This window comes from Xanthomonas sp. NCPPB 2864 (genome assembly GCF_056675615.1).
Map to the genome: position 1 here is coordinate 288,358 of NZ_JBWWVS010000001.1, position 55,706 is coordinate 344,063.

The following is a 55,706-nucleotide window of genomic DNA, read 5'->3' on the forward strand; positions in this document are numbered from 1 at the left end:
AGCGCGACCCAGGTGGCAAGGCGCATGCGGTGATAGGCAGCGATGCCCGCCGCCAGGATGACGAGGAGGAACGGTGCAACGATGCTCATGGTCTTGCTCCAGTGACATGCTCGGTAATGTTGGACGCTGCGATGGTGCCAACCGGGGGCAGTGCGTCCAGATAATGCAACACGGTTGCGGTAAACGTGGTGTTGTCGTCGCCGGCCAGCATGTGCGTGGCATCGGGCAGATGCACGTGCTGCGCATGCGGCGCGATCGACAGGAATTCCTTGATGGTGTCCGGCGTGACCAGGTCGCTGCGACCGCCGCTGATCAGCAACATCGGGCAACGCGTCCGCGCGGCGGCGTCCAGCAAGGTCTGTTGTTGTGCGTGCGGATCCTGTCCCGCCAGTTCATCGACCAGCCGCGGGTCCCAGTGCCAGTGCCAGCGCCCGTCTGCGCGCTGCCTCAGCAAGGCCTGCAACTGCTCGGCCGTCTTGCGTGGGCGCTGTGGCAAATAGGCGGCAATCGCATCGGCGGCGGCATCCAGCGATGCAAAGCCATCTGGATGTGCGGTCATGAAACGCAGGATGCGCTCCACGCCCGCGGTGTCCCAGCGCGGCGTGATGTCGACCAGCACGATCGCGCGAAACAGACCTGGCCAGCGCGCCTCGGCAGGCAGGCCGAACAAGCCGCCCATCGATGCGGCAACCAGCACCGGTGGCTCGGCCTGCTCGCCTGCCAGCACGATCAGGTCATCGGTGAACTGCGTGGCCGAGTAGGGCAGGTCTGCGTCGTTGAAACCGGAATCGCCATGGCCGCGCGCATCGTAGGCCAGCGCCCGGTAGCCAGCTTCGGCCAGTCTGGCCGCAGTGCTTTCCCACGCGTGCCGGGTTTGTCCAAAGCCATGTGCCAGCAGCACCGTCGGCGTGTGGTCCGCGCCCCGCACTGACACCGCAAGCGATGTCTCGCCAGCGTCGATGCGCGAGGTAGACGCACTATGGGCGAGGCTAGGAGAAGAGGTTACCATACCTCATGGTATGGATCTGCCTATGCGGCTGTCAATACTCCTTCGTATGGACGGTTAAGCCATTGAATCGTGGCAGTTGTGTGTCCTTTTTGTGATGCATACTGCAACTGACTCAAGCGTATGGTTAAATCGCGGCAATGAATGACATCACCGACCCAAGCCTCACCACGCCCCGCGCCACGTCCGGTCGCGGCAACCGCCTCAGCGCGGACGATTGGGCGCAGGCCGCACTGGACCTGATCGCCGAACAAGGGGTGGGCGCCGTCGCGGTGGAGCCACTGGCACGCCGTCTCGGGGTGACCAAGGGCAGCTTCTACTGGCATTTTCCCTCGCGCGATGCCTTGCTGCAGGCAGCCCTGGAACGCTGGGAAATCTTCGAACAGAAGGAAGTATTCGGCAGCCTGGAAGACGTCCCGGACCCCAGCGCACGCCTGCGCGCGCTGTTTCAACTGGTCGCGCACGAAGTCAAGCCGCACGTCATCTACAGCGAACTGCTCAAGGCACTCGATCACCCGGCCGTGCGCCCGGTCATCGACCGCGTCTCGCAGCGCCGTCTCGACTACCTGATCGCCTCGTTCCGCCAGGCCGGCCTGAGCCGCACCGATGCCCAACACCGCGCCCGCCTGGCCTACGCCGCCTACGTCGGTTTCCTGCAGCTCTCGCTGCAACTGCAGCAGCCCAAGCAAGCCCGCGAGGACTTCGAGGCCTATGTCGAGCATGTGATCCAGACCTTGATTCCGGGGTGACCAGCACGCGATGGATGCCGCGTCCGGTTCCCGCTTTTTAAACTCCAGACGCAACTACGGCCCCATTCGGGGCCGTAGTTGTTTTACGCCGCAGGCTCTATCAGAAGCGCTGGCGGTACTGCATGTACATGTAGCGGCCCGGCAGATCGTATTGCGGATCGAACATGTTGTAGGACGTGCTGTACGCGACCGGCGGATCCTTGTCGAACGCGTTGTTCAGGCCTACCGACACGGTTGCATTCCAAGGCGTGTTGTAACGCACCTGGATGTCGTGATACGTCGTCGCGCCAATGTGGTTACGCGGCGATGCGCCGTCGGCGGTGACGCGATCAGGCTCCGAGCAATACGCCTGGGCCAGCGCTGCAGACAGCGGGCAGACTTCTTCCATGCCGGACTTGTAGCGAATGCCCCAGTTGATGCCGAAATCGCCGAGGGACCAATCGACATAAAGATTGGAACGAATGCGCCAGTACGGATCCTGATTCAGGTAACGGCCCTGGAACTGCTCCAGTTCGGAATCGGCAGTCGCCTTGGTTTCCCAGCTCGACAGGTAGGTCGAATCCCAGCTGATGGTGAACTGGCCGAACGCCGTCTCCGGCAAGCGGTAGTTGATACCCAGATCCCAGCCTTCCACCTTGTACGACGCCAGATTCAACAGCGGCATGTTGATGTTGGTGATGGTGTAGGCGCCATCGGCGTAGGTCGGATCACGCGTGACAAGCGCGCAGTACTGAGCCTGTTCGCCGGCACTGCCGCCGTAGCACTTGTCGAGGATGAACTGTGCTGCCGGACGCGTGATCGCGTTTTCGATCTCGATCTGCCACCAGTCCAAGGTGACATTCAAGCCCTGCGCGAAGCTGGGGCTGAACACCAGGCCCAGGGTGCGGCTGGTCGAGGTTTCCGGCTGCAACTGCTCGTTGGAGGTGTAGGTGAACGGCTCCAGCGTCTGCTTGGCGCCGGTGCCTGCACCGGGCTGCACAAAATTGGCAGGCACGCCGGCTGCGGTGCAGTTCTGTGCCACGACCGGGTTGCTGAGCTGACCAGCCTGGATCGAGCAGGGATCGGCGTAGGTTTCGAACGAGTCGGCGTTACCGGCAAACAGGTTGTTGATGCTGGGCGCGCGGAAGCCTTCGCTGTAGTTGCCGCGGATCATCAAGTCCTGAATGGGCTTCCAGCGGAAGCCGAACTTGTTGTTCACGGTGTCGCCGAAGTTGCTGTAGTCCGAGTAACGCGTCGCGAGGCTGAAGTCCAGCAGCTGAGCGCCCGGCAAATCGGCCAGCACCGGGACCGACAGTTCCAGATAGAACTCGTCCAGGCTGTAGGAGCCTGCAGTCGGGCGTGCGCCGTTGCCGGTGCTGAGGCCCGCCGCAATGAAGGCGTCCGGATCGAACTGGCCGCTTTCCTTGCGGTATTCGTAGCCGGCCGCGAAGGCCAGCGGGCCAGCCGGCAGGTCGACGATGTCGCCGCTTAGATTTGCGGTGTAGCCCTTGGATTCAACCGAGGACGAGTCGTGCGCGGTGAAGCCGGTGTAATCCAGCGCCGCCTGGCTGATCGAGCCGCGCGGGCCCAGCGGATTGACCGGGACGCATCCGGGAATCACGTCGCCACCGGGTGCGGTGACGCAGACCGGCACGCCGCCACGCAGCTCGGAGGGGCCGTAGGCGTTGTTGAGGTTGGCAAGGTTGAACAGGCCGTAGGTCAGATCGTTCTGATCGGACTTGTCGTAGCGATAGCCCACATCCCAGTCGAAGCTGTGGTCGGCAAATTCGAAGAAACCTTCCAGGCCACCGTAGAAGTGCCAGTTCTTGACGTTCTGATTGAACGAGCGGCCACCGGTTTCGATAAAGCGGCGGTTGACGCTGGTCAGGTTCTGGTCGAAGGGGTTGTAGAGGCTGTCGGCGCTCAAGGTCAGGCCGGTGACCGGCATTGCCGCCAGCAACTGCTCCGACTTGCGCTCGTTGTACATCGCCTCGGTGCGGAACGTCACGTTGTCGGTGAAGTTGAAAGTACCTTGAGCGAACAGCGAGGTGCGTTCCTGCGGGGTCAGCAGGTAGTTGTCCGGCGCGGTGTTGTAACCGTGGACATTGGCCACGTAAGGCGTTTCGACGCCATTGATCAGGATGCGGCGCGCACCATTGCGCACATACGAACCCGGGAATCCGGTGCCGCTCTGGCCGCTGAAGAACGGAGGACCGCCAGCGGAGATCTGCCGATCGCCCGCCATGACGGACTCTTCCTGCACGTACGAAGCGCCCAGCAGCAGGCTTGCGCGATCGGTGGTGGTGCCGATCGTGAAGTCGTAGGCCTGGCGCTGGCCATCGCCATCGCTGTACTGGCCAACGTTGACGCCTGCCTCGGCACCGTCGAAGTTCTTGCGGGTGATGATATTCACCACGCCGGCAATGGCATCGGAGCCGTAAATCGTCGACGCGCCATCCTTCAGGATGTCGATGCGCTCAACCATCGCAGTCGGAATGGTGTTGAGGTCGACGCTGCCGTCCAGACCCGTGGTCCAGCGGCGGCCGTTGACCAGCACCAGGGTACGTGCGCTGCCGAGGTTGCGCAGCGCGATGCCTGAGCTGCCGTCGCCGCCGTTATTGAAGGTGCGGTTCAGCGCCGCGCCGTTGGCTGCCACGCGCTGCAACACATCGGCAACAGAGGTGACGCCCTGCTTGTCGATGTCCTGACGGGTCAGCGTCAGAACGGGCTGCGACGTTTCAACGTCTGCGCTCTTGATGCGCGAACCGGTCACTTCGATCTTGTCGAGGTTGGTGGTGCCGGCTTCCTGAGCGATGGCGGTACCGGTACCGCCGACGCCCACGACAAGCGCGAGGACGACTGCATCGCGCAGCTTGTTGGACTTGCAATTCATTAGCTCTCTCTCCAAGTGATCTTGGGTACTGCCAAGGGTTGTTTGCCTGTCGGGGGTCCGAAAGAAGCGGATCCAAAACGTCAGGGTGAACCGATGGTATATGCGTTATGCGAGAAATTAAAGTCCCGTTAACGAAAAAGAAGAAAGACGTGAAAGGCTGCCGCAGGCAGAGTGCTGGAACGCAAAACGCCACCGGCTACAAGCCGGTGGCGTCAGGTAAAATAATTTAAAATCAATTACTTAGAGGTCTTGCTCATACCGAACGTACGGGATCGTACCGTCGCTGTTGCTCTCGTTGCTCGGCGCAAACGGGTTCTTGCCGCGGGAGATGACGTTCTCTGCGCCGACGGTCAGCTGGCCGCTCCAGGGGGTGCGCCAGGTCAGACCCAGGCCCAGACCTTCCCACTTTTCCGGCTGGCCGGGGACGTCGACGACGCGGCCGATGACGTTGGCGCTGAAGGCACCGTAGCCGCCTCCGACGCTCAGGGTCTTGCTGTCCCACTGGTCGGCGATCGCCGGCGAAACGTCGGCCAGCGGTACCAGACGCGCGCGCGCATAGGTGCCGCCGATCGAAACGAAGCCTTCGCGGCCGATGTTCTTCTGCCCGAACACGGTCAGGTCGTTCTGTTCGACGCGGGTCAGCGGTGCCTTGCCGGCGCCGATCAACCAGGCCGGCAGGGTATCGCGGCCGGTACCGGCAGTGACGCCGGCGCGTGCGCCGCCACGGTTGAAGCCCAGGGTTGCCGACACGCGGCGCGATGCGGCGGCGCTGTCTTCTTCGTCATCGCCGATGCCTGCGAGCAGGCAGTGGCTGGCGAGTCCGTTGATGTTGGTCCCGCGGCTGCTGTTGCAGATCAGGCCCAGCGAATCGCCGGAGGTCAGGCCGAACGCCGCGTCCAGCGAGTTGCGGCCGAAGTGCCAGCGTGCACCGGCCCTCTGCTCGCCGGTGGGCTCCAGGTACAGAAAGGCTTCGACCTTGCCGCTGCCCTTGTTCCACACCGGCAGGATGGTGCTTTCACGTACCTGCTGGGTCGACTGCGCATGCGCGCCCGTAGCTGCCGCAAGGGCAACCATCAGAGCAAGCGGAAGGCGCAGTAGGTATCGCATACCAGAGTTCAGACCCAGCGGCAGTTGTTAAGTTCCCGGAAGCGGGCAGTCGGAATGCTAGGGTGTTTATGATTATTTAACAAGTACTCGCGATCCCCGGATCGCACCTGTCAAACCTTTCTACTGCAACCGTTCCGGCGCCTCCTGCAGGGGGCGCGCCTCGCTGAAAAGTACGTCCAGTGCGGTCAACGGAAAGTGATACTCACGCCCACAAAACTCGCAGCGGACCTCGACCTCGCCGGTCGCCTCGGCAGCGGCACGGGCCTCGTCTTCGCCCAGGGACTGCAGCATCGAGGCGACCCGCTCGCGCGAGCAAGAGCAGCCGAAGCTGAGCGGCTTGCTGCCCAGCAATTGGGTGTCTTCCTCGTGGAACAACCGGTGCAGCAGGTCCTCGCTGGCGACCGAGAGCAATTCCGGTGCGCCCAGGGTGTCGAACAGCGCGCCGATGCGGGTCCAGCCATCGGTGTCGCCCTCGTCGCCGGGCAGCTTTTGCAGCAACAGGCCGGCGGCCTGGTCCGGGCCCGCGGCCAGCAGCAGGCGGGTCGGCAGCTGCTCGGACTGGTGGAAATAGGTCTCGAAGGCCTCGGCCAGATCCGGCGCCTGCATGCCGACCAGGCTCTGGTAGCGCTGCGGTTCGCGCGGGTCCAGGCCGGGGTTCTCGATGGTGATGGCCAGCAGCGCGGCCTCACCCAGTTCGCGCAGGTCGGCGGGCGCATCGGCGCCGTCGGCCAGCTGCACGATGCCGCGCAAGGTGCCGGCCGCGGTGCATTCGGCGAACAGGGTGCGCAGCGTCTGGTTGCCGCGCAGCTGCACCGACAGACGCCCGTCGACCTTGGTGTGGCCGGTGAACAGGGCGGCGGCCACCGCCGCCTCGCCGAGCAACTGGCGTGCGGCGGGCGGGTAGTCGGCGGCCCCCTGGATGTCGTGCCAGGCCTGGGTCAGGCGGACATGGACGCCGCGCACGCCGGCAGCAGGCAGCAGGAAACGGGAAAGCTGATCGTGATCGGTCATGGGAACATCGGACGTAAGGGACGCCGGTTGCCGGATAATGCAACGAGCATCGGGATGAAAGGTCGTAGCGAACAATGGGGACGGATGCATTGGATGGCAAGCAGGTTGCGCCACCGCGGCGCGCGCGGCGCTGGCTGCGCTGGCTGTTGGCAGCGCCGCTGCTGTTTGCCGCTGCGAGCGTGCTGCAGGTACTGGTGCTGCGGGTGATCGATCCGCCGATCAGCAGCATGATGGTCGGGCGCTATCTGGAAGCCTGGGGCGAGGGCGACTGGGATTTTTCGCTGCACCAGCAATGGCGCGACTACGACAGGATCGCCGCCAGCCTGCCGATTTCGGTGGTGGCTGCGGAGGATCAGCAGTTTCCGGTGCATCACGGCTTCGACCTGCAGGCGATCGAAAAGGCGCGCGATCACAATGCGCGCGGTGGACGCGTGCGCGGGGCCAGCACGATCAGTCAGCAGGTCGCCAAGAACGTGTTCCTGTGGCAGGGCCGCAGTTGGGTACGCAAGGGCCTGGAGGCCTGGTACACGGTGCTGATCGAGTTGCTGTGGCCGAAGCAGCGCATTCTGGAGATGTATCTCAACGTGGCCGAGTTCGGTGACGGGATATATGGCGCGCAGGCCGCTGCCCGGCAGTTCTGGGGCAAGGATGCGGCCGGGTTGTCACCGACCGAGTCGGCGCGCCTGGCGGCGGTGCTGCCCTCGCCACGCCGCTATGACGCGCGTCGTCCCGGCGCCTATGTGCAACGGCGGACGGCATGGATCCAGCGGCAGGCGCGCCAGCTGGGTGGCCCTGCGTATCTGCAGGCGCCGTGAGCATGCGCACGTCCGGACCCGTGCAGCTGCCGGTGGCAGGAGACCGCCTGACGGTGGTGATTGCAGCCTATAACGAGGAGACCAGCATTCCACAGCTGCACCCGCGCCTATGCGCAGTGCTGGCGGGCCTGAGTGGGGTGCAGACGCATGTGCTGTATGTCGACGATGGCAGCAGCGATGGCACCTGGAGCGTGTTGCAGGCACTTGCCGATGCCGATGCGCAGGTGAGTGCGGTGCGGCTGTCGCGTAACTTCGGCAAGGAGGTCGCGATTTCTGCAGGCCTGGACCATGTGCTGCCCGGTGCGGTGGTGCTGCTCGATGCCGATGGACAGGACCCGCCGGAGTTGATCCCCGAGTTCGTCGCGCTGTGGCGCGCCGGTTACGACAACATCTTCGGCACGCGGATTTTTCGCGAGGGCGAGAGCTGGCTGAAGCGCAGTGCGGCGCATGCGTTCTACCGGGTGATCCGGCAGTTGTCGCGCACGCCGATTCCGGCCGACACGGGGGATTTCAGGCTGTTGTCGCCGCGGGTGGTAGAAGCCTTGCAGCAGCTGCGCGAGCGCCACCGTTTCATGAAGGGGCTGTTCGGTTGGGTCGGGTTTCGCCAGGTGGCATTGCCGTACCGGCGTGCGCCACGGCTGTCGGGACGCAGCAAATTCACCGTGTGGCGGCTGTGGAACTTCGCGCTGGATGGCATCACCAGCTTTTCCACCGTGCCGCTGCGCGTGGCGACCTATCTGGGCTTGCTCACCGCGCTGGTGGCATTCCTGTTCGGTGGCTGGGTGGTGATCAAGGCGGCGCTGATGGGCGACCCGGTGGCCGGCTGGCCGACCATGATGTCGGTGATCCTGTTCCTGGGCGGCATCCAGCTGATCGCCCTGGGCCTGATCGGTGAATACCTGGGCCGCTTGTACGACGAGGCCAAGCAGCGTCCGCTGTATCTGGTCGATACCCACCGCGGCGCGGTGGGAGTAGGCTGCGACCACCAGATCAAGCGCGGAGCGGGCCATGCAGACCGTACGACAGCTATTGGGGACCAAACAGGTTGAGGTATTCGCGGTAGCGGCAGACGCTGCAGTGATCGAGGCGATCCGCCTGATGGCCGACAAAGGCATCGGCGCGGTGTTGGTGATGGACGGGCCACGCCTGGTCGGCATCGTGTCCGAGCGCGATTACGCGCGCAAGGTGGTGCTGCGCGATCGCGCCTCATCGACCACCAGCGTTGCCGACATCATGAGTACCGAGGTGGTGACAGTGTCGCCGTCGGACACGGTGGAGCGCTGCATGCAGTTGATGACCGACGGCCGCTTCCGGCATCTGCCGGTGGTCGACAACGGCCGCGTGCAGGGCGTGATTTCCATCGGTGATCTGGTCAAGGCGGTGATCGAGAACCAGCAGCGCGATATCGATCAGTTGCAGCGTTACATCGCCAGCTAGGGCCGTGCCGGCGATGTTCCCTGCGTCTTGTCCTGAACGCTGTTGATCGACATAGCTCGAGAAGTGTGGCGAGCAGATAGATCAGCTTTGGAGCGTTTGATCTGCGGCCTGGTCGCAAGGGTCAGTTGAGATGGTCGGGGTGCATCGCTCTCAATAACACAGGCAGCAAACTCTCTGGTGCGGTGTTCTCGACGCTGGGAGTTTGCTGCAAGGCCCTTGCCCGCCCACCATCGCAGGACACGCCGCAAGTACATCCTTGTAGGCTCTTACGCGGCATCCATGCCGCCTAAGGTCCCGCGACGGTGGGCGGGCAAGGACCCGTCGAGAAGGTCGGTCTGCATGGTGCAAGCAGTGCAGGCCGTGCGGTCGTTCGAGGACTGCGGTCTGATCAGTTCCTGTTGATCCGGCCATCACTGCAGGTTTCGGGATCACTGCATCCGACAATGCACTTGCATGCAATCGACATCTTGCCTTTATCGCTACAGCGGTCGACAGGTTTGCTGACGGCGCAAGGTCGTGCAGTGAACTTACTTTGCGAACTTGCCGCCGCAGTCGCTGTCCTTGCCGGGACCCGGTTCGAAAGTTGCGAGCAAGGCGGCGGGTGGAGCGATCATGCCCAGGCCGACCGCAAGCGCGCCGCGCAGACCCAATGCCTTGAAGTCCGGACGGAAGGTCGGGTCCTTGAAGCTGCCGCCAATCCGTAATGGCGAGCGCAGGCTCAGGATGCTGCGATCTTTCGGGAGTGGGCGCAGCAGCAGGTCCAGCGTCTCGTCCTTCAAGCTGATGCTGCCTTCGCCAATGATGATGGTGTCGGTGCTGTCGAACGCCAGCGCACGCGATTGCATCAGGCCGTCCTGCACGCCGAAGTCGCCGAAGATGCAGCGCACCGGAATCTGTCGGTCCTTGGTGACCAGATACTTGAGCGACTCGGCGATATCCAGCCCGGCCAGCTCCATGATCAGATTGCCGACATGGCCGCGGCCCATGCCCACGCCGATCGTGCCGTCGGCGGTACCGAGCATCGCGCCGATCGAGTTGCCGCGTCCACGCAGATCGAATTCGCCACCGATGGCACCCGAGGCCTGCTTGGCGAGGGCGGTATCGGGGAAGAGCTGATCCAGCCGAATGCCGCGAAGACCTGCCTTGAGGTGCGTGGTGATCACCTCGTTGCGCGCATCCATGCGGATGATGGAGCGGATATCGCCACCGGCAACGCCGAAGTTCAACGGGTCCAGCTGCAGCAAGCCATCCTTCAATGTCAGCGAGGCATCCATATCGTCCAGCGGCCACGATGGCGCATTGATGCGCTGCGCGCGCCAGCGTACCTGCGCATCCATCGCGCGTAGCTTCGACAAGTCGTACGGGGTGCTGGGGAGCACGCGTGCACTGGCCGCGAGCTGTGCCGCCTGTTTTTTCTGTTCGGCATTTGCCGACTCGTCCGCGCCGGTCTCCGGTGGTGCGCCGACGAAACCCGCCAGGTCGTCGAAGTCCAGGCGTTTGGACGCCAGATCGGCACGCAGGAACGGACGCTTGTTGCGCAGGTCCACTTCTGCAGTGCCCGACAGATCGCTGTCGCCGGCGGTACCGGTGAACTTTTCGTAGCGCCAGAGCTGGCCGTTGCGGCGCAAATGACCGTCTAGCTTGTATGGCGGCGTCGACGGCATGGCCACGCCGGTCAGCGGATACAGGTCCTGCATGTCCTGGCCGCTGAGCGCCATTTGCAGATCGAAGACCTGGAACTGGAACGGGTTGGTCAAGGTGCCGCGCACGTGGGTGCGGGTGGCACCGGCGCTGCCGCGCAGATCGATGCGGAACGGGTGCTCGCTCTGGCTCAGCTCCAGCGGCGAGGCAGTATTGCCCTTGAGCGTAAAGGGATAGCCCTTCCAGCGGCCCTTGCCGTCGATGCCGATCGGCGCGGCACGTTGGTCGCTGCTCGGTGGTGCGAGGCTGTTGATCGCTACATCCACGTTCGAGCGATTGGCTGCATCGATGTACTGCAGGCGCCCGTTGTTCACCAGCAGGCGGCCAAGGCGCGGCATGGTGCCATCGCCACTGTCCTGATCGAATACCCAGTTGCCGGGATGGGTGTCGTCGCCGGCTTCCAGCAAGAGGGTTGGGTGATCCAGGCGGATTTCCGGTAGACGCACCTTGCCGCGCAGCAGTGGCCACAACTCGACATCGATCTCGGCCGAGTTGAGCTCGGCCATCGGCCCGCGCTTGGACCATGCTGCGTTCGCCAGGCTCAGCCGATTGCCGCGCACGGTGGTCGTGCGGCCCAGCTTCACGTCCAGATAGCCGAGATGGAACTGGCGACCGGTCTTGGCGCTGACCACGCGCTCGACCGGACCGCGCAGCCAGTTCCACTGGAACAGCAGCACGAAGATCACCACGGCGGCAGCGACGATGGCAAGCCCGACCAGCCAGCGTCGACGACGTGGGCTGGGGGGCGATGGTGCAGCTGAGGTGTCGGTCACGTTGTTCACGCGGGCCATGGTTGGCGATGCCTCGTGCACGGCGCGCGAACGTGCCGCAGATCGCGTCTCACATCACCTGCGCAATCACCGCAACGAAGTGACAGGCACTGCCGGCCAGTACGAACAGATGCCAGATCGCGTGGAAATAGCGCTGGGTGTCGCGTTGGTAGAAATACGTGCCAAGGGTATAGAAGAGTCCGCCGGCCAGCAGCCAGCACAGAGACCAGGTATCGACCGAGCGCAGCAAGGGCTGGATCGCCACCACGATCAGCCAGCCCATCGCCAGATACAGCACCGTCGACAGCAGGCGGAAACGACCGGTGAAAAACAGCTTGAAGACCACTCCGGCGGCGGCGATCGTCCAGATCGCGGCGAACAATCCCCAGCCCCAGGAGTCGCGCAGATTGATCAGCGTAAACGGGGTGTAGGTACCGGCGATCAACAGATAGATCGCGCAGTGATCGAGCACCTGCAGGCGCGCCTTGGCGCCCGGGTGCGGGATGGCATGAAACAGCGTGGAGGCAACGTATAGCAACACCAGGGTGGCGCTGAACACGATCGAGGTGGCCAGTTGCCAGCCGTCGCCATAGACGGCGGCCAGCGTGATCAGCACCGAGCCACCGGCCAGTGCGGCAATGGCACCCAGGCCGTGGGTCACGGCGCTGGCTATCTCGTCGCGCAGGTCGGTCGAGGGGGAGGCGTCTGCGTTCATGCCAAAAAGGTACCGCAATTGCGAGCAATTCGCATCGCCGGCAAGTGCGGTCGCAGGCGCCGGTTCAAGCCGCGGTCAATCGATCGCCTTGGCATGCGCGTGTTCGCGCGTGGCAGAGAAGCGCACGTCCGGCGCACGTTCCTGCGCCAGCTGCAGATTCACACGCGTCGGTGCGAGATACACCAGCTGGCCGGCCGCGTCGATGCCCAGGTTGCCGGCGTTTTTCTCGCGGAACTCCTCCAGCTTCCTGGCGTTGTCGCAATGTACCCAGCGTGCGGTGGTGACGCTGACCGGCTCGAAGATCGCATCCACGCCGTATTCGTCCTTGAGCCGGTAGGCCACCACGTCGAACTGCAGCACGCCCACCGCGCCGAGGATCAGATCGTTGCTCATCAACGGCCGGAAGAACTGCGTGGCGCCTTCTTCGGACAGCTGCGCCAGGCCCTTTTGCAACTGCTTGAGCTTGAGCGGGTCGCGCAGGCGCGCCCGACGGAAAAGCTCCGGTGCGAAGTTGGGAATGCCGGTGAACGACAGCGATTCGCCTTCGGTGAAGGTGTCGCCGATGGAGATGGTGCCGTGGTTGTGGATACCAATCACGTCGCCCGGCCAGGCTTCGGCGGCAATTTCGCGGTCGGAGGCCATGAAGGTCAACGCGTTGGCCAGCTTGACGTCCTTGCCGCTGCGCACATGCAGGGCCTTCATGCCGGCGGTGAACTTGCCTGAGCACACGCGCATGAAGGCCACGCGGTCGCGATGCTGCGGGTCCATGTTGGCCTGGATCTTGAAGACGAAGCCGCTGAGCTTGGCTTCGGTCGCCTCGACCCGGCGGCCGGTGGTGTCGCGCGCCTGCGGCGGCGGTGCGTGCTCGACGAAGAAATCCAGCAGCGGTTGCACGCCGAAGTTGTTGACGCCCGAGCCGAAGAACACCGGGGTCTGCTGGCCGGCGCGATAGGCGTCCAGATCGAATGGATTGCTGGCACCCTGCACCAGTTCCAGCTCGTCGCGCAGCTCGGCCAGCATCTGCGCGCCGATCTTTTCGGCAAGGCCGGGCGCATCCAGCGACGGGAAGATGGTCGAATCCTGGCGGGTGAAGTTGCGGCCCTGTTCGTACAGGTGCACCTCGCCGGTGATCAGGTGCACCACGCCCTTCAGGCGCTGGCCCATGCCGATCGGCCAGGTCACCGGCGCGCACTGGATGCCGAGCACGGTCTCGACTTCATCCAGCAGATCGATCGGGTTCTTGCCCTCGCGATCGAGCTTGTTGATGAAGGTCATGATGGGGGTGTCGCGCAGGCGGCAGACCTCCATCAGCTTGATGGTGCGTTCTTCCACGCCCTTGGCGACGTCGATGACCATCAGCGCCGAGTCCACCGCAGTCAGCACCCGATAGGTGTCCTCGCCGAAGTCGGCGTGGCCGGGGGTATCGAGCAGGTTGACGATCTTGCCCTCGTACGGGAACTGCATCACCGAGGAGGTGACCGAGATGCCGCGTTCCTTTTCCAGCGCCATCCAGTCCGAGGTGGCGTGACGGGCGGCCTTGCGGCCCTTCACCGAGCCGGCCATCTGGATCGCACCGCCGAACAGCAGCAGCTTTTCGGTCAGCGTGGTCTTGCCCGCATCGGGGTGGGAGATGATGGCGAAGGTGCGGCGGCGCGCGGCTTCGTTGGAGACGTCGGACATGGGCTGAGCGCGCCCGGTCGGACGCCTGCGGAAACTGAGGAAGCCGGAGATTATAGCGGCTTCGCCGCAGCCGGCCTCTGTAGCGCCGGTCAGGGGCTCTCCGGGCGGCAGGTTGGCGCTCCCGGGTGCCGCCACTTACGGTGCCGGCGAGGGGAACTGCAACTCGCCCTGCGGGCCCAGCATCCGGAATGGCAACGAGATCAGGCGCATGTCCGCGTTGCGCTGGAGCGAAAAATGCAGGTGCGGGGCCGTGCTGAAGCCGGTACTGCCCGAGGTGCCCAGGCGCTCGCCGATACGCACCACCTGGCCCGGGCGTACTGCCACGCCATCGGGCGCCAGGTGGGCATAGATGGCCATGCTGCCGTCGGTGTGCAGCACCCGCACCAGGTTGCCGGCGCCGGCGGCCTGGTCATGCGGGCCGCCTTCGCTCACATCGCGCCGCACCTCCATGACCGTGCCCGCGCGCGCCGCCAGCACCGGCGTGCCCTGCGGCAGCGCGAAGTCCACCGCGTACCAGTTGGGCGCATCGGTATGGCTGAAGGTCCCACCAAAGCCCTGGTCCACTTGGATCGGCGCATCGCGGAACGGGAGCTGGTAACGCATTTGCTGCTGCGGGCGGGCCTGCGGATCGCCGGGCACCACGTCGAGCTTGAGTCCAAGCCCACCCAGGCTGCGCTGGCTACTGACCGGATACAGCCGGGCGAGCAGGCGGCGCTCGTGCGCAGCCAGTTGCACCGTCAGCGGCAACTGCGGCACGGCGCGGTAATCCTCGCTGGGCGGTGCGCTCAGTTGCACCTGTGCGGGCCCGGCCAGCGGGTTGCTGACCCAGGCCAGGTAGGCCGGCGCCTGCCATTCCAGTTGCAATGAGGGGCCGGTGCCGGGCGATGCGGGCGCCGTCTGTGCCGCTGCGACTGATGGCGAGCTCGCAGCCGTGTTTGCGGCACCGGGCCAATGCCAGCGTTGCTGCGCGTCGGCGGACGCGGCGTACGCCAGAAACGCGATGAAGCACTGCCGGGCGAGGGCGGGCAGGGCGCTGCGAGACACGTGGTCGGGCACGCGATCGGCTCGAACGGAGGGACCTCAAGTATGCGGTCCATCACAGGCCGCAGTGGTATCGGATGAAAATATATCTTTCCATCCGCATGAAGAGATTGACACCGCAAAAAAGTGGTGGCATCTTGGCTTCACCATCGAGACCGGCGGAGGGACAGGCCCTTTGATGCCGGGGCAGCCAGCGGAGCGCGCAAGCGCCCGCGTTTGGTGCCAAATCCTGCGGGGACCTCCGCGTCCGCCGAAAGATGGTTCGAATCGTGCCTTGCGCACGTCGAACGCGAGCTCCCGCGAAGCTCGATGGCCGATCCACCCCGGATATCGCCATGAGCCTCGTGAATACAGCATCGCCATCACCGACCGATTACGCCGAGACACCCGCCACCACCGATGACGGCTTGATTGCCGTACGCGGCGAGCGTGTCATTGCCCTGCCGATGCGCCATGCCGGCATGCGCGAGCTGCGGCTGCGCTATGAACTGATCGGCGCCGCCAATGCGCCGGTGGTCTTCGTGGCTGGCGGGATTTCTGCGCATCGCCATCTGGCCGCCAGCGACCTGTTCCCCGAGAAGGGCTGGGTGGATGGCCTGGTGGGTGCCGGCCGCGCGCTGGATCCGGCATCGCGTCGCCTGCTGGCGTTCGACTTTCTCGGTGCCGACGGCACGCTGGATGCGCCGATCGACACCGCCGACCAGGCCGATGCGATCGCCGCCTTGCTGGATGCGCTGGGTATCGCGCGTTTGCATGGCTTTGTCGGCTACTCGTACGGCGCGCTGGTCGGTTTGCAGTTCGCGACCCGCCATGCCGCTCGTGTCGGTACCCTGGTTGCGGTCAGTGGCGCGCATCGCGCCCATCCCTATGCCGCCGCCTGGCGTGCGTTGCAGCGCCGCGCGGTGGCGCTGGGTCAGCTGCAATGTGCCGAAAACCATGGGCTGGCGCTGGCACGGCAGTTCGCCATGCTCAGCTACCGCACCCCGGAAGAATTCAGCGAGCGCTTCGACGCGCCGCCGGAAGTGATCAACGGCCGCGTGCGCGTGGCCGCCGAAGACTATCTGGATGCCGCCGGCGCGCAGTACGTCGCGCGCACGCCGGTGACCGCCTACTTGCGGCTGTCCGAATCCATCGACCTGCACCGCATCGACCCGGCGCAGGTACGCGTGCCCACCGTCGTCGTTGCGGTGGAGGGCGACCGCCTGGTGCCGCTGGCCGACCTGGTCAGCCTGGTCGAAGGGTTGGGGCCGCGCGGCAGTCTGCGCGTGCTGCGCTCGCCGTATGGCCACGACGCCTTCCTGAAAGAAATCGATCGCATCGACGCGATCCTCGCCACTGCCCTTCGCATCACCGGAGAAACCGCATGAGCTTTCGTGACCCCGCCGACGCCCCCTGTACCGCCGCCACCGCCGCCGTCCGCGCCGGTATCGATCGCGACACTGCCTATGGTGCGGTGACGCCGCCGATCGTGCTGTCGTCCAACTTCTCCTTCGATGGTTTCGGCAACAAGCGCCAGTACGACTACACGCGCAGCGGCAACCCGACCCGCGATCTGCTCGGCGAAGCGCTGGCCGAGCTGGAAGGCGGTGCGGGCGGGGTGATCACCTCCACCGGCATGGGCGCGATCAACCTGGTGCTCAATGCGTTGCTGCAGCCGGGCGACACCCTGGTGGTGCCGCACGATGCCTACGGCGGCAGCTGGCGCCTGTTTAACGCGCTGGCCAAGAAGGGCCACTTCGCGTTGATCACCGCCGACCTTACCGACCCGCGTTCGCTGGCCGATGCTTTGGCGCAGTCGCCCAAGCTGGTGCTGATCGAAACCCCGTCCAACCCGCTGTTGCGCATCACCGATCTGCGCTTCGTCATCGAGGCGGCGAAGAAGGCTGGCGCGTTGACCGTGGTGGACAACACCTTCCTGTCGCCGGCGCTGCAGAAGCCGCTGGAGTTCGGGGCGGACCTGGTGCTGCACTCCACCACCAAGTACATCAACGGCCACAGCGATGTGGTGGGCGGTGCGGTGGTCGCGCGCGATGCCGAACTGCATCAGCAGCTGGTGTGGTGGGCCAATGCGCTGGGCCTGACCGGTTCGCCGTTCGATGCCTTCCTCACCTTGCGCGGTCTGCGCACGCTGGATGCGCGCCTGCGCGTGCATCAGGAAAACGCCGACGCCATCGCCGAGCTGCTGGACGGGCATGCGGTGGTCAACCAGGTGTATTTCCCCGGGCTGACTGCACATCCGGGTCATGCACTGGCCGCGCGTCAGCAGAAGGGCTTCGGCGCGATGATGAGTTTCGAGCTCGACGGTGGCGAAGCCGCAGTGCGCGCGTTTGTCGATGGCCTGCGTTATTTCACCCTGGCCGAGTCGCTGGGCGGTGTGGAAAGCCTGATCGCGCATCCGGCCTCGATGACGCATGCGGCGATGACCGCCGAAGCCCGCGCTGCCGCCGGGATTTCCGATGGCCTGCTGCGGCTGTCGATCGGCATCGAGTCTGCAGAAGACCTGTTGATCGACCTGCGCGCCGGCCTGGCGCGTGCCGAAGCGACGCTGACCAGCGCAAGCCGCAAACAGGTCGACGCGTGAGCACTGTGCTGCCTGTTTCGCGCCGCGCTTCGGCGGCAGCGGTGACGCCGACACCACGGCTGGCCTTGCTGGGAACCGGGACGGTGGGGCGCGCGTTCGTGGCGCGCTACACTGCGCTGCAGGAGCGCCAGCTGCAGTTGCCGCGCTTTGACTGGTTGGCCAACTCGCGTATTGCCCACGATTGCGGCACCAGCGCCGCACAGGCCTTGCAACAGGCCAATGCCGCGCCGCGTGGGCAGGCCGTGCTGCAACCCTGGGCGGAAACCACCGCCTTGCGTGCCGGCGATGTGCTGGTGGATGCGACCGCCAGCGAGGTCGTTGCCGACTGGCATGCGGAATGGCTGCTGCGTGGCGTACACGTGGTCACTGCCAACAAATTGGGCCAGGGCACTGCGTTGTCGCGCGCACAGGCCTTGCACGCGGCGCGTCACGCCAGCGGTGCGCACTACGGCGATAGCGCCACCGTGGGGGCGGGGCTGCCGGTGCTGAGCAGCGTGCGCGCACTGGTGGCGGGTGGCGACCATATCCACTCGATCGAAGGGGTGTTGTCCGGATCGCTGGCATGGCTGTTTCATCGCTACGACGGTACCGGCGCATTTTCCGATTGCGTGCGTGAGGCGATGGCGGCCGGCTATACCGAGCCGGATCCGCGCATCGATCTGTCGGGCGAGGACGTGCGGCGCAAGTTGCTGATCCTGGCGCGCGCGGCGGGCTGGCAGCTGGAAGCCGAACAGGTGCATGTGGAATCGCTGGTGCCCGCAAGCATTGCGCGGTTGCCGCTCGATGCCTTGGATGCACAACTGGGCGCGCTGGATACGGTGGTCGGCGCGCGCTGGCAGCAGGCACGTGCCGCGGGGCGTTGCCTGCGCTTCGTCGGCCGTGTGGACGCACATGGTGCCAGCGTCGGCTTGCGCGAGTTGGCGCTGGATCACCCGCTGGCCGGCGGCGCCGGCACCGATAACCGTGTCGCCATCAGCAGCGATCGCTATCGCCAGCAGCCATTGCTGATCCAGGGGCCGGGCGCGGGTGCCGAGGTCACGGCGGCGGCGTTGCTGGATGATGTATTGCGGATTGTGGCTGGGTAGCCGGTTAAGGACATGGAGAGGCGCCGGCGCTCTTTGAGCGCGGCTGTGGGGCGCGCGCTGTCGATTGGATCGCCACGCGTGTTGATGGCCTGCCGACTGCTCTGCACCTTGCAAACGGCTCAGCTGCAGCTCGCCCTTGCGCAAGCTGCAGCTTCCGAGGATGCGTTGGTCATGCCAATCGCACCGCCGCTGGCATTGCTTACGGCGCAATCGCCTTCAGTAATGCGGCATTGAACCGTGTCGGGTCCTGCACCTGCGGCGAATGTCCGAGATCGGCGAACTCGACGAGCTTCGCGTTCGGAATCGCCTCGGCCGCACGCTTGCCCAGCTTGGTGTAATCGCCGACACGTGCCTTGACCTCGGGCGGTGCGGTGTCCTTGCCGATCGCGGTGCGGTCCTTGAGGCCAATAAACAGCGTGGTCGGCACGCTCAGTTTGGGCAGTTCGTACACCACCGGCTGGTTGAACACCATGTCGTAGGTCAGCGCCTGGTTCCAGGCAACCGCCTGCCGGCCGTTGCCCAGCGACATGCCGGCCTGCATACGCGCCCAGCGTTCGAACTCGGGCTTCCACTGGCCGGCATAGTAGACCTCCATCTGATACTTCTTGATGCGCTCGAAGCTGATCTTCAGTTCGTTGTCGTACCAGGCATCGACGCTGCGCCACGGAATGCCTTCGGCCTTCCAGTCTTCCAGGCCGATCGGGTCGACCAAGGCCAGGTGCTCGGTGGCCTGCGGATACATCAGCGCGTAACGGATGGCGAGCATGCCGCCCATCGAATGGCCGACCACCACCGCACGTTCGATACCCAGCTTCTTCAGCAGCGCCTGGGTGTTGTCGGCCAGTTGCGCGAAGGAAAACTGATAGGCGGCCGGCTTGCTGGATTTGCAGAAGCCCACCTGGTCAGGCGCAATGACGCGGTAGCCGGCGGTGCTCAACGCGGCAATGGTCTGTTCCCAGGTGGCGGCGCAGAAGTTCTTGCCATGCAGCAGCACGGCGGTGTGCCCGTTGGGTTTGCCGGTGGGCGCGACATCCAGGTACGCCATTTCCAGCGGCTGCCGTTGCGAGGTAAACGCAAAGGTCTTGACCGGATAGGGGTAGTCGAAGCCTTCCAGGCGCGGGCCGTAGCTGGCTTCCTGTGCCATCAGAGGGCCGCAGGCCAGGGCCAGGGCGAGAGTGCAGGCAAGCTGTCGCATCGCGATCTCCGTCGGAATCCAGCGTCAGACGGTACATGGCGGCATGTGGTGGGGACGTACAGCACTGGCATGCGACTGCATCGGCGGCCGCTGCCGTTGGACGCATTGCCCAGTTTCGCGATGCCTGGAGAGTGACTGCAATACATGGCGCGGCCCGGGGCCGCGCCCGGCTCAGCATTCGATAACGTTGACCGCCAGGCCGCCGCGGCTGGTTTCCTTGTACTTGTCCTGCATATCGCGGCCGGTGTCGCGCATGGTCTTGATGACCTTGTCCAGCGACACCTTGTGCTTGCCGTCACCGCGCATGGCCATGCGGCTGGCGTTGATCGCCTTGACCGCGCCCATTGCATTGCGTTCGATGCAGGGGATCTGCACCAGGCCGCCGATCGGGTCGCAGGTCAGGCCCAGGTTGTGCTCCATGCCGATTTCGGCGGCGTTTTCGATCTGCCCCGGGTTGCCGCCCAGCGCGGCGACCAGGCCACCGGCGGCCATCGAACAGGCTACGCCCACTTCGCCCTGGCAGCCGACCTCGGCGCCGGAAATGGAGGCATTTTCCTTGTAGAGGATGCCGATGGCCGCAGCGGTGAGCAGGAAGTCGAAGATGCGCTGCTCGGATGCGCCGGGGCAGAAGCGGTCGAAGTAATGCAGCACCGCCGGGATGATGCCGGCCGCGCCGTTGGTGGGCGCGGTGACCACGCGGCCACCGGCCGCGTTTTCCTCGTTGACGGCCAGTGCGTAGAGATTGACCCAGTCCAGTGTGGTCAGCGGATCGCGCATTGCCGCTTCCGGTTTGGACGACAGTTCGCGATACAACGCCGGTGCGCGCCGCGAGACGTTCAGGCCGCCCGGCAGCGTCCCTTCCTGGCGGATGCCGCGCTCCACGCAGGACTGCATTGCCGCCCACAGCTCGCGCAGACCAGCGCGAATCTCGTCCTCGCTGCGCCAGCTCTTTTCGTTTTCGAACATCAGCGCGGCGATGCTCAGGCCGCTGCGTGCGCATTGCGCGAGCAGTTCGTCGCCGCTGAGGAAGGGGTAGGGCAGCGGCGTTTCGTCGGCCACGATGCGGTCGTCGGCGGCATCGTCCTGGTTGACCACGAAGCCGCCGCCGACCGAGTAGTAATCGCGCGTGGCGATCACTGCTTCATCGGCATCGTAGGCGGTAAAGCGCATGCCGTTGGTGTGGTAGGGCAGCTTCTGCCGCTTGTTCATCGGCAGGTCGCGTTTTTCGTCGAAGGCGATGACGTGCTGGCCCATCAGGCTGATGCGCTTGCTGGTGCGGATGCGCTCCAGCGTGGCCGGGATGATGTCCGGGTCGATCAGGTTGGGGCGGTGGCCTTCCAGGCCGAGCAGCACGGCCTTGTCGGTGCCGTGGCCGCGGCCGGTCAGGGCCAGCGAGCCGAAGACTTCGGCGCGGATGCGCACCACATCCTGCAGGCGGCCGGCATCCAGCAGCCAACGATGCACGAAGCGCTCGGCCGCGCGCATCGGCCCCACGGTGTGGGAGGAACTCGGACCGATGCCGATCTTGAACAGGTCGAACGTGCTGACAGCCATGCTTGCCGGAGAGGTGAGCGTAAAGGCGGCTATTCTAGTCGCTCGGCGCTTGCGGCACGGCTGCAGCGCAGCATGGGAGCTCCCGATGGCCTTGATCCTGTACCAGCGCGACGACTGCCACCTGTGCGACCAGGCCGTGGAAGTGCTGGCGCAGGCACGCGCAGGCGAGTTCGGCAGTGTCTTCATCGACGGCGATGCGGCGCTTGAGGCCGCTTACGGGGAGCGCGTGCCGGTGGTGGGCGATGCGCACGGGCGCGAGCTGGATTGGCCATTCGACAGCCGGCGGTTGCGCGAGTGGTTGAATGCCGGCACGCGATGAAGCGGCGTGTTCGCCTCCGGTGCGCGCCATATTTTGGATCTGGAGTGGCTGAAAACGACTTCGTGCCGGTCTGGTGCGGAGCGGATGATCTGGGCCTTCGCTGCAAGGCGGCCGATCTGCTGCTTGGCTGCAGGGCGCTTGCCCGCCCACCCTCGCGGGACACGCCGCACGTATGTCCGTGTAGGCGCTTACGCGGCATCCATGCCGCGTAAGTTGCCGTGACGGTGGGCGGACAAGGACCCGTCGAGCTGGTCGGTGTGTATGTTTTCAACAACACAACCGGCATCTGTCTGGTGAGGGCAGCGCGCCTTCGACCGACTCAGCGTTTGGTCTCGGCTTTTGACTGCATCCAACATGATGGGGCTAACAAACGAATCGTGTCGGCCGCCCGTTCAAGGTGTCAGCCGTATTGATTCAATGACACCACTGCTGCTCGCAGGGCACGCCATCGTGGTCGCCGTCCATCGTTGTGTCGGGGCAGTTGCGCAACACCCAGGTGGCATCGTCGCAGGAGGTCATCTGCGAGCAGTGTTTGCGGCCGCCGCAGCTGTAGTGCGGTGTGGGTGCGGTTGTGGCCGACGTTGTGCCTGCTGCTGCAGCTGGCGTTATCGCTGGCGAGCTCTGGAGCGCTGCGCGGTCTGGCAGTGTCCTGGTTGCCGACGCCCGCGCCGGAGCTGCAGACGGAGTTTTAGTGGGTGCAGGGGCTGGCAGCAGTGCGTCCCGATTGAGGTACGCATAGCCGCCAGCACCTGCCACAAGCAGCAGCAACATGACCTTGCCCAGCCCGAGCGAGCGATGGGGCGATGGTGATCGCGCTGCCGCATGCTGCCGGCGCGCACCACGTCCGGCTGCATGCTGGCCAGCGCGCATCACACGCACGGCCTGCCGTCGCCCATCCTTGCCCGGTTCGATCTCAAAGGAAATCAGCTCGCCGATGCGTGGCGTTTCGAAGCCGCGGGGAAACGCTGAAATGTGCACGAACAAATCATCCCCCGGCTGCGCCGGCGTGATGAAGCCGAAGCCGCGATCGGTATTCCAGCGGGTCAAGGTTCCATGTGTGCGCATCGGCGGCGTCCGTGGGATGGATGCCGAGTCTAGCTGTCGCGCGGTGTCATCCGGCCGCCAGGCACAAAAAAACGGCGGACCCGACGAGGTAGTCCGCCGTTCAATGGCCGCGTCCGGTTGCGGCCGGTGGCGTTACTTCGCCTTGAACACGACCTTGGTGCTGATCGCGGTTTCGTTGGGAATGGTCTTGGTATCGGCCCAGTCGCCGCCGCCGACGCCGAAGTCCAGGCGCTTGACCAGCGCCTTGCCGGCCAGCACCGGCTGCGTGCCGGGTGTCCAGGTGAAGGTCAGCGTGACCGGCTTGCTGACGCCGCGCAGTTCCAGCGTGCCGTCGGCCGCGTACTGGTTGCCGCCGAGTGCACGGAACTTGTCGGCGCGGTAGCGCGCGGTGGCGAACTTGGCGACGTTGAAGAAGTCCGGCCCCTGCAGGGTCGAGTCACGGTCGTTGTTGCCGCTGATGGCACTGGCCAGCGGGATGCGCACATCGAGCTTGGCGCCGGCAAGATTGGCCGGGTCGAAACTCAGCGTGGTGTCGAAACCGGGGAACTTGCCGGTAAACACTTCGCCGTCGTACTTGCTGGCAAACACCAGCGACGAGCCGGGCGCCTGCACGTAGTCGGCAGCGAGGACCGGGGCGGTGGCGAACGTGGCCACCAGCGAGGCGGCGACCAGCAGGGGAGAGGCGAACAACCTGGACGACATGGGGAATCCTTTAGGGTTTGGAAGAGAGCCAGCCACGCGGCAACATCCGCACCAAGGTGGCGTCACGCTGGAACAGGTGGTGGTAGAGCGCAGCGCCGGCATGCGCCAGCACCACGGCAATCAACAGCCAGAAGCCCCACTCGTGGATGAAGTGCGCAACCGCACGCAATTGTTCGTCCGGCGGGCTGAGCTTGGGCACGGCGAACAGGCCAAACCAGCGGAACGGGCGCAGCCCGCTGGTGGAGTCGTACAACCAGCCCGACAGCGGCATCGCAAAGATCATCGCGTACAGCAGCCAGTGGGTCAGCCCGGCGATGCGCTCCTGCCAGCGTGGGGTGCCGGCCACCGGCGGCGGCGCGCCCGCATAGAGACGCCAGCCCAGCCGGACGATCACCAGTGCCAACACGGTCAGGCCCACCGACTTGTGCGCGGTGTAGACCCAGAAGTATTTCGGTGTCTTGGGCAATTCGCCCATGGTCAGGCCGACGATGCCCAGCACCAGGATCAGCAGTGCGATCAGCCAGTGCAGGGTCTGGCTGACACCGCCCCAGCGTTCGATGTTCTTCAGGGTCATGCTCAGGATTCCGGGCTGGGCGCAGCGTCAGGGGCGGCGGGTGCGTTTTGGGGTTGCGGCGTGTCGTCGTCGGCGCGGCCTTCGCGCACGGCTTCGGCTTCGATGCGCAGTTCCACCGTATCGCCGATCATCGATTTCCACGCGTCGATGCCGAACTCCGCACGGCTCAGCGTGGCAGTGGCGGAAAACCCGGCGGTGCGGCGGAACGGCGGCAATGGATGGCGCTTGAGCGCATTGAGGGTGACGTCCAGGGTGACCGGGCGGGTGACCCCGTGCAGGGTCAGATTGCCGGTGACCTTGGCGTGGTTCTCGCCGCTGGCTTCCACCTGCGTGGAGACGAAATGCGCGTCGGGAAAGTGCTCGGCGTCGAGTAGGTTGCGTGCCAGGGTGGCCTCGTTCCACTTGGCATCGCCCAGGTCGGCGCGGCGCAGCGGCACGGTCACGTCCAGCCGTGCCGAGGCCCAGTCGTCCGGGTCGAACACCAGCGTGCCGCTGGTTCCGGAAACGGTGCCCAACGCCTTGGAAAAGCCGGCATGTTCGACCGCAAACAGCACCCGCGTATGCACCGGATCCAGCGCGTAACGCACCGGCGCGGCGGTCGCGGCAAGGCTGGTCACGACCAGGGCGGGAAGCAGCAACAGGCGGGCGAGGGTTGTCATGGGCGGATTCTAGACATATCCCGCTGCACCGCGCTTGGCTTGCGCTCGCAACGATCCGTTGCGAGCATGCGGGCTGGACGTGGAAAGGATGCCCACATGCGTGCGCTTGCTGTTTTGTTGGTCTTGCTGCTGGGCGCAATGCCCTGTGTGGCGAAGATTCCGGAGATTCCGCGTTTCCGGATCGTGGGTCCCAGCGACGGACTCCCATCGACCATGGTGGTTGCGATCCACCAGGACCGCGCCGGCTATCTGTGGCTTGGCACCCTGGATGGTTTGGTGCGGTACGACGGCGCAGGATTCAGGACCTGGCGACATGATCCTTCCGACCCGACATCGTTGCCCTGCAACGCGATCCAGGCGCTGCACATCGACGCGCTTGACAGGATATGGATCGGCTGCGGCAAGACGCTGAGCGTCATGGATGCCGGACGAGGCCATTTTCGGCACTACCGCGCGGTTGACTATCCGTCGATGAAGGACGGCGAGATCTACAGCATCACTGCGTTCGACGGCGATATCTGGGCCGGAACCACGACCGGCGCGCTGATTCGCCTCGATACTTCCGGCGTGATGTCGTCGGTGGATCTGGGTACGCTCGATGGCGACCTTGACCAGGCCATGGTCATGAATCTTGCGGCGGACAACCGGCAGCGGCTGTGGATCGGAACCACCGCTGGACTGGCGTATTACGACGGAAAACGTCTGCATCGCGTCTATGTCCCGGACGAGCCTAATCGGCAGTCTGCCATCTTCGGTCTGCAATGGGCGGGGGACCGTCTGTGGCTGGGCAGCGAGTCGGGGCTGCACGTCATGGGATCCGACGATCGATGGCAGCCGCTTCCCTGGGGGACGATGTTCGGCACCGGCAACGAATTCTGGGGTGCAGTGGCTGCCCCGGACGGCGAATTCTGGTTGGGAAGCGGACGCGGTCTGTGGCGGACCCGCGGCGAGCGTCCACCGGTCCCAGCCTTCAGCGGAGAGGGGGCTTTGTCACGCCGGAATGTCATTGGCCTGCTTGGAGCCGCTGATGGCGGGCTATGGGTTCCGATGCATGGCACCGGCCTTGGGTACTTGCCGGCAGACTGGAAGCGCACTGCCGTGCTCAAACCCGCGGTGCCGACGGGTGATGCCATCTATTGCAACCTGGCCCCTGCCACACGGTCCGGTGGTCTGTGGCAAGTCGATGCGGAAGGTCGCTTGTTGCGGGTCGATCCAAGCACTGGCGACACGTTTCAGACAGGGTTGCAGTCGTCGCAACTCAAGGACATGGAGTTGGTGTCGGCGCTGGAGGATCGCCTGCAACGTGTCTGGCTAGGCAATTTGAGCTTTGGCCTTTCCCGCATGGACCTGCGGACCGGTGAATTCATCCACTGGCCGTCCGATGGCCCCGAACCGGCGTCGGCGCTATCGGCGCCTGACTGGATCATCGAGCATGGCGATACGGTGTGGATGGCCTTCATCGACATGCTGCAGCAGCGCGATCTGCGTAGCGGTCGTGTCTTGCAGCGCATCACCCAGCAGGACTTGCACGGTTTGCGCGATATCGCCGTACAGCAGCTGGAACAGGGCCCGGACGGGCGTGTCTGGGCTGCAGGCGAAGGCGGCATGTTTGCCTGGGACGAAGCGTCACACCAGTTCGTGCCGGTCCCAGGGTTGGAAGGGACGCAGATCCAGGCGTTTGCCAGCCAATCGCCGGAGATGGTGTGGGTGTATCGGGCTGTCGGTGCAGAACAATGGAAAAAAACCGCAACACGTTGGGTGCGCGTGCGTCAGGTGGGCCAGGTGGATGGCCTGACCGGGTTCGATGCGTCCGCAATGCGGATCGACCCGCGTGGCAGGGTCTGGATTTCCAGCTTGCGCGGGCTATGGCGGATCGACCCTTCGGTGACGCCGGCACGCCTACGCAATATTGGTACACGCGATGGATTGACCAGCCAGGAGTTCATTCAGCATTGTCTGTTAATGGCGGGCGATAGCCTGATCGGGGCGACCAGCGATGGCTCCACCGTGCTGCTGGATACCGCAATGCCCGATATCGCACCGTTTGTTCCGGCACTGCAGCTGGAACATGTCAGTGTGCTACGCAATGGTGCACGCATCGCGTTGCCAATGGATCGCCCGTTTCAGCTTGGCCCTGGAGATCGGCAGCTGCAGATCGTCAGCCGTCTGCTGTCGTACAGCGACCCGCTGTCCAATCGTTATCGCAGTTTCTTGAAAGGCTTCGACACCGAATGGCAGACCTCGGGCAACGCGGGAATCCGGGAATTCGCCAGCTTGCCTGCCGGTAGCTACGAACTCACACTGCAAGGGGTGGATCCGCTGGGCAATCGCTCACAGATGCGCTCGCTGCGGTTCTCGGTCAATCCACCGTGGTGGCGCAGTGACGCAGGCATCGCGCTCATTTGCCTGCTTGTGCTGCTGCTGGGCGCATTGCTTGCGGCAGCCTACCGCCGCCGTGTGCGCATGCGCGCGCAGTGGCAGCTGGCCCAGCACAAACGCGAGCTGGCCGAGCAGGCATCGTTGGCCAAGACACGCTTTCTTGCGACCCTGGGGCACGAAGTGCGAACGCCGATGACCGGTGTGCTGGGCATGAGCGAGTTGCTGCTGCAGACGCCCTTGGACGGACGCCAGCAGGGTTATGCCAGCGCGATCCAGCTGGCCGGCAAGCATCTGCTGCGGCTGGTCAACGATGCATTGGACCTGGCGCGGATCGAGGCCGGCAAGCTGCCGCTGGATTACCGCGACTTCGATCTGCGTCAGCTGATCGGGCAGGTGGCCGAGCTGGTGCGCCCGAGCGCCGAGCAGAAGCGGCTGGCCTTCGCCTGCGAGCTGGATGACGCGCTGCCGCCTGCATTGCATGGCGATGCCAGCCGGGTGCAACAGATCCTGCTCAACCTGTTGTTCAACGCGGTCAAGTTCACCGAGCGTGGCAGCGTCAGCCTGCGTGTGGGGGTGGTGCCGCAAAGCCACGGGCAAGGCATCCGGATCGAAGTGTGCGACACCGGCCCGGGCATGAGTGCAGAACAGCGCGGGCGCCTGTTCCAGCGCTTCGAGCAGGCCGAAGGCGCCGTGACGCTGGCCCGGCATGGCGGCAGCGGCCTGGGCCTGGCGATCTGCCGCGAACTGGCAGCGGCGATGGGCGGTGCGGTGACGGTCAGCAGCGAACTGGGGCAAGGGGCGTGTTTTGTGGTGGAGCTGCCGCTGCGCTGGGTGAGTGCGCTCCCCGCAGTGCCTGCGCCTGCACGGGCAAGCTCGCCGCAGGCACGGGCGCCATTGCAGTTGCTGCTGGTCGAAGACGACCCGACCGTGGCGCAGGTGATCGTTGGCCTGTTGCAGACGCGTGGCCATCAGGTCACCCATGTCCTGCATGGTCTGGCGGCGTTGGCCGAGGTGAGTACGCGCCGCTTCGACGCGGGGCTGTGCGATCTGGACCTGCCGGGCATCGACGGTGCGGCGCTGGTGGCGCAGTTGCGCGCGCGCGGCGTGCGTTTTCCGATCGTTGCCGTCACCGCACGTGCCGATGCCGACGCAGAACCGCAGGCGATGGCCGCCGGCTGCAATGGCTTCCTGCGCAAGCCGGTCACCGGCGAGCTCCTTGCACAGGCGTTGGCACGCGTGCTGGCCGATGCCGCCGCTGCGCATGACGTCCCGGCCGTCGGCTGAGCTGTCATCGCTTGCCCGGTCGTACGGTTGCCGCCTGGCGCCGCTGCAACAGCGTTGAACCGGATCGAGGCCCCCCTGCATGCGCTGGTTCGGGCCGGGAGGTGAAAACGGACGAGCGACGCGACAAGCCCGCTCGGGCTTGCTCGCACCGCGTGCGGCCCGCACTATGCGGCGACTTGTCGTGAAACCTGTCCCGTGCGCCTTTTTTCGTGTTTTTCCTACTGGTTGATCGCAGCGGTGTCGCTGTGTGTGTACGTCACGGTGCCACCTGCGCGGGCGGCCACGGGCGCGCTGCTCACGCCGGTGCCCAGCCAGGTCACGGTCGCCGACGGGCTGCCCTCGGACACCGTCAGTGAGCTGGCCGAAGATCAGCAGGGCTATCTCTGGATCGCCAGCGATGACGGCCTGGCCAGATTCGACGGGCGCAACTACCGCATCTGGCGGATGGAAGACGGCTTGACCAGCAACGCGATCTGGACCATCTGCGTCGATCGCGACAATCGCGTGTGGATGGGATTCGAGAACGGCGGAGCCGGTTTTCTGGAGCCCAAGACGCGCGCGTTCAGGCGGCTGGAGAACCCGCAGTTTCCGGAGCTGCGCGAAATCACGGTGTGGGCGCTGGCCTACACCCCGAACGGCGATATCTGGCTTGGTACTGCGGCCCACGGGCTGTATCGGCGACGTCCCGACGGCAGCATGCAGCGCTTTTCCAACGTGCCCAGCGACCCGACCAGCCTGCCGTCCGACAGCGTGATCGGGTTCGAGGTCGCGCCCGACGGAACATTGTGGATCGGGACCCATGGCGGGCTCGCACGCTGGGACGGCGCGCATTTTCAGCGGGTGTCGTTGCCCGGAACCACGCAGGCGGTCAACCGGCTGCACATGGAACGCAGCGGCAACACCTTATGGGTCTCGGATGTGGTCGGCGATGCGTTTCGCGTGGACGCCGACGGCCAGGCGCGGCCCCAGCCGTGGCAGAAGGCCGTGAGCAAGCGGCGGGTGATGGGAGTGTTGCTGCACGACCGCAGCGGACGCTATTGGCTGGACACCGAGAGCGGCCTGGGCCTGTCCACCGCAGGAACCGACATCAGCAGCGTGCCGGTCTACAGCCTGTCGGCGCATGGCCTGGTCAGGCGCAACTGGATTACCGCTTACGAGGATCGGGAGGGCGGGTTGTGGTTTGCGGCGCTTGAAGGTGGCCTGTGGCACCTGCCTCCGCATTGGGACACCTTTGCGGTACTGGCCCACCACGGTGCTGATCCACAGTCGCTGACCAATCCGTCGGTGCTGGCGACGGCGTCTTCGGCTGCGGGCGGTGTCTGGCTGGCTGGCTCGCGGCATGCGCTGGAGTATCTCGATGCGGCGACCGGCCAATTGCAGACGCATCTGACGCAAATCGATGCCCGTCCGCCCGACTCCATGCTCGAAAGCCGGCGCGGGTTGGTCTGGATCGGCGTCGAAGGAAAACTGGTCCGGTATGACCCGCAGAGCGGGCAGGTCAAACGCTTGCAGCTACGTGAGGACGTCGAGCCTGATCCGGACGGTGCGGCGGACCGTCCGGGCTGGATGGCTGAGGACGCGCAGGGCCGCCTGTGGGTGACAGTGCTGGAATATGGCCTGCAAATCCGCAACCAGGACGGGCAACTGCTGCGGACCATCGTCAATGGCAGTCATGGACTGGAGGTGTTGACCATCCTGGACCTACGCCTCGGCCCGGATGGTCAGATATGGCTGAGCAATAACGCCGGCCTGCGGCGCTGGGACCCCGCCGCCGACCGATTTGTCCCCGTCGACGGTACACCGTCCCTGCCGACCTATCTGTTCCGGCTGGGAGAGGGGGGCGTGGTCTGGACCGGGTTGGCCGGTGAGATCCGGCGGTATCTGTGGGACGGAAAGCGGCTCAAGCACCTGGACACGGTCGGAAAGGAGCAGGAGTTTCCGTTGGTGGCACCCAACGGCCTGGTGGTCGACGCCAGGGGCGTGGCGTGGGTGTCCAGTCAACGCGGGCTGATCCGGATCGATCCCGGCAGCAGGTTGGTGCGGGTGTACGGGGTGCACGATGGGCTGCCCAACCAGCAGTTGCAGATCAACACGCTGGTGCAGGCCGGCAGCGGGCGCATCGTCGCCGCATCGCCCGACGGCGTGGTGGTGTTCGACCCGGCCACGATGCGCCCCAGCACCCGCAGGCCGCCGTTGATCATCGAACGCGTGGGCCTGCGGCGCGGGGAGCGTGGTCTGGATATCACCGGGCAAGAGCCGCTGACGATGCAGGATGGCGACCGCGATCTGCATATCGTCGCGCGCCTGCTCAGCCTGGCCGATTCCGAATCCAACAGCTACCGATTTCGGTTGAGTGGCTACGATCCGGACTGGATCGATGTCGGTCCCAGCGGCGAGCGGCAGTTCTCGCGGCTGCCCGCGGGGCATTACACGCTGGAAGTGCAGGGGCGCACCGCCGACGGCATCTGGTCGGCCAGCCAGACGCTACGTTTTCAGGTGCTGCCGCCCTGGTGGTTGTCGCCATGGGGACTGGTGTTTCTGGGCGTGCTCGCGCTCTGCGCCATCGCCGCGGCGGTGTTGTTGTATCGCCGCCGCCTGCGGCGTTTGAACGCCTGGCAGCTGGCCGTGCACAAGCAGGAGCTGGCCGAGCAGGCGTCGCTGGCCAAGACGCGCTTTCTGGCCACGCTCGGCCACGAGGTACGTACCCCGATGACCGGCGTGCTGGGCATGAGCGAGCTGTTGCTCAAGACCTCGCTGGACAACAAGCAGCGCAGCTATACCGAATCGATCCGTCGTGCCGGCGCGCATCTGCTGCGCCTGGTCAACGATGCGCTGGACCTGGCGCGGATCGAATCCGGCCGTCTGGAACTGGATCTGGAGCCGTTCTCGGTACGCCAGCTGGTGGCCGAGGTGGAAGGCCTGATGGCGCCCCTGGCGCAGGAGCGTGGCCTGCGTTTCAGCCTGGAAGTAGGGCTGCTTGGCGACATCACCGCCAGTGGCGATGTCACCCGCATTCGCCAGATTCTGCTCAACCTGCTCAGCAATGCGATCAAGTTCACCGAGCGCGGCGTGGTCGGGCTCAAGCTGACCACGCTCGGGTCGTATCAGGGGCTGCGTTTCGAAGTGGCCGATACCGGCCCGGGCATCAACGCCGACCAGAAAGCGCGCCTGTTCCAGCGCTTCGAACAGGGCGACGGCGCCAAGACCACTTCGCGCTATGGCGGCAGCGGCCTGGGCCTGGCCATCTGCCAGGAACTGGCGATGGCGATGGGTGGGCATATCGAAGTGATCAGCCGGCTCGGCGCGGGCACGCGCTTCGTGGTGGATCTGCCGCTGCGCTGGGTCGCTTCCAACGCCACGCTCGGTGGTGAGGTGGCGCGCACCGGCGGCACGGTCGCCCCGCAGCGTATCCTGCTGGTGGAAGACGACCCCACCATCGCCGAGGTCATCGTCGGCCTGCTGCGTTCGCAAGGGCACTCGGTGGTGCATGCGCCGCACGGGCTGGCCGCGCTGACCGAAGCGGCCGACAACCCTTTCGACCTGGCCTTGCTCGATCTGGACCTACCCGGGCTGGACGGCTTTGCCCTGGCGCGGCAGCTGCGCGTGTTCGGTTACGACATGCCGCTGGTTGCGGTGACCGCACGCTCGGACGAAGAGGCCGAGCCCACCGCGCAGGAAGCCGGGTTCGACAGTTTCCTGCGCAAGCCGCTCACCGGCGACATGCTGGCCGACACCATCGCCGAGGCATTGCGGCGCGAACGCCCGCGCGAGCAGATCTAGAGCCGTGCACCGCAGTTGAAATCGCACACGGCGCTGCGCTGGCGCGCGGCGCTGGTCGATGGCGCAGCGGCCGCGTCATTCGGCGACTTCTTCCACCTGCCTGGGATGTGGCCGCGTCTCGGCCAACTGCCAGAAGATCAGCGTCGACGACAAGGTGATGCCACCGACGCACAGGAAGGTCGCATGCAATGCGGCAGTGGCGCCGTGGCTGTCGCCCAGATGTGTGTTGAAGGCGGCCAGCAGACTGCCCGCTGCCGCCGCGCCGAACCCGGTGGCCAACATCATCACCATCGATAGCAGGCTGTTGCCGGGGCTGGCCTGCTCACGATCCAGGTCGCGCAAGGTCACGGTGTTCATGACGGTGAACTGCAGCGAGTTCACCGCGCCGAAGCAGGCCAGCTGCACCAGCCGCAGCCATAGCGGCTGGCCGACATCGACCAGCGCGAAGCTCGCCATCGCCAGGCCCACCAGCACGGTATTGAGCATCAATACGCGGCGATAGCCGAAGCGACCGACCAGCTTCACCGCTGCACGTTTGGCCGCCATGCCGGCCAGCGCCACCGGCACCATCATCAGCCCGGCATTCATCGGGCTCATGCCCAGGCCGACCTGCAACAGCAGCGGAATCAGCAACGGCATCGAGCCGCTGCCCACCCGCGCAAACAGGTTGCCCAGGATGCCGATGCGATAACTGGCCACCTTGAACAAGGCCAGTGGAAACAACGCCGCCGGCGTGCTGGCCGCATGCAGCCAGTAACCGGCCAACGCGGCCAGCCCGCCGATGGCCAGCAGCATGACGAAGGCATGGCGCAGGCCGAGCTCGGAGATGCCGTCCAGCGCCAGCGACAGTGCCACCATGCCGAACGCCAGCATCAGATAGCCGATCAGATCGAAGCGCTGGCGTGCATCGCCGTAGTGGTCGGGCATGATCTTCAGCGCGGCGATGAACCCGATCACGCCGATCGGCAGGTTGATCAGGAACACCCAGTGCCACGAGGCGACTTCCACCAGCCAGCCGCCCAGCGTGGGGCCGACGAGTGGGCCGATCAATGCGGGAATCGCGATGAAACTCATCGCGCGCAGGAAGTCGGCGCGCGCCACGGTCTTGAGCACTGCCAGCCGGCCCACCGGCAGCAGCATCGCCCCGCCAATGCCTTGCACCACGCGCGCCGCCACCAGCTGCGGCAGCTGCTGCGCGGCGGCGCACAGCAGCGAGCCCAGCGTGAACACGATGATCGCCGCCAGGAAGGTGCGCCGGGTGCCGAAGCGGTCCGCAATCCAGCCCGATGCGGGGATGAACATCGCCACCGCCAATGCATAACTGAAGACCACCGACTGCATCTGCAGCGGGCTTTCGTGCAGGCTGCGCGCCATCGACGGCAGCGCCGTATTGACGATGGTCGCATCCAGCATCTGCATGAAGATCGCCAGCGACACCAGCCACAGCAGCGGCTTGATGGTGTCGTAGGCGCGCAAGGTGGGCACGGGTTGGGACATGAGCATCGCCATCGGGAAGACAGCGCATTATCCCTGCGCGCGCGTGCAGAACGTCGCAACACTATATACGACGCCATTGCTTGAGCCCGTCGCAGCGTCGCATCGCCGCAGCGGCAACGAGTGAGACGCGCCGCACCCAATCCAATTGCGGACAAGCCCGATGCTACGAATCGTCGGGAACGGGCTGTGGCGGCGTGCTAATGCCAGATCTGGCTTGCACCAAGCGGTTGCTTTGCTGGCGAATCGTTTTGCGCCTGCCACCGTCCAGTCACCGCAAGCGAGCGTTGTCTCACATCAGGGTGGATCGACCGAGGGCGGGCGAGGGGAGCGTTCGTAGAAAAAGCGGAATGCACGCTTGGAGCTTTGCCGACGGTCTGGTCAGGGATGGCGCGACTTGGGTCTGGCCGCCTTCCGAGCGCGCCAGTAGATCAGGTCGAAAGCATCCATGGAAAAGCAAGTCTTTGATGTAGTGCAGCGCGCCTATTTCCCAGGCGATCCCTTGGAGAAAATGCTGGGAAAGATCGCTGCACAACTGTCGCAGAGCGCGATCACGAACGGCGCGGTATGTAAGTTTGTCGCGGTGGAGCATCACGGTCCACCGGGTCCGGTTCTGGCAGAAACCCAGCCCCCGCCCACGCAGTGTTTTCTCGTCCAGCACGGCCGGCAAGTGCTCGGCACACTGAATGTCACGCCGGCTCAAGAACGAATGACCTCGGAGGCGATGACGCTGTGCCAGCAGATCGCAAAGTATTGTGCGTACCTGATCAAGCGCGATGCCGCGCGGGCAATCGCGCAAGACCGGTTTGGTCGCGCGCTGTCGATCGTGGGCGTGAGCGAAGAGGTCTTGACGATCGACGAATTTGTCGAGCACGGCGCATACAGTCGCTTGCCGGTCATCGTGCGCGGCGAGTTCGGAACCGAGAAGGAAACGGTGGCCGTTTTGCTGCATGCAGCTGCACCCTGGCGGGAGGGGCCGTTCGTTGCGATCGACTGCGCCGCTCCCGGCGACGCACCGGCGGCATGGTTCAAGCGCGGGGCCGGGGGAACGCTGTTCCTGCAGAGCGTGGACGAGCTCGACGACGCGCTACAGCGCCAGTTGGCCGGGCAGCTTTGTGGCCTCGGCGGGCCATGGTCCGCCGTGGACGTCGAGGACTCTCCACGCGTGGTCGCCTCCACGACCGCTGATCTGTCGCGCCGCGTACGTGCCGGACGCTTCTCGCGGGCACTGCTGTCGCAACTGGATGTCCTATCGATCGAACTTACCCCGTTGCGCAAGCGACGGACAGATATCGGCTTTCACGTCGAGCATGTGCTGGACCGGCATGGCCTGGATCACGGTCAGGTGGTCACCGAGGTGTTGATGGACGCCCTGACCCACTACCCATGGCCGGAAAACCTCCAGGAGCTGGAGCGGGTGGTGCTGCGCCTGGCGGTCATGACAGCCGGCAGGCCGATCGGCAGCGCCGACATCCAGCGCCACGCACCGCGTCTGTTGGAAGGCCGGGTGAAGGGAGCGCAGCGCGATGCATGCGCCACGGTGTCGCAACCGGCCGATCTTCCGGCTGAGCCCACGCCGCCGGGAACGCCTGTCGACTGGATCGACGGCCTTCCGCATCGCCCCGGGCAACGTCTCGCCACCCTGCACGACGCACTGCGGCGCGCCCTGGTGCATCTGGGCGAGCACTATGCCGAGCCGCTGACCCTGGGCGATCTGGCACGGCAGGCGCACGTTAGCCAGTCGCATCTGGGCTTTCTGTTCCGCGACGAACTCGGCACCCCGTTCAAACCGATGTTGCAGCAGCTACGGATCGAAAAGGCCAAGGAGCTTTTGCATCAGCAGCGCAAGCTGCGCATCACCGAAGTGGCGCTAAAGGTCGGTTTCGGCGACCTGAGCCATTTCGAAAAGAGCTTCCGACGGCTGGTTGGGGTGAGCCCGCGTGAGTTCCGTAGGGTCTATGGCCAGGATTGACCGTCAGATATGAGGCCCCAACTTCGTGCTGGGTTCATCGGCTGGGCCCAGCATGCGGTTGCTTACAAATGCGCCGCCTCTCAGAAAAAATTCTATTCAAGCACCGATTGGTTGGGGTGGCCGACTTGCGGCGCCCGAAAAGATCGCCCGCGCCGGGTCGTGCCCATCGGCTGTCTCTACCTCTACTACATGCGCAGCATCGATCGCGTGCGTCAGCAACCCGTCCAATCCCGCTTCACTCCTGCGCTGCCGACAACGAGCTGGCATCATTCGGCCACGGGTACGGCAGTGCAAGGATGGTCCCGGATTGCTAGCGATCAGGTCCAGCGTAGCGAAAAAGCGCAGTTGTGGCACGGTTGGGCTGCCTGTAACGCATTGGGGCGGTCGGGCGAGTGAGGTCTTTCAGGGACGACTAATGAACCGCCCTGTGGTTACCGGGAACCACTGAGCCAGCAAGTCCCTTTCAATGGCCTCCGGCCTTCCTGTCAGATCGGCATAGTGCTCGATGTAAACACTGCGATGGTGCCAATTTACAAAGATCGGATCGGGGTGCAGCATCGGTAGCGATGTCAGGCCCGCAACAACCGCACCGGAACCCACGGCTGCCCATCGGTCTCCGCTTTCCGTTTCCACACATCCCATGCCGTAGCCCAGTTGCCGCATTGCGATGTAGCTTCTATCGTCCTTGAGAATTTGTTCGTAGAGTTCCAATAAGCCGGTATCCTTCAGATTCAGGCATGAGCCGAGCTGCGTCCCATTATCCCGCAGGAATGTCTCCGCAAGATGCCGCACCATTTGTCCTGGTTCCGGAAAGATCTGGTTGCCGCCGCCCTTGCCATTCTTGGATGCGTTTCCGACAAGGGTCGCATGGGCACCAGGCATGAGGATTAGTTCCTTCTTTACTTTTACGTCCGGGATGATCGGAGTAAAGCCGCGCGCCCTCTCATCGCGTGCGTATACGGCGCGGTATTCCAGCACGTTGGTATTCAGTGTTGTCCTGTTTAACTGGAAATTTAAAGGACCTGGTACCGGGTCTATCGCAAAAATGTTGACGCAGATGTGGCGGAGCTGCGGGTCGGCATACATTGCATTGGCCATCATGTGGCAGGTAACTGCGCCACGGCTCCAGCCAATGAGGTTGACGCGGTCAGGCAGTGGTGTTCGCAGGACTTTTGCTCGCGCCTTTTGTAAAGCTTGGGGAACGATTTTTCGGTGCTTATTGGCAGGGGTCCAGCCACCAAAAGTGTTCTGCGGCTCAAGTCCAGCTGCTTCGGCAGCTGACTTTTCCCTTTGTAGGATGCGTATTTCCGCATCTGTCATTAAGGTCCTCATATGGCTGGGGTCCTTCTTGATCACCGCAATCGCGTGCTTGACGTTCTCCTCCCAGCCCGAGCCAAAAGTAGTACCCCGAGCATCAGTGTAGTTCCCCGGGAGTGTCCATTTATCGTTTTCTTGTTGATTCCCGCTGCCCGGTCCATCTGCTATGAGCCAATCATCGAACTCCACCCCGAGATGGTTGCGTGCCAATGTGGAGATAAGCTGTCCTTCGCTGTAGTTTGCACTGTCGTAATCCAGGCTGTTCGATCCTGTCCCGCAAAAGAATACTGTGAATGTTGACATTCTTGATGTCTCCAGAATCTCGGGTGGTTGGGTCGCTGTATTAATCTATGTGTGGATTACGGAGCTCGTGCACTACGGTGGTATGAGGGTGAACTCTTGATGCATTCATGGAGTGAAATGTGGCTTTTTCTGCTAAACTTTCGCTGTAGTCGAGTTGCGTGATTATTCAATGCACTGCTGTTGGCCGGGGTTGTGATTGCGGCGGGCGTGTCATGTGGTGGATTTATATAAATCCACCCATGATGTTTTGCATCAAATGGCCTTGAAGCGAGTCGCGTACTTTTGTCAGTTGGATGACATAGGAGGAATAGTCGTTCTCCGACTCGAGAAGGTAGTTGATGAGCAGCGTGAGAGAAGCTAGGACGCAATTGAAGCTATTGAATCCGTCACCATTCTTCAGTGCGAAGACATTGATTTCCGGAGCCACAGCACGGAACCATCGCGGGAAATTTCCGGCATCCTCCTCTGTTACAGGTATCTCGAAACTGACGCAGGTCGGGTCGTCAAGCATGGCGCTATCATCTTGCCAGTGGCCTCCACCGCCTTGGCCAAAGAACGCCCATGGATAACCCGACACATTCGGTACGAGTCCCCTGACGAACTGGACCCGCCCGCGAAGACGAGACAGAACGGCCGTATGACCTGTAAATTGCTGTAACAGGGGAGAGCGCGATAATCTTGAGGATCCGATTCCCATGTTTTGCTCGGTCCAAGCGATCAAGGTCGGGTCGGGGTCGACTTCATAGCGCATGTCTGGCCGGTGCCTCCAACGTCCTTGGTGTCGTGAGATGCCTGCGATGCCGACGGAATTGGTTTGTTCTGACATCAAATCAACTATTACTGTCATTTCACATCTCCTTTCGAGGCGGAAGGTGCAGGCCGGCATATGCCGTACCAAGATGGAGCGACCTGATGGCGGAGTTCTCTTGCCGCTGCGGTAATGCGTACTCGTGGGCTGGCTGCTGCAGGCGCTAGGTTTTATGCGGTGAGATCGGCATGATCCCGGTCTGCGGGGATACGCGCATGCACGCTCGATACAGACGTGGGCTCTTGGACAGGGGTGTCGGAGCGTTTGGTAATACCGCCGATTTCTCTATACTTTATTGGGGAAAATCACAGTTATTATTTTTTTCGAGGGCGCTAGCCAATCGTTGCAGGGCCCTTTGCGCGAGGGTTGCTATGGAATATTGATGTGATTCCATGGAGCTAGGTCCGCACCAGGCGTTAATCCGGATTCGGCTTTGGCCTGGTTTCGACGAGTGCGTTGGCGGATTGATTGACGCAGGTGATGCGCTTATCCGGTCGTTTAATGCATTGAATCAGTGAGGGGAAAGTGGGGTGGCGCGTGGTGTCGTCTATCGATGCAGGGAGTGTCGGGTTGGTTGCAAGGGATCTTCATGCATTGCTGGAGTTTATGGGTTTCTGCTTTTTCCCGATGCAGGAAATACGCGCAATCACGCCGAGCTCGGATCGGCTAAACTCGAATAACTGAGGTCAACTTCCAGCCCATCGCACGGCGTACCAGGAAGCGACAGCACCGCATCCTGTTCGTATTGCCAGAGCATGGCCTGGGAATAGCCGCAGCCGGCTGGATCGGAGGGCTGGACGTGCCGGATGTCGCCGGCGTAGAGGTGACGCCCTGCCGTGGAGACCCGCCAGGCCCAGACGCGCGGGGAGGGGCAGGGGCCGATCCGCGACAGCAGTTCCACTGCGCGCGCGTGCGAGCAGTACAGGCCGGGCGAAAAACCATTGCCCAACAGCGCGGCGATCCACATACGGATGTAGTCGATGGCTGCCTGTGGCGGGCTGCCGCCATCTTCCCAGTCGAGATAGACCACCGCGCCATCGGGAAAGCCTTCGGCGCGTGCCAGCGCTGCGGCCTGTGCACCATCGAGGCTGCCCTGCCGGGCGGTGACGTCGTGCGAACCGGGGCCGATCGTCTGCTGACCAAGGTAGACGGGCGCCAGGCCCCAGCCTTGTGCGATCAACGCAGCGCGTTGGCCCATCCAGCCGGTGTCGGCATGGCTTGGCGCCGGTGCGAGGTAGTAGCCGCACCACGCCAGCTCGGCCTGGGTCTTGAGCCAGTCAAGGGCGGGCAATCCGGGGAATTGATCGGTGTCGAAGCCTGTGTAGAAGGTCATGTCGGAATTCCTTCGGATCGGGCGTTGGCTGGGCCGGGGCTAGATGGCCGCGGCAAGTGGGGCTGCGCTGCTGGATCAACGTGGCGGCGGGGAGCAGGCAGACCGGCGCCAATGAGACGGACGGGTTCATCGCGAGACCGGCTTCATCGCAACGCCGAAACGCATCGCTCCGTCAGCTGGCTATTCCGTCGTCGGCTTTCGGAGTGGCCGGCGACGTCGCCGCCATTGCCTGCTCGGTCTGCTGCTGCGCGGCGGTCACCGCCGCAGCGGCGGCCTGTTCGGCCTGCTGCAGTGCCTGGTTTGCGCTATCGATCGCCTGGTCATTGCCAGCTGCGGCGGTCGCGGCGGTTGCGGCCTGCATGGCCGCCCGTACTGCCCTATCGCTGGCCGCCATCGCCTGATCGATCTGGGCTTGCGCCGCTTTCAGCGCCGCTTCGATCTGCGAGGATCCTGACGATTGCGCAATGGAGGCTGGTGTCTGGTACGGGGGCGTGGGCTGAGTATCGTCGGACATGCGGGTATCTCCTGAAGTGGACGTGGAATGGAGCGGGGTGACGGCATCGGCACGCGATGGTCGCATCGGCACGGCGAGTGGTGCGGTTTCGGTTGGGTGCTGCGCTGCAAGCGCGCGCAGCCTCTCACCGAGTGCGTTTTCGGCCTGCGCCATACCCTGGCGTGCGGCCGCTAGGGCAGCGGCGCGACCTGCATGCACCGCTTCGCGCGCCGCGTCGGCGGCGCTGGTCGCAAGCGGGGCCTGGTCGCCGGCCGCAGCAGGCGGGGGCGGTGCGCTCACTGCGTGGCCTCCGCATCCGTGTCTTGCGAGGTGGTGGGTGATGCAGGTGCGGCACCGAAGTCGCGCAGCGAGATGACGCCGTTGTTGACCTGCAGCAGCGCGGCCAGGGTGTCGTTGTGCATGGAGAACATGCAGCTGCTGCCATCCTGGCCCAGCACCCCACGGCTGGGCCGGTTGGCCGCCAGGAAGGCCTGCGCCGATTGCAGGTAGAGGCGGATCGCGTCGCCCGCCGCCTGGTCGTCGCCGTCGCCTCGGTAGCGGGTGTGCTGGACGATCTGCTGGGCCGCCAGCGATAGCCGCGCGAAGCCGATCTGGCGACCGCGTGCCAGCCATTCGGCAACGCTGCGTTCGACCTCGTTGGGCGAAGGCAGCCCCTGCACCTGTGGGCAATCCAGGGTGGTGAACAGCTGCGGCAACAGCGTCTGCAGTGCCGAGGCCGCCGCATGCGCACGTTCGTCCTCAGCGGCGATGGTGGCGGTGCAGGCCAGGTAGAAGCGGTAGTAGTCACAGAATTCCAGCGGCGTGCGCGCCTGCTCGATGGCGAATGCCGCCGCTTCCTGCTGCAGTGCCGGCGTCGCGTTGTCCGGCGGCGCGTCGGCGGCCAGCTGGCGGAGTGCCAGGCTTTCTTCAAGGTCCAGCGACTGGAACACGCCGGCGCCATCGACCTTCAACTGGGTCAGCAGGCTGCGGCCTGCGGCCAGGTCGCTTGCGGTGTATAGGGCGTTGTCGCGAAAGATGCGCTGCAGCTGCGCCTTGACCACCGAGCCGGTGTCGCCTGCTTCGGCCTGCGCCAGCGTGCCCAGGTCGGTCGGACTCAAGGTCATCAGCTTGACCGGGCTGACCCTCAGCTCCAGCTGCGGCAACAAGGCCAGGCGCGAGCCGTGCAGGCCTTGCTGCACTTCGTCGAGCAGGCTGCTCTCGTCGGAAAAATCGTAGCGCACACCGGGCGATTGGATCGCCCATGCCAGCCACTGCGTGCCTCCATCGATGAAGGCCAGGCACTGCCTGCCCAGCGTCGAGAGCATCGTCGGCATCGAGATCAGGCGGCCTGCGATTGAAACGGACATTGCATGACTCCTTGTGAGTTTAACCAGCGGGGAAATTCTTCAGCACCAGCCCGGCCGCCGAACCGATCCTGGCGAAGTCGTCGGTGGCGCCCTGCATCAGTGCCTGCGCCTGGGTAAGTGCAGTGACGTACTTGTCATCGCCGGTGGCCAGGTACTGCGCCATCGCCACACCGACGGCGGTGGTGGCGATCGTGGAGACATTGCGCAACGCGTCGGTGGCGTCCTGCACCGCGATGGCAGTGGACTGCGCCACCGATTGGTAGGCTTTGCCGGCTCCGCTGGTCAGCACGACCTGCGGGCTCATGGTCGCCAGCTGCACTTGGTTGATGACATCGATGACCTGCGCATTGACCTTTGTCGGTTCCATCTTGATTCCCATGGAATGATCGGCCGCCTTTCAATGAGGCCTGGTGGTAGGGGGGGCTGACCTCATCTCTGCGGACGCCCTATGACTGAGCAGGCGGCGCAGGTGCAGGTGCAGGGATAGATGCAGATGCAGGTGCAACAGGAGCAGCAGATGCAGATGCAGCAACGACAGGGGGTGTGCCTGTAGCTGCAGCTGCGGGTGAAGTTGCGGCTGCAGCAGCAGGAGCATCAGAAGTGGCAGCATCATCGGGGCCGGCACCGGAGGCGGGGGGAGTAGCGGGCAGGGGCGGCGGTACGCTCAGCGCATGCACTTCCAAGAGGTCGGCGGTTGCGGTCGCGGCATCTGCCGAGGCACCTTGCGCTTGCGTTTTCAGCACGTCGACGGCCACCTTGGCCTCCGCCGCTGCGGCGGCGATGAGCGCTGCAGGCGGGGGCGGTACGGGGGGCGGGCCGGGCAACGGCGCGACCGTCGGTGGTGGTCCGGGTGGTGCAGGCGGTGGTGGCGGCGCCACCGGGAACGGTGCCGAGATCATCTTGGCGCAGGCGGCGGTGATCGCTGCTGCATTGATCATGCCGGCGCCTTGCTGCCGGTTGACGGCGTTGTGCATCGCCATGCCCAGCGTCTCCAGCATCACGGCATCGAGCATGCCGAGCGCCTGTGCGGGCGCCTGACCGGTGGTCAGCGTCACGATGCTGCTCACCGCATCGACGACCTGGCTGTTCACGCTACTGTCGTCGATCATGACGAAGTCGCTCCCTTCTGGATGATTAAGGCAAGGATTTGAGTAAGGGCTGCATCGGCAAGCACCTGTCCGCGCTGCTGGTTGGCGACTGCGTTTTCCATTGCGAGGGCGATGGAATCCGACAGCGCCAGATAGGTCGCCCCCATCGCGAAGGCCGGCGCCTGGCCGATCGCCATCGCCGCACCTGTAGCGGCGGTACCGATCAGGTTGGCGACGCTTGCAGCCTGCGCGCTTGGCTCCATGACGGGGCACTGGCATCAGTGTCCTAGGCCAACGACGGCCTGCGCTGTTCAATGCCAGCCGACGCCGAGAACAGCACGGTGTTCTGTGGTTCGTGTCTGCACGCGTACTGCAAGGCTACGCCATCGGGCACGCGTTCCAGGAATGCAAAATTGCCCTGCGGCACGTCGATCATGTTGTCCAGCTTCCGGCGATAGACCAACGGCTGCGCTCCGGGAATCACAGGCAGGATGCCGTCGAACTCGACGTTGATCACTGCCTTTTGATGCGGCGCGAATGTCGCCACGATGGTGCGGCCCCGGATCAGTCTGACGACGACATCCAGGGTGTTGGACGTAGGGATATGACGTAGTTGCAGCATGAGGCGTCCTTTCTCGATTCGGCCAGCGAACTGCGTGGTGGTTGCAAAGGCTTCGCGTATCGAACCAGGCGCCGCTCTCGCTGTGACAGCGGCGCCTGGCTGCCGATTACCGGAGACCGGCGCTCAGGATTTCCCGGGTGGCGACGCCATCGGACGCGGTATCGACCGAATACAGCGTGGACACGCCCTGGGTCGTCGACGCCTGCATCGTCACGTAGGACTGCTGCTGGTTGTTGGTGGCGTTGTGGGCGGCATTGGACAGCGCCTGGCTGGTGGCAACAAACAGGTTGCCCATTGCAATCGCCGGCGCATCGCCGAGGACCTTGGTGTTGACCTGGGAAACGGAATCGGTGATCTGGCTGTTGACGGCGGTCGGAAAGGCCATGGTGATAGCTCCTTGAGGTAGGGAAACAACGAAGACGCTGCGGCGTTAGCGGTTAGCCGAGGATCTTCCTGGTGGCGGCACCCGTGGTGCCGGTATCGAGCGAATACAGCAGCGAGACGCCCATCGTGGTTGCTGCCTGTGCGGTGACATACATCTGCTGTTGCGCGAGGGTTGCGTTGTGGGCCGCGTTGGCCAGCGCCTGCGCGGTGGCCTGGTACAGATTGCCCATGGCTGCGGCTGGAGCGCTTCCCAATACCTGCAGATTGGCCTGGGTAACCGAGTCGGTGATCTGGTCGTTGACGGCGGTGGGAAATGCCATTGGCGAATGTCCTTGGCGTTAGCCGGGCCGTCAGACGCCCAGGATCTGCTTGCTGACGACGCCGGTGGTGGCGGTGTCGATGGAGTACAGCGTCGCCACGCCCATCGTGGTAGCCGACTGCGCAGTGACGTAGCTCTGCTGCTGCGCGTTGGTGGCGTTGTGGGCGGCATTGGCCAGCGCTTGCGCGGTTGCCTGATACAGATTGCCCATCGCGATCGCCGGTGCGTCGCCCAGGACCTTGGTATTTACCTGGGTGACGGAATCGGTGATCTGATTATTGACTGCGGTCGGAAATGCCATTGCTTGCTCCTTATGTGCCAGAAATCACGGTCGGCTTAGCCCAGGCCCTTTATGCCGGTGCTCAGAACCTGCTTGGTCGCAACCCCGGTGGTGGCGGTGTCGATGGAATAGAGGGTGGCCACGCCCATGGTGGTGGCCGACTGCGCAGTGACATAACTCTGCTGCTGCGCATTGGTCGCGTTATGGGCGGCATTGGCCAGTGCCTGCGCGGTGGCCTGGTACAGATTGCCCATGGCGATGGCGGGGGCATCGCCCAGCACCTTGGTATTGGCTTGTGTGACGGAGTCGGTGATCTGGTCGTTGACGGCGGTTGGAAATGCCATGCGTTTCTCCCTGTTCTCGAATGAGTGGAGCGTTTGAACAAACGTGACGATGTCGAGGTTCGGCAGGCGGCCTGCCTGTCCGGAGATGTGTTGCAGTGGCACCGCATCACCGTGGAGAAACAGTAAATCTCCTTGCTCCGGGAAAATTGGTTTAAACGACGGCAATGCCGGGCTTATCGACGTGAAGCCGATCCGCTTTAGGGCGGCATGCGATGTAATGACGCGTTTTGGAACCGCGTGCGGGGAATGTCGTGGTGAATCGCAAAGGGAGTAACAGAAGGACCATGCAGAACAGGCGAGCACAGGCTGCTGCTGACGCAAGGCAGCAACGCTCGCGTCCGCTTGGCGACTCTCTGCGGCAAGTCAATGGCCGGCCGGTACGCTGTCGGTACCTCGCGAAACCGGAGCCCACGCGCATCGATGATTGACCGCGTTGCGGCTGAGCTCGGCGCGCATCACGTCGCAGTGACGTCGGCAGGGCGCTCACTGCGCACATCACTGGAGTGGCGAGATCACGTTCAACGGAACGAGGCGGGAGGGCCGTGTTTGGAGCGGATGCAGACGTGATCCGGGTGACGGCATGGAGGCTGGTCTTGCTATCGCTGAAGACTGCCTTCGTCACTGTGCCGCGTGCCTGGCGCGGCCTGGCAGCATCCCATACGTATCGGCGGTGCTGCCGATCTATTGCTGATGCAGCCACCGCCCGTCATCACGCTCAGCGTGCACTCCCCGGGCGCGCGCGCTGAGCGGCGGTCGACAGCACACCGGTGCGCTGTCGACCCGTGCCTTGGATTACCGCTTGCTCAGCGTCTGCACCGCTTCCACCAGCACGCCCACATGGTCGGGATTCATGTCGGGCGACATGCCGTGGCCGAGATTGAAGACATGGCCTTCGCGCGAGCCGCCATTGCCCTGGGCGTAGCTGTCCAGGGTCTTGCCGACTTCGGCGCGGATCGCGTCGGGCGAGCCGTACAGGGTGGCCGGGTCCAGGTTGCCTTGCAGCGCGACGCGGCCACCGGCGCGCTGGGCGGCGTCGGCCAGCGCGATGGTCCAGTCCACGCCTACCGCTTCGGCGCCGCTGGCCGCCAGCTCGCTGACGTAGGCACCGTTGCCCTTGCCGAACAACACCAGCGGGGTGCGCTCGGCACCGTCGCCGCGTTCCAACTCGCGCGCGATGCGGGTGAGGTAGGGCAGCGAAAACTCGCGGTACATCGCCGGCGACAACACGCCGCCCCAGGTGTCGAACACCTGCAACGCCTGTGCACCGGCCGCGCGTTGCGCGGACAGGTAGGCGATCACCGCATCGGTGACGGTGCCGAGCAGGTGATGCAGCACCTCCGGCGCGTTGAAGGCCATGGCCTTGATGCGCGCGTATTCCTTGCTGCCGCCGCCTTCGATCATGTAGCAGGCCAGCGTCCACGGGCTGCCGGAGAAGCCGATCAGCGGCACCGCGCCGTCCAGCTCACGGCGGATCAGGCGCACCGCATCCATCACGTAACGCAGCTCGGTCTCCATGTCCGGCACGCCCAGCCGATGGATCGCGGCGGCATCGCGCACCGGGTGGCGGAACTTGGGGCCTTCGCCTTCGACGAAATACAGCTCCAGGCCCATCGCATCGGGAATGGTCAGGATGTCGGAGAACAGGATCGCCGCGTCCAGCGGAAAGCGTTGCAGCGGCTGCAGCGTCACTTCGCAGGCGATTTCGGGATTCTTGGCCATGCCGAGGAAGCTGCCGGCGCGCGCGCGGGTGGCGCGGTATTCCGGCAGGTAGCGGCCGGCCTGGCGCATCAGCCACACGGGGGTGCGGTCCACGGGCTGACGGTTCAGGGCGCGCAGCAGGCGATCGTTCTTGAGCATGGGAGGTGTGTCCTCAGCGCGGCGCGTCGGCGCCGCCGGTGATGAGTTGGAAGCCGCGTTTGAGGTGGGTGTCGCGCGCCTTGTCGAAGGCCCGGTCCGCTTCGTCCTGCAGCAGGTATTGGTCGCGTCGCAACTGCGAGCGTCCACCGATCTCGCCGCTTTCGCGCAGCAGCTCCCAGCCGCCGAACAGATCCGGTTGCAGGGTCAGCTGGACGTAGCGGAGCGGCGCGTTGCCGCCAGGATCGTGTTGCAAGTGGATGCGCATGGCGCCGATTGTAGCCGGGCGGTGCTGAAGGCTGGGGGCAATGGGCGCGCCGGGTTGCTCCGCTTGCGAAGGGAGGTTGGCAAGCAGGGATGACGTAGGAGCGCACCTGGGCGCGACGGGGATTTACCGGCAAGCCCTGTCGCGCCCGGGGGCGCTCCTACGAATGTGCCGGAGACAAGCGGCGTTGCTCAGCCCGCCAGGATCTCCAGCACTGCCGCCTCGTCGACATCGGGTACCACCTCGGCCTTGCCGATGCCGCGCCACAACACCAGCCGCAGGCGGCCGGCGATGTTCTTCTTGTCCAGCCGCATGCGCCCCAGCAGGGCCTGCGGCGACAGGCCGGGCGGAATGTCGGTGGGCAGGTCGAAGTCATGCAGCAGCGCGCGCAACGCGTCGGTGTCCTGCGCATCGCTCATGCCCAGCGCGGCCGACAGCCGTGCGGCCAGCACCATGCCGACGGCCACTGCTTCGCCATGGTTGAGGTTGTCGTTGCCGGGCGCGCCATAGCCCTGTTCGGTCTCGATCGCATGGCCGAAGGTGTGGCCCAGGTTGAGCAGCGCACGCTCGCCCTTTTCCAGCGGGTCGCGCGCCACGATGTCGGCCTTGTGCTCGCAGCTGCGCGCGATCGCCTGCGCCAGGGCGTCGGCATCGCGCTCCAGCAGCGCGCGGCGTTCGGCATGCAGCCACTGGAAGAACAGCGGGTCGCGGATGGCGCCGTACTTGATCACCTCGGCCAGCCCTGCGCGCAGCTCGCGCGCGGGCAGGGTATGCAAGGTGTCGGTATCGGCGATCACTGCGCGTGGCGGATGGAACGCGCCGACCAGGTTCTTGCCCTGCGGGATGTCCACCGCGGTCTTGCCGCCGACCGAGGAGTCCACCATCGCCAGCAGGCTGGTGGGCAGTTGCACGCAGTCCACCCCGCGCATCCAGCAGGCCGCCGCGAACCCGGCCAGGTCGCCGACCACGCCGCCGCCGAGCGCGAACACGCAGGCGTCGCGGGTGGCGCCCAGCTCGGCCAATGCCGTGATCGCGGCGCCGAAATTGTCCAGCGTCTTGGAGGCTTCGCCGGCGGCGATCACCAGCTCGCCCAGTTGCAGGTCCGGGCGCGCCTGCAGCAGCGCCTTGCGCACGCCGGCGGCGTACTGCGGGGCCACCTGCGAGTCGCTGAGCAGCAATACGTGGCGGCCGCGCACATGGCTGGCCAGGCGCGCGCCATCGGCCAGCAGGCCGGGCGCAATGGTGATGGTGTACGGCTGCGCACCGTCGACATCGACGCTGCGCGAGGAACGGGGAAGTGTCATGCGGGGGGACTCGACATGCGCCATTGCGCGGCCAGGCGCAGCACTAGCTGCGCGGTGGCCTCGGCGGGGGAGAAATGATCGGTTTCCAGACTGAGGTCGGCGACCTCCTGGTACAGCGGGGTGCGTTGCGCGGCCATCGCATGCAGTACCTGCTCGCGGTCGGGGCGTTGCAACAGCGGCCGGTTGCGGTCGCGCGCCAGCCGGGTGAGCTGGGCCGGCACGCTGACGTGCAGGTACACCACGAAGCCGCGCGCGCGGATGCGCTGGCGGTTGAGCGGATCCAGCACCGCGCCACCGCCGGTGGAAATCAGCTTGTTGTCCTGCTCCAGCAGCGTCTGCAGGGTCTGGACCTCGTGCTGCCGGAACCGCGCTTCGCCGTGCTGTTCGAAAATGGCCGGGATGCTGCTGCCGACCTGCTCGACGATGGCCTGGTCCACGTCGACGAACTCCAGCCCGAAGCGCTCGGCCAGACGGCGGCCGATGCAGCTTTTTCCGGCGCCCATCGGGCCGACCATCACGAGATTGGAAGCGGGGTTCATGCGCAGGGATCGTAGCATTCGGGCCCGCGCATCGGGCCGATCCGCATGGACTGAAACCATTCCGGCGCGGCGACCGCCGGCTGCGCGCAGCAGCATCGACACCCACGCTGCGCGGACAACGGCTGGGACGACCGCTGAAGATGGAGTGGCTGCACGCAACCCGTGGCGAGTGCTTGGCAGCCAGCGTCAGTGGCGCGAAGACGTCCCAATGCGCGCGACCTGCTTTCAGGCATCAGCGGCAGGTTCTTACAGCGGGCGCAGGTCTGTCGACCGCTGCGCATAGGCGAAGCAGGCCCGATGCGCCCACAATAGGCGTCAATCTTGCTGCCCTCGCACCGTCATGACCGATCTGTACGCAGAAGCCCTTGCCACCTTTACCGCGCTGTACGCCGAGGCGCAGGCCGGCGCCGAACTCGAAGCCAGCGCAATGACCGTGGCCACTGCCAACGTGGACGGCCGGCCGAGCGCGCGCACCGTGCTGCTCAAGGCCTTCGATGCGCGCGGGTTCGTGTTCTTTACCCACCTGGACAGCGCGAAGGGCCGCGACCTGCAGACCCATCCGCAGGCCGCCCTGCTGTTTCTGTGGCGCAGCCTGCGCGAGGCCGGCATCCAGGTGCGCATCGAGGGCGGCGTGCAACTGGTCGGCGCGGAGGAATCGGATGCCTACTTCGCCTCGCGCCCGCGCATGAGCCAGATCGGCGCCTGGGCCTCGCTGCAGTCGCAGACGCTGGGCTCGCGTGAGGAGTTCGACGCGGCCATCGCCAAGGTCGAAGCCACCTTCGAAGGCCGCGCGGTGCCGCGCCCGGAGGGCTGGGGCGGGTTCCGGGTGGTGCCGCAGGCATTCGAGTTCTGGTACGGCGCCAAGTTCCGCCTGCACGAGCGCTGGCGTTACGAGGCCGATGCGGCCAGCCACTGGAGCAAGCGGATGCTGTATCCGTGAGCGCGCAGGCCGGCTGGCGGGTGCGCGCGGCGGTGGGCGCCGATGCGCAGGCCTTGCTGGCCCTGCGCCTGGCATTGTGGCCCGATGCCGACGCTGGCGTCGCCGAGCTGCAGGCCGCGCTGGCGCAGGCAGACGCCAGCCACCTGCTGGCGGTGGACGACGCGGATGCGGCGCTGGGTTTTGCCGAGGTGTCGGTGCGCCACGACTACGTCAATGGCACCGAGAGCACGCCGGTGGGCTTTCTGGAAGGCTGGTATGTGAGTCCGGCCTGGCGCGGCCGCGGGCTCGGTCGCGCGCTGGTGGCCGCGGCAGTGGAGTGGACGCGGGAGCAGGGCTGCGCGGAGCTGGCCTCCGATGCGCGGCTGGACGACAGCGGCGCCCAGGCGGCGCATGCGGCATGCGGCTTCGAGCCAACTGAACGGGTGGTCTACTACCGCCTGCAGCTGGCCTGACCGGCTGACTTCTGGCCCTTTCTGCCGGTCGCGGACAGTCTGTAGTATGTCCGCCCATTGCACGGCCGCTGCTGCATCACCGCAGCGGCAACTGCATCACCACCGCTGCATGACCAAAGGACAGGACATCGTATGACGCAGTACACCACTGTCGAATTGCACGGCCTGCTGGCCGAGCGCTACCGCGACCAGCCGATCGAGGTCGAGCTGATCGACGGGCTGGAGCCGGCCATCAACCTCACCCTGGCCGACCACGGCGACATGCAGATCCAGGTCGCCGCCTCCGGCTCGCAGGTGTTCGTTTCCACCCTGCTGGCCAATGCCGACCAGGTCAGCGACCGCGCGGCGTTCAACGACGCCTGCCTGCGCCTCAACCCGCTCAATCCTCTGTCCAACCTGGGCCTGGTGCAGGTCGACGGCAAGGATAGCTATGTGGTCTTCGGCGAACTGTCGGCGTCGTCCACGCTCGACCAGATCGACGAGGAAATCCAGACCCTGGCGGCCAATACGCTGGATGCCGCCGAATCTCTCAAGCCGTTCTTTTCCTAAAGGCGTGTTGTCATGAGTATCTTTTCAAAGCTGATCACGCTGCTGCGTGGCACTGCACACGAAACCGGCCAGAAGGCGGTCGACGCCAACGCGCTGCGCATCCTGGACCAGGAAATGCGCGATGCCGGCGCCCAGCTCACGCGCTCGCGCGAGGAGCTGACCAAGCTGATGGCGCAGAGCAAGCTCGCCCAGCAGAAGATCGACGCGCGCGCCGGCAAGATGGCCGAATACACGCGTTATATCGAAGGTGCGCTGGCCAAGAACGACGAGGCACTGGCGCACGACGTGGCGGTCAAGCTGGCGGCGCTGGAAAGCGAGGACGCCGGCGACAAGGCCTCCAAGAGCTCGCTGGACCAGTCGGTGGTGACGCTCAAGGCCACCATCCAGAAGACCGAGAACCAGCTGCGCGGCATGCGCCAGCAGATCGACACCGTCAAGGCCACCGATGCGGTGCAGAAGGCACAGGCGGCGATTGCCGCGCGCCATTCCGGTGCCAGCAGCAAGATGGGCTCGGCACTGGAATCGCTGGAGCGAATCAAGGCGCGTCAGGCCGAGACCTCCGCACGCATCGAATCGGCCGAAGAGCTGGAGGCAGCCAGTGGCGACGGCGATCTGAACCGGCGTCTGGCTGCGGCCGGCCTGATGGAAGGCGAGTCCAACGCCGCCGCAGTGCTGGCACGCTTCAAGAAGCCGGCCCAGCTCGGCCACGACACCGCCGGCGGCAGCGCGCCGCTGATCGGCCAAGTGCGCGACGTGCAGCAGGTTCCGCGCAGCGACAGCTGATCCGCCGCACGGCACAGGACGCGCCATGATCATCGTCGGAAAGCTGTTGCGGATAGTGCGGCGCCACGTGCGCCGCGTCAGCTGGGGCATGGTGGCGCTGGCATTGCTGGCGCACATGGGGCTGAGCTGGGTGTTGCTGCTGCTGGCCGGCGAGCACAAGCTCGTTGGCCTGGACGCGTTTCCGTACTACTACATGACCACCGCCACCACCATCGGCTACGGCGACCTGTCGCCGGGTTCGGTGGCCGGGCGCTATATCGCCGCGTTCGTGCTGATGCCGGGCGCGGTGGCGCTGTTCGCCACGGTGCTGGCCAAGACCAGCGGCGTGCTCATCATCTTCTGGAGGCGCCACCACATGGGCAAGATGGCTTACGCCGATCTGCGCGGGCACACCATCCTGATCGGCTGGCAGGGCGCCGCGTCCACACGCTTGCTGGAACTGTTGCTGTCCGATACCGCCACCGACGACGAAGGCGTGGTGCTGATCGCCGAGGGCGTGGCCGAGAACCCGATGCCCGACCATATGCGCTTCATCGCCGCCGAGTCCTACACGCATACCGAGGTCTACCTGCGTGCCGGCATCGCCGGTGCGGCGCGGGTGATCGTCAACCCGCCCTCGGACGACCAGACCCTGGCGGCGGTGTTCGCGCTGATGGCGCATGCGCCGCGTGCGCACGTCGTGGCGCACTTCGATTCGGGCAGCGCCGCGCGGCTGGTCAATTGCCACTATCCGGCGATCGAATGCACGCGGCCGATGACCGCCGAGATCCTGGCCCGCGCGGCGCAGGATCCGGGCAGCGCGGCGATCACGGCCGAACTGCTGTCGGTGGACGATGGCCCGACCCAGTTCAGCCTAGCGGTTCCTGCCGATGTCGATCCGCTGGATTACCGCCTGCTGGCCGCCGATTTCGGCCAGCGCGGCGCCCTGTTGCTGGGCCTGCGCGCGCCCGATGGCGCGCTGCGCTTGAACCCGCCCGCACACACCGCGGTGCCGGCCGGTGCCATGCTGTATTACCTGGCCCAACAGCGCGTGCCCGTGCCTGCCATCGCCTGGCAGGCCCTGCGCGCCGAGCCGGTGTCCCATTCCCCATCGCCACAAGGTGCATGACGATGAGTTTTTTCAGCAAGTTGTTCGGTCAACCACAGCCGCCGCCGTTGCCCGGCTCCGGCACTGGCGCCATCGGTCACGCGCTGCCGCTGGGCTTGCGCGTGGGTGGGCAGCTGGAGATCGATACCACGTTGTACCGCATGGCACCGGAGGCCATGACCGCCGAGTTGCCGGGCGGGCATCAAGGCATTCCGTGCTACGGCCACGTCAATCTGGGCGATGGCTATGCCCTGCATCGTTTCTATCTGGACGACGACGCGTTCCTGCAGGTCACCACGGTTGGCGGCGATCTGGAGGCGATGAAGGCCTTCGTGTATTGCGAGACGGTCAATCCGCCCAGCAAGCAGGCGTTTCAGGAGTTCGTGATGCAGCATCCGCATCTGGGTGCGGCGCAGATCGAGTACGCCGGCAAGCGCTGGCAACGCGCCACGCAGTCCACCGACGATGCCGCGCGCATCCCGCCGATCGCCTACGACGAGGTGCTGTACCGCTATCAGCCGCCGCGCCGCGATGGCGATCTGACCCACTACGCCATGCTCTACAGCCGCGATGTACCGGAGCTGCAGCGCGAGGAATTCCTGCTGGTCACCGGCGAGGATTCCGGCCCCAACGAGTTCTGCGTCACCTATGCGGTCGGCATCGATGTCACCGTCGCCGATCTGGATATCACCTGAGCGTGCGCGCTCGTCTTCCACTTACCCTGGTCCTGTCATGAACCCGATCAACCTGCAGAGTTTTCTCGCGTTTCTTTCCTACTTCGGCACCGGCCTGGGCGTGTTGATCGTGGCGGTGGTGCTGGTAACCCTGGTCACCCCGCACAAGGATTTCACCCTGCTGCGGCAGGGCAACGTGGCTGCGGCCACCGCCCTGGCCGGCAACCTGATCGGTGTGGCATTGCCGCTGCATTCGGCCATCACCCATTCGGTGAGCCTGGTCGATGCGCTGATCTGGGGCGCGGTCGCCTGCGGCATCCAGGTCGTGGCGTATCTGCTGGCCAACCTGGTGGCCGGGCGCATCTCGCGGCAGATCACCGACAACGTCACCGCCGCCGGCATCTTTTCGGCCGGCGTGTCGATCGCGGTCGGGCTGATCAATGCCGCGGCGATCACGCCGTAACGGAGCGCAGGCATGAAGCGATCACGCAATCTCAAGCTCACCCTGATGGCCGCATTGCCGGCCGCCCTCGTCACCGGCTGCGGCTCCGAACCGGAAACCGGCGTGGTACTGCAGTCGGCCTCCGACTGCTACCAGATCAAGCAGGAACAGACCGATATCCAGCAGTGCCTCAAGGCCTATGACGAGGCGGTGACCAAGCACCAGCAGGCCGCGCCGCGCTTCAATACGCGCTACGAGTGCGACGAGCAGTTCGGCAGTTGCACGGCGGTGCAGACGGCGCAGGGCCAGCAGAGCTGGATCCCGCCGATGGGCGGGTTCCTGCTGGGCTACGCGTTGGGCAACATGACCGGTGGTGGCGGCTACCGCTATGGCGGCTCGATTCCGCTGTACCGCGATTACCGCAGCGGCGGGTACTACAAGCCCAACGGCGATCTGGCCAGCAACCGCGTCGGCACCGTCCGCGGGCGCAGCGGCGCCATCGACATGCCGTCGCGGGCGATCACCGTGTCGCGCTCGGGTTTCGGCTCCAGTGCGGCGGCGCGCAGTTCGTTCGGTAGCGGCGGGCGCAGCTCCGGATACGGCGGCTGACATGCAACGGATCGCAATTGCCGAGCGCCCGGACTGGCGCGAGCAGGCCGAGTCGCTCGGCTTCCATTTCCACACCATCGACGGCGAGCGGTACTGGGACGAAAGCGCGTATTACGCGTTTACGCTGCAGCAGATCGAAGACGACATCGAGGCGCCCACGCAGGAACTGCACGACATGGCGATGCAGTTGGTGGACGAGGTGGTGGGCTCGGAGCAGCTGATGACGCAGCTGGCGATCCCGCCGTTCTACTGGGACTGGATCGCCACCTCGTGGAAGAACCGCGATTCGCATCTGTACGGCCGCATGGACCTGGCCTATGCCGGCAACGGCCCGGCCAAGCTGTATGAGCTCAACTACGACACGCCGACCTCGCTGTACGAATCGGCGTATTTCCAGTGGCTGTGGCTGGAACAGCAGATCGCCGCCGGTGCGCTGCCCAAGGGCACCGATCAGTACAACCTGATCCAGGACCTGCTGTGCGAAACCCTGGGCGCGCTGGCGGTGGATGGCGCGATCGGTGCGCAGATGCATTTCTCCGCGGTGCGCGATTCGCTGGAAGACCGCGCCACGGTGCGCTACCTGCGCGACTGCGCGCATCAGGTGGGCATCAGCACCGAGGAAGTGGCCATCGAAGACATCGGCCTCAGCGCCGATGGCTGGTTCACCGATGAGCAGGACCGGGTGATCCACACGCTGTTCAAGCTGTATCCGCTGGAATTCATGATGGAAGAACGCTTCGGCCCGGCATTGTGCGCCAACCGCATGCGCCTGATCGAGCCGGCGTGGAAATCGGTGCTGAGCAACAAGGGCATCCTGCCGCTGTTGTGGGAGCGGCATCAGGGCCATCCCAACCTGCTGCCGGCGCGCTTTGCGCAAACCGGCGAAGCACCCACGGCAGGCTGGGTACGCAAGCCGCTGCTGTCGCGCGAGGGCGCCAATATTTCCCTGGTCAGCGCACAGGGCGATGCTGCGCAGACCGATGGCCCGTATGTGGACGGGCCGGCGATCCTGCAGGCGCATCATCCGTTGCCGGTGTTCGATGGCCGGCACGCGCTGGTCGGCAGCTGGGTGGTGGCCGATCGTCCGGCCGGGCTGGGCATGCGCGACGACGGTGGTCCGATCACCCGCGACACCTCGCGCTTCGTGCCGCACGTGATCGTGAACTGATGCAGCAGTGGGTGAGGCAGCGCCGCTGCGACGCGGCGCTGCCGTGTGGCGCGATCGCCCTTGCATGTGGTCGTGAGTAAAGCGCTGCTTCCGCATGGCCGGGTTGTACGTAACGGCTCGCGCTGTATGAGGCAGCTGTTGCCCCGTATCGCGTGACACATGCTGCAGTGACGCGCAAGCCCTGCGCTGCCTGCCGCGCAGCGCAGGTTTTCCACACCCCCTGTGGATGGAACTTGCACAAGGCTGTGGACAAGTGGGTGCAGGCCCCGGCCTGCAACGCTGTCAAGATGGGTGGCGAAAAAATGACCAGCCGCTCGCGGATACGTTTTTTCCGGTCCCGATCGCAGCGATCTCGACAGGATCGGCAAAGTCGGTTGCGCTGTGGGCGATGAGATGTGCCGGGTTTGCGTCATGCCAACGCGACGTGCCGAGCAGGCGGATCCAGCAAATCGTGCAGACCGTACGCGCGCTGCATGCGATGCGGGCGATACACATCGACTGAGCGCGACACGTCAGCCTCGCGATCAGTGTTCTCTTGCTTCGATACACCGCGCACACCGCACACCCATTACACCCGCCGCGCCACCAACAGGCCCGCCACCGCCAGCAGCCATGCCAGGGCGAACACGCTCAGGTAGGCGGCTGCAGTCGCCGAGGCCAGCAGCGCGGCGAATAAGGCGCCGGCCAGCGCCAGCATGCCGGCCACCGCAATCGCCTCGCTCAACTGCAGCGCCGAACTGTTGGCGCCTTGCTGCGCCGGCGGCGACAGCGACAACGTCAACACCGACAGGCTCGGATACAGCAGGCCCATGCCCAGGCCGGTCAGCGCCCAGCC

At 65.1% G+C, this 55,706-nt stretch carries 54 protein-coding genes and 1 riboswitch (2 of these 55 only partly in view); of the genes, 20 read left to right on the forward strand and 34 right to left on the reverse strand.

Annotation, left to right across the window (positions count from 1 at the left end; translation table 11 throughout):
* Together AC1KVE_RS01085 and AC1KVE_RS01090 are read right to left on the reverse strand one after the other, a co-directional pair.
* On the reverse strand, nt 1-89 hold the beginning of the coding sequence (locus AC1KVE_RS01085) for an acyl-CoA dehydrogenase (protein WP_024939254.1). The gene continues 2,386 nt to the left of window position 1, outside the view; the window shows 89 of its 2,475 coding nt (coding positions 1-89); it begins with the start codon at nt 87-89; its stop codon lies off the left edge, out of view.
* Complete coding sequence (locus AC1KVE_RS01090) at nt 86-1,009, reverse strand: alpha/beta fold hydrolase (RefSeq protein ID WP_481092010.1); 924 nt, start codon at nt 1,007-1,009, stop codon at nt 86-88. Before AC1KVE_RS01090 ends, AC1KVE_RS01085 begins: the two co-directional genes overlap by 4 nt.
* Before the next feature lie 137 nt (nt 1,010-1,146).
* Between AC1KVE_RS01090 and AC1KVE_RS01095 the strand changes: the two genes are divergently transcribed.
* On the forward strand, nt 1,147-1,755 hold the full coding sequence (locus tag AC1KVE_RS01095) for a TetR/AcrR family transcriptional regulator (RefSeq protein ID WP_016902764.1): 609 nt from the start codon (nt 1,147-1,149) through the stop codon (nt 1,753-1,755).
* A gap of 100 nt (nt 1,756-1,855) precedes the next feature.
* On the opposite strand, the gene AC1KVE_RS01100 is transcribed toward AC1KVE_RS01095, so the two are convergent.
* The 3 genes from AC1KVE_RS01100 to hslO form a co-directional block, all read right to left on the reverse strand.
* Nucleotides 1,856-4,627: a TonB-dependent receptor gene (locus AC1KVE_RS01100; RefSeq protein WP_166770612.1), complete on the reverse strand. Its 2,772-nt coding sequence runs from the start codon at nt 4,625-4,627 to the stop codon at nt 1,856-1,858.
* 240 nt (nt 4,628-4,867) lie between these two features.
* The gene (locus AC1KVE_RS01105; RefSeq protein ID WP_181142413.1) at nt 4,868-5,701 is read right to left on the reverse strand and encodes an XOO1806 family protein; all 834 of its coding nucleotides are present in this window, start codon (nt 5,699-5,701) and stop codon (nt 4,868-4,870) included.
* Nucleotides 5,702-5,854: 153 nt separating this feature from the next.
* Nucleotides 5,855-6,745, reverse strand: coding sequence for an Hsp33 family molecular chaperone HslO (gene hslO / locus AC1KVE_RS01110; RefSeq protein ID WP_435014037.1), 891 nt, complete (start codon nt 6,743-6,745; stop codon nt 5,855-5,857).
* A gap of 74 nt (nt 6,746-6,819) precedes the next feature.
* Here hslO and mtgA point away from each other — a divergent pair, with 74 nt between their 5' ends.
* Genes mtgA through AC1KVE_RS01125 form a run of 3 tightly spaced genes read left to right on the forward strand, consistent with a single transcriptional unit; the run spans nt 6,820 to nt 8,997 of the window.
* The gene (mtgA, locus tag AC1KVE_RS01115; protein WP_102580860.1) at nt 6,820-7,560 is read left to right on the forward strand and encodes a monofunctional biosynthetic peptidoglycan transglycosylase; all 741 of its coding nucleotides are present in this window, start codon (nt 6,820-6,822) and stop codon (nt 7,558-7,560) included.
* Between the two features lie 2 nt (nt 7,561-7,562).
* A complete protein-coding gene (locus AC1KVE_RS01120) occupies nt 7,563-8,609 on the forward strand; it encodes a glycosyltransferase family 2 protein (RefSeq protein ID WP_226427271.1) in 1,047 nt (348 codons plus the stop codon).
* The gene (locus AC1KVE_RS01125; protein ID WP_046343736.1) at nt 8,569-8,997 is read left to right on the forward strand and encodes a CBS domain-containing protein; all 429 of its coding nucleotides are present in this window, start codon (nt 8,569-8,571) and stop codon (nt 8,995-8,997) included. Before AC1KVE_RS01120 ends, AC1KVE_RS01125 begins: the two co-directional genes overlap by 41 nt.
* Nucleotides 8,998-9,524: 527 nt before the next feature.
* On the opposite strand, the gene AC1KVE_RS01130 is transcribed toward AC1KVE_RS01125, so the two are convergent.
* The 4 genes from AC1KVE_RS01130 to AC1KVE_RS01145 form a co-directional block, all read right to left on the reverse strand.
* On the reverse strand, nt 9,525-11,489 hold the full coding sequence (locus AC1KVE_RS01130) for an AsmA family protein (protein WP_481092009.1): 1,965 nt from the start codon (nt 11,487-11,489) through the stop codon (nt 9,525-9,527).
* Nucleotides 11,490-11,538: 49 nt separating this feature from the next.
* Nucleotides 11,539-12,183, reverse strand: coding sequence for a PAQR family membrane homeostasis protein TrhA (gene trhA, locus AC1KVE_RS01135; protein WP_024939244.1), 645 nt, complete (start codon nt 12,181-12,183; stop codon nt 11,539-11,541).
* Nucleotides 12,184-12,258: 75 nt separating this feature from the next.
* Nucleotides 12,259-13,863, reverse strand: coding sequence for a peptide chain release factor 3 (locus AC1KVE_RS01140; protein ID WP_046343732.1), 1,605 nt, complete (start codon nt 13,861-13,863; stop codon nt 12,259-12,261).
* A gap of 135 nt (nt 13,864-13,998) precedes the next feature.
* Entirely contained in the window at nt 13,999-14,919 is a 921-nt protein-coding gene (locus AC1KVE_RS01145) for a M23 family metallopeptidase (protein ID WP_081280621.1), read from the reverse strand.
* Nucleotides 14,920-15,047: 128 nt separating this feature from the next.
* Nucleotides 15,048-15,168: riboswitch (SAM riboswitch) on the forward strand.
* Nucleotides 15,169-15,239: 71 nt separating this feature from the next.
* Between AC1KVE_RS01145 and metX the strand changes: the two genes are divergently transcribed.
* Genes metX through AC1KVE_RS01160 form a run of 3 tightly spaced genes read left to right on the forward strand, consistent with a single transcriptional unit; the run spans nt 15,240 to nt 18,570 of the window.
* Nucleotides 15,240-16,271, forward strand: a complete 1,032-nt coding sequence (metX, locus tag AC1KVE_RS01150) for a homoserine O-succinyltransferase MetX (RefSeq protein WP_046343729.1) — start codon at nt 15,240-15,242, stop codon at nt 16,269-16,271.
* On the forward strand, nt 16,268-17,485 hold the full coding sequence (locus AC1KVE_RS01155) for an O-succinylhomoserine (thiol)-lyase (protein WP_349778018.1): 1,218 nt from the start codon (nt 16,268-16,270) through the stop codon (nt 17,483-17,485). The genes metX and AC1KVE_RS01155 overlap by 4 nt, the downstream gene beginning before the upstream one ends.
* Entirely contained in the window at nt 17,482-18,570 is a 1,089-nt protein-coding gene (locus AC1KVE_RS01160; protein WP_349778019.1) for a homoserine dehydrogenase family protein, read from the forward strand. The genes AC1KVE_RS01155 and AC1KVE_RS01160 overlap by 4 nt, the downstream gene beginning before the upstream one ends.
* Nucleotides 18,571-18,769: 199 nt before the next feature.
* Here AC1KVE_RS01160 and AC1KVE_RS01165 read toward each other — a convergent pair whose 3' ends face one another.
* Nucleotides 18,770-19,765 carry an alpha/beta fold hydrolase gene (locus tag AC1KVE_RS01165; RefSeq protein ID WP_046343724.1) on the reverse strand — a complete coding sequence of 332 codons (996 nt, stop codon included), beginning with the start codon at nt 19,763-19,765 and terminating at the stop codon, nt 18,770-18,772.
* A gap of 171 nt (nt 19,766-19,936) precedes the next feature.
* Entirely contained in the window at nt 19,937-21,319 is a 1,383-nt protein-coding gene (locus AC1KVE_RS01170; protein WP_024939240.1) for an L-serine ammonia-lyase, read from the reverse strand.
* An 85-nt stretch (nt 21,320-21,404) separates the two neighbouring features.
* Between AC1KVE_RS01170 and AC1KVE_RS01175 the strand changes: the two genes are divergently transcribed.
* On the forward strand, nt 21,405-21,638 hold the full coding sequence (locus AC1KVE_RS01175; RefSeq protein WP_024939239.1) for a glutaredoxin family protein: 234 nt from the start codon (nt 21,405-21,407) through the stop codon (nt 21,636-21,638).
* 414 nt (nt 21,639-22,052) lie between these two features.
* Here AC1KVE_RS01175 and AC1KVE_RS01180 read toward each other — a convergent pair whose 3' ends face one another.
* From AC1KVE_RS01180 to AC1KVE_RS01195, 4 genes are all read right to left on the reverse strand, one after another.
* Nucleotides 22,053-22,685, reverse strand: a complete 633-nt coding sequence (locus tag AC1KVE_RS01180; RefSeq protein WP_481092008.1) for a cold shock domain-containing protein — start codon at nt 22,683-22,685, stop codon at nt 22,053-22,055.
* Between the two features lie 150 nt (nt 22,686-22,835).
* Nucleotides 22,836-23,405, reverse strand: coding sequence for a YceI family protein (locus tag AC1KVE_RS01185; protein ID WP_184608866.1), 570 nt, complete (start codon nt 23,403-23,405; stop codon nt 22,836-22,838).
* A 10-nt stretch (nt 23,406-23,415) separates the two neighbouring features.
* On the reverse strand, nt 23,416-23,979 hold the full coding sequence (locus AC1KVE_RS01190; protein ID WP_054591487.1) for a cytochrome b: 564 nt from the start codon (nt 23,977-23,979) through the stop codon (nt 23,416-23,418).
* Nucleotides 23,980-23,981: 2 nt separating this feature from the next.
* A complete protein-coding gene (locus AC1KVE_RS01195; protein ID WP_481092007.1) occupies nt 23,982-24,638 on the reverse strand; it encodes a YceI family protein in 657 nt (218 codons plus the stop codon).
* Nucleotides 24,639-24,734: 96 nt separating this feature from the next.
* Here AC1KVE_RS01195 and AC1KVE_RS01200 point away from each other — a divergent pair, with 96 nt between their 5' ends.
* Both AC1KVE_RS01200 and AC1KVE_RS01205 read left to right on the forward strand, forming a co-directional pair.
* Nucleotides 24,735-28,301, forward strand: a complete 3,567-nt coding sequence (locus AC1KVE_RS01200; RefSeq protein ID WP_481092006.1) for a hybrid sensor histidine kinase/response regulator — start codon at nt 24,735-24,737, stop codon at nt 28,299-28,301.
* Nucleotides 28,302-28,538: 237 nt separating this feature from the next.
* On the forward strand, nt 28,539-32,081 hold the full coding sequence (locus AC1KVE_RS01205; protein WP_425519001.1) for a hybrid sensor histidine kinase/response regulator: 3,543 nt from the start codon (nt 28,539-28,541) through the stop codon (nt 32,079-32,081).
* A gap of 75 nt (nt 32,082-32,156) precedes the next feature.
* Here AC1KVE_RS01205 and mdtD read toward each other — a convergent pair whose 3' ends face one another.
* Entirely contained in the window at nt 32,157-33,578 is a 1,422-nt protein-coding gene (gene mdtD, locus AC1KVE_RS01210; protein WP_166770626.1) for a multidrug transporter subunit MdtD, read from the reverse strand.
* 445 nt (nt 33,579-34,023) lie between these two features.
* On the opposite strand from mdtD, the gene AC1KVE_RS01215 reads away from it, so the two are divergent.
* Nucleotides 34,024-35,547 carry a helix-turn-helix domain-containing protein gene (locus AC1KVE_RS01215; RefSeq protein ID WP_481092005.1) on the forward strand — a complete coding sequence of 508 codons (1,524 nt, stop codon included), beginning with the start codon at nt 34,024-34,026 and terminating at the stop codon, nt 35,545-35,547.
* A gap of 402 nt (nt 35,548-35,949) precedes the next feature.
* Here AC1KVE_RS01215 and AC1KVE_RS01220 read toward each other — a convergent pair whose 3' ends face one another.
* The 17 genes from AC1KVE_RS01220 to AC1KVE_RS01300 all read right to left on the reverse strand — a co-directional run bounded on the left by AC1KVE_RS01220 (nt 35,950) and on the right by AC1KVE_RS01300 (nt 48,167).
* On the reverse strand, nt 35,950-37,167 hold the full coding sequence (locus AC1KVE_RS01220; protein ID WP_184613333.1) for a hypothetical protein: 1,218 nt from the start codon (nt 37,165-37,167) through the stop codon (nt 35,950-35,952).
* 223 nt (nt 37,168-37,390) lie between these two features.
* Entirely contained in the window at nt 37,391-38,014 is a 624-nt protein-coding gene (locus AC1KVE_RS01225; RefSeq protein ID WP_223293132.1) for a hypothetical protein, read from the reverse strand.
* Nucleotides 38,015-38,621: 607 nt separating this feature from the next.
* Complete coding sequence (locus AC1KVE_RS01230) at nt 38,622-39,308, reverse strand: glycoside hydrolase domain-containing protein (RefSeq protein ID WP_054591483.1); 687 nt, start codon at nt 39,306-39,308, stop codon at nt 38,622-38,624.
* A 172-nt stretch (nt 39,309-39,480) separates the two neighbouring features.
* Nucleotides 39,481-39,822: a hypothetical protein gene (locus AC1KVE_RS01235; protein WP_481092004.1), complete on the reverse strand. Its 342-nt coding sequence runs from the start codon at nt 39,820-39,822 to the stop codon at nt 39,481-39,483.
* A gap of 275 nt (nt 39,823-40,097) precedes the next feature.
* Nucleotides 40,098-41,168: a hypothetical protein gene (locus AC1KVE_RS01240; protein WP_184613337.1), complete on the reverse strand. Its 1,071-nt coding sequence runs from the start codon at nt 41,166-41,168 to the stop codon at nt 40,098-40,100.
* Nucleotides 41,169-41,187: 19 nt separating this feature from the next.
* Nucleotides 41,188-41,535 (reverse strand): hypothetical protein, encoded by a 348-nt coding sequence (locus AC1KVE_RS01245; protein ID WP_024939226.1) that lies wholly within the window; start codon nt 41,533-41,535, stop codon nt 41,188-41,190.
* A 79-nt stretch (nt 41,536-41,614) separates the two neighbouring features.
* A complete protein-coding gene (locus AC1KVE_RS01250; RefSeq protein WP_080689427.1) occupies nt 41,615-42,277 on the reverse strand; it encodes a RebB family R body protein in 663 nt (220 codons plus the stop codon).
* Nucleotides 42,274-42,519: a RebB family R body protein gene (locus tag AC1KVE_RS01255; RefSeq protein WP_024939223.1), complete on the reverse strand. Its 246-nt coding sequence runs from the start codon at nt 42,517-42,519 to the stop codon at nt 42,274-42,276. The genes AC1KVE_RS01250 and AC1KVE_RS01255 overlap by 4 nt, the downstream gene beginning before the upstream one ends.
* 23 nt (nt 42,520-42,542) lie before the next feature.
* The gene (locus tag AC1KVE_RS01260) at nt 42,543-42,878 is read right to left on the reverse strand and encodes a hypothetical protein (protein WP_102256381.1); all 336 of its coding nucleotides are present in this window, start codon (nt 42,876-42,878) and stop codon (nt 42,543-42,545) included.
* Between the two features lie 106 nt (nt 42,879-42,984).
* The gene (locus tag AC1KVE_RS01265) at nt 42,985-43,263 is read right to left on the reverse strand and encodes a RebB family R body protein (protein ID WP_166749062.1); all 279 of its coding nucleotides are present in this window, start codon (nt 43,261-43,263) and stop codon (nt 42,985-42,987) included.
* A 52-nt stretch (nt 43,264-43,315) separates the two neighbouring features.
* Nucleotides 43,316-43,582 (reverse strand): RebB family R body protein, encoded by a 267-nt coding sequence (locus AC1KVE_RS01270; RefSeq protein WP_054591479.1) that lies wholly within the window; start codon nt 43,580-43,582, stop codon nt 43,316-43,318.
* Nucleotides 43,583-43,612: 30 nt separating this feature from the next.
* Nucleotides 43,613-43,882, reverse strand: a complete 270-nt coding sequence (locus AC1KVE_RS01275) for a RebB family R body protein (RefSeq protein WP_024938705.1) — start codon at nt 43,880-43,882, stop codon at nt 43,613-43,615.
* A gap of 35 nt (nt 43,883-43,917) precedes the next feature.
* Nucleotides 43,918-44,205 (reverse strand): RebB family R body protein, encoded by a 288-nt coding sequence (locus AC1KVE_RS01280; protein ID WP_024938706.1) that lies wholly within the window; start codon nt 44,203-44,205, stop codon nt 43,918-43,920.
* Between the two features lie 792 nt (nt 44,206-44,997).
* Complete coding sequence (hemE, locus tag AC1KVE_RS01285; RefSeq protein ID WP_154832403.1) at nt 44,998-46,062, reverse strand: uroporphyrinogen decarboxylase; 1,065 nt, start codon at nt 46,060-46,062, stop codon at nt 44,998-45,000.
* A gap of 13 nt (nt 46,063-46,075) precedes the next feature.
* Complete coding sequence (locus AC1KVE_RS01290; protein WP_006449079.1) at nt 46,076-46,327, reverse strand: WGR domain-containing protein; 252 nt, start codon at nt 46,325-46,327, stop codon at nt 46,076-46,078.
* 188 nt (nt 46,328-46,515) lie between these two features.
* Nucleotides 46,516-47,628 (reverse strand): 3-dehydroquinate synthase, encoded by a 1,113-nt coding sequence (gene aroB / locus AC1KVE_RS01295; protein WP_065032601.1) that lies wholly within the window; start codon nt 47,626-47,628, stop codon nt 46,516-46,518.
* Nucleotides 47,625-48,167, reverse strand: a complete 543-nt coding sequence (locus AC1KVE_RS01300; RefSeq protein WP_102256383.1) for a shikimate kinase — start codon at nt 48,165-48,167, stop codon at nt 47,625-47,627. The genes aroB and AC1KVE_RS01300 overlap by 4 nt, the downstream gene beginning before the upstream one ends.
* 340 nt (nt 48,168-48,507) lie before the next feature.
* Here AC1KVE_RS01300 and pdxH point away from each other — a divergent pair, with 340 nt between their 5' ends.
* The 9 genes from pdxH (at nt 48,508) to AC1KVE_RS01345 (ending at nt 54,871) form a co-directional block, all read left to right on the forward strand.
* Complete coding sequence (gene pdxH, locus AC1KVE_RS01305; RefSeq protein WP_481092003.1) at nt 48,508-49,107, forward strand: pyridoxamine 5'-phosphate oxidase; 600 nt, start codon at nt 48,508-48,510, stop codon at nt 49,105-49,107.
* Complete coding sequence (gene aac(6') / locus AC1KVE_RS01310; protein WP_481092002.1) at nt 49,104-49,559, forward strand: aminoglycoside 6'-N-acetyltransferase; 456 nt, start codon at nt 49,104-49,106, stop codon at nt 49,557-49,559. The genes pdxH and aac(6') overlap by 4 nt, the downstream gene beginning before the upstream one ends.
* 132 nt (nt 49,560-49,691) lie before the next feature.
* Complete coding sequence (locus AC1KVE_RS01315) at nt 49,692-50,108, forward strand: YjfI family protein (RefSeq protein WP_005995044.1); 417 nt, start codon at nt 49,692-49,694, stop codon at nt 50,106-50,108.
* A gap of 12 nt (nt 50,109-50,120) precedes the next feature.
* Nucleotides 50,121-50,891, forward strand: coding sequence for a PspA/IM30 family protein (locus AC1KVE_RS01320; protein ID WP_024938711.1), 771 nt, complete (start codon nt 50,121-50,123; stop codon nt 50,889-50,891).
* A 25-nt stretch (nt 50,892-50,916) separates the two neighbouring features.
* The gene (locus tag AC1KVE_RS01325) at nt 50,917-51,999 is read left to right on the forward strand and encodes a potassium channel family protein (RefSeq protein ID WP_481092001.1); all 1,083 of its coding nucleotides are present in this window, start codon (nt 50,917-50,919) and stop codon (nt 51,997-51,999) included.
* Nucleotides 51,996-52,673 (forward strand): YjfK family protein, encoded by a 678-nt coding sequence (locus AC1KVE_RS01330; protein WP_005995051.1) that lies wholly within the window; start codon nt 51,996-51,998, stop codon nt 52,671-52,673. The genes AC1KVE_RS01325 and AC1KVE_RS01330 overlap by 4 nt, the downstream gene beginning before the upstream one ends.
* A gap of 37 nt (nt 52,674-52,710) precedes the next feature.
* Nucleotides 52,711-53,115 carry a DUF350 domain-containing protein gene (locus AC1KVE_RS01335; protein ID WP_005995053.1) on the forward strand — a complete coding sequence of 135 codons (405 nt, stop codon included), beginning with the start codon at nt 52,711-52,713 and terminating at the stop codon, nt 53,113-53,115.
* 12 nt (nt 53,116-53,127) lie between these two features.
* Nucleotides 53,128-53,703, forward strand: coding sequence for a DUF1190 domain-containing protein (locus AC1KVE_RS01340; protein ID WP_024938714.1), 576 nt, complete (start codon nt 53,128-53,130; stop codon nt 53,701-53,703).
* Nucleotide 53,704: 1 nt separating this feature from the next.
* On the forward strand, nt 53,705-54,871 hold the full coding sequence (locus AC1KVE_RS01345) for a glutathionylspermidine synthase family protein (protein ID WP_481092000.1): 1,167 nt from the start codon (nt 53,705-53,707) through the stop codon (nt 54,869-54,871).
* Nucleotides 54,872-55,439: 568 nt separating this feature from the next.
* On the opposite strand, the gene AC1KVE_RS01350 is transcribed toward AC1KVE_RS01345, so the two are convergent.
* Nucleotides 55,440-55,706 carry the 3' end of an MFS transporter gene (locus AC1KVE_RS01350; protein ID WP_481091999.1) on the reverse strand. It continues 1,104 nt past the right edge of the window, so 267 of the gene's 1,371 nt are visible here — the last part of the coding sequence; its start codon lies off the right edge, out of view; the stop codon is at nt 55,440-55,442.

What these genes read in the sequence shown, in the direction of transcription:
- AC1KVE_RS01330 (WP_005995051.1), top strand. Translation starts at nt 51,996, where the DNA reads ATGACGATGAGTTTTTTCAGCAAGTTGTTCGGTCAACCACAGCCGCCG.
- AC1KVE_RS01235 (WP_481092004.1), bottom strand. Translation starts at nt 39,822, where the DNA reads ATGTCCGACGATACTCAGCCCACGCCCCCGTACCAGACACCAGCCTCC.
- AC1KVE_RS01165 (WP_046343724.1), bottom strand. Translation starts at nt 19,765, where the DNA reads ATGCGACAGCTTGCCTGCACTCTCGCCCTGGCCCTGGCCTGCGGCCCT.
- AC1KVE_RS01265 (WP_166749062.1), bottom strand. Translation starts at nt 43,263, where the DNA reads ATGGCCTTTCCGACCGCCGTCAACAGCCAGATCACCGATTCCGTTTCC.
- AC1KVE_RS01140 (WP_046343732.1), bottom strand. Translation starts at nt 13,863, where the DNA reads ATGTCCGACGTCTCCAACGAAGCCGCGCGCCGCCGCACCTTCGCCATC.
- AC1KVE_RS01125 (WP_046343736.1), top strand. Translation starts at nt 8,569, where the DNA reads ATGCAGACCGTACGACAGCTATTGGGGACCAAACAGGTTGAGGTATTC.
- AC1KVE_RS01325 (WP_481092001.1), top strand. Translation starts at nt 50,917, where the DNA reads ATGATCATCGTCGGAAAGCTGTTGCGGATAGTGCGGCGCCACGTGCGC.
- AC1KVE_RS01300 (WP_102256383.1), bottom strand. Translation starts at nt 48,167, where the DNA reads ATGAACCCCGCTTCCAATCTCGTGATGGTCGGCCCGATGGGCGCCGGA.
- hemE (WP_154832403.1), bottom strand. Translation starts at nt 46,062, where the DNA reads ATGCTCAAGAACGATCGCCTGCTGCGCGCCCTGAACCGTCAGCCCGTG.
- metX (WP_046343729.1), top strand. Translation starts at nt 15,240, where the DNA reads ATGAGCCTCGTGAATACAGCATCGCCATCACCGACCGATTACGCCGAG.
- AC1KVE_RS01215 (WP_481092005.1), top strand. Translation starts at nt 34,024, where the DNA reads ATGGAAAAGCAAGTCTTTGATGTAGTGCAGCGCGCCTATTTCCCAGGC.
- hslO (WP_435014037.1), bottom strand. Translation starts at nt 6,745, where the DNA reads ATGACCGATCACGATCAGCTTTCCCGTTTCCTGCTGCCTGCTGCCGGC.
- AC1KVE_RS01100 (WP_166770612.1), bottom strand. Translation starts at nt 4,627, where the DNA reads ATGAATTGCAAGTCCAACAAGCTGCGCGATGCAGTCGTCCTCGCGCTT.
- AC1KVE_RS01270 (WP_054591479.1), bottom strand. Translation starts at nt 43,582, where the DNA reads ATGGCATTTCCCACCGCCGTCAACGACCAGATCACCGACTCGGTTACC.
- AC1KVE_RS01095 (WP_016902764.1), top strand. Translation starts at nt 1,147, where the DNA reads ATGAATGACATCACCGACCCAAGCCTCACCACGCCCCGCGCCACGTCC.
- AC1KVE_RS01260 (WP_102256381.1), bottom strand. Translation starts at nt 42,878, where the DNA reads ATGCTGCAACTACGTCATATCCCTACGTCCAACACCCTGGATGTCGTC.
- AC1KVE_RS01345 (WP_481092000.1), top strand. Translation starts at nt 53,705, where the DNA reads ATGCAACGGATCGCAATTGCCGAGCGCCCGGACTGGCGCGAGCAGGCC.
- AC1KVE_RS01155 (WP_349778018.1), top strand. Translation starts at nt 16,268, where the DNA reads ATGAGCTTTCGTGACCCCGCCGACGCCCCCTGTACCGCCGCCACCGCC.
- AC1KVE_RS01130 (WP_481092009.1), bottom strand. Translation starts at nt 11,489, where the DNA reads ATGGCCCGCGTGAACAACGTGACCGACACCTCAGCTGCACCATCGCCC.
- AC1KVE_RS01120 (WP_226427271.1), top strand. Translation starts at nt 7,563, where the DNA reads ATGCGCACGTCCGGACCCGTGCAGCTGCCGGTGGCAGGAGACCGCCTG.
- AC1KVE_RS01090 (WP_481092010.1), bottom strand. Translation starts at nt 1,009, where the DNA reads ATGGTAACCTCTTCTCCTAGCCTCGCCCATAGTGCGTCTACCTCGCGC.
- AC1KVE_RS01220 (WP_184613333.1), bottom strand. Translation starts at nt 37,167, where the DNA reads ATGTCAACATTCACAGTATTCTTTTGCGGGACAGGATCGAACAGCCTG.
- AC1KVE_RS01250 (WP_080689427.1), bottom strand. Translation starts at nt 42,277, where the DNA reads ATGATCGACGACAGTAGCGTGAACAGCCAGGTCGTCGATGCGGTGAGC.
- AC1KVE_RS01245 (WP_024939226.1), bottom strand. Translation starts at nt 41,535, where the DNA reads ATGGAACCGACAAAGGTCAATGCGCAGGTCATCGATGTCATCAACCAA.
- AC1KVE_RS01230 (WP_054591483.1), bottom strand. Translation starts at nt 39,308, where the DNA reads ATGACCTTCTACACAGGCTTCGACACCGATCAATTCCCCGGATTGCCC.
- AC1KVE_RS01290 (WP_006449079.1), bottom strand. Translation starts at nt 46,327, where the DNA reads ATGCGCATCCACTTGCAACACGATCCTGGCGGCAACGCGCCGCTCCGC.
- AC1KVE_RS01200 (WP_481092006.1), top strand. Translation starts at nt 24,735, where the DNA reads ATGCGTGCGCTTGCTGTTTTGTTGGTCTTGCTGCTGGGCGCAATGCCC.
- AC1KVE_RS01105 (WP_181142413.1), bottom strand. Translation starts at nt 5,701, where the DNA reads ATGGTTGCCCTTGCGGCAGCTACGGGCGCGCATGCGCAGTCGACCCAG.
- pdxH (WP_481092003.1), top strand. Translation starts at nt 48,508, where the DNA reads ATGACCGATCTGTACGCAGAAGCCCTTGCCACCTTTACCGCGCTGTAC.
- AC1KVE_RS01340 (WP_024938714.1), top strand. Translation starts at nt 53,128, where the DNA reads ATGAAGCGATCACGCAATCTCAAGCTCACCCTGATGGCCGCATTGCCG.
- AC1KVE_RS01280 (WP_024938706.1), bottom strand. Translation starts at nt 44,205, where the DNA reads ATGGCATTTCCAACCGCCGTCAACGACCAGATCACCGACTCCGTCACA.
- mtgA (WP_102580860.1), top strand. Translation starts at nt 6,820, where the DNA reads ATGGGGACGGATGCATTGGATGGCAAGCAGGTTGCGCCACCGCGGCGC.
- AC1KVE_RS01190 (WP_054591487.1), bottom strand. Translation starts at nt 23,979, where the DNA reads ATGACCCTGAAGAACATCGAACGCTGGGGCGGTGTCAGCCAGACCCTG.
- AC1KVE_RS01175 (WP_024939239.1), top strand. Translation starts at nt 21,405, where the DNA reads ATGGCCTTGATCCTGTACCAGCGCGACGACTGCCACCTGTGCGACCAG.
- AC1KVE_RS01195 (WP_481092007.1), bottom strand. Translation starts at nt 24,638, where the DNA reads ATGACAACCCTCGCCCGCCTGTTGCTGCTTCCCGCCCTGGTCGTGACC.
- AC1KVE_RS01320 (WP_024938711.1), top strand. Translation starts at nt 50,121, where the DNA reads ATGAGTATCTTTTCAAAGCTGATCACGCTGCTGCGTGGCACTGCACAC.
- AC1KVE_RS01255 (WP_024939223.1), bottom strand. Translation starts at nt 42,519, where the DNA reads ATGGAGCCAAGCGCGCAGGCTGCAAGCGTCGCCAACCTGATCGGTACC.
- mdtD (WP_166770626.1), bottom strand. Translation starts at nt 33,578, where the DNA reads ATGTCCCAACCCGTGCCCACCTTGCGCGCCTACGACACCATCAAGCCG.
- AC1KVE_RS01275 (WP_024938705.1), bottom strand. Translation starts at nt 43,882, where the DNA reads ATGGCATTTCCGACCGCAGTCAATAATCAGATCACCGATTCCGTCACC.
- trhA (WP_024939244.1), bottom strand. Translation starts at nt 12,183, where the DNA reads ATGAACGCAGACGCCTCCCCCTCGACCGACCTGCGCGACGAGATAGCC.
- AC1KVE_RS01240 (WP_184613337.1), bottom strand. Translation starts at nt 41,168, where the DNA reads ATGTCCGTTTCAATCGCAGGCCGCCTGATCTCGATGCCGACGATGCTC.
- AC1KVE_RS01225 (WP_223293132.1), bottom strand. Translation starts at nt 38,014, where the DNA reads ATGACAGTAATAGTTGATTTGATGTCAGAACAAACCAATTCCGTCGGC.
- AC1KVE_RS01170 (WP_024939240.1), bottom strand. Translation starts at nt 21,319, where the DNA reads ATGGCTGTCAGCACGTTCGACCTGTTCAAGATCGGCATCGGTCCGAGT.
- aroB (WP_065032601.1), bottom strand. Translation starts at nt 47,628, where the DNA reads ATGACACTTCCCCGTTCCTCGCGCAGCGTCGATGTCGACGGTGCGCAG.
- AC1KVE_RS01335 (WP_005995053.1), top strand. Translation starts at nt 52,711, where the DNA reads ATGAACCCGATCAACCTGCAGAGTTTTCTCGCGTTTCTTTCCTACTTC.
- AC1KVE_RS01315 (WP_005995044.1), top strand. Translation starts at nt 49,692, where the DNA reads ATGACGCAGTACACCACTGTCGAATTGCACGGCCTGCTGGCCGAGCGC.
- AC1KVE_RS01185 (WP_184608866.1), bottom strand. Translation starts at nt 23,405, where the DNA reads ATGTCGTCCAGGTTGTTCGCCTCTCCCCTGCTGGTCGCCGCCTCGCTG.